This is a genomic window from Rhodanobacter sp. ANJX3 (assembly GCF_014200755.1).
GTDB lineage: Bacteria > Pseudomonadota > Gammaproteobacteria > Xanthomonadales > Rhodanobacteraceae > Rhodanobacter.
The window spans coordinates 173014-228122 of sequence record NZ_JACHCM010000001.1 but is presented as its reverse complement, the minus strand read 5'-3'; the positions used below and the strand labels follow the sequence as shown (position 1 = coordinate 228122).

Genomic DNA, 55109 nt, shown 5'->3' with positions numbered 1-55109 from the left:
CGCCCCTTGCGACGTGCCGCCATAGACGAGGCTGCCACCCAAGACACTCGACGTCTCGTTGTTGACGAGGCCGGTGTAGGTCACCCCGTTGCCGCCTGAATAGGCCAGCCCGTCGTAGGTCTTGCTGGCGTTCTGTGCGGTGACGGTCAGTGCCGCCTTGCCGACATCGAGCGCACCGTCGACGTAGCTGATGGTGTAGTTGCCGCTGCTCAGGCCGCTCGCGGTGATGCCGTAGTTGCCGGCGTTGATCGCCCCTTGCGACGTGCCGCCATAGACAAGGCTGCCGCCCAAGACACTCGATGTCTCGTTGTTGACGAGGCCGCTGTAGGTCACGCCGTTGCCGCCGGAATAGGCCAGCCCGTCGTAGGTCTTGCTGGCATCTTGCGCGGTGACGGTCAGCGCCGCCTTGCCGACGTCGAGCGTACCGTCGACGTAGCTGATGGTGTAGTTGTTGCTGCTCAGGCCGCTCGCGGTGATGCCGTAGTTGCCGGCGTTGATCGCCCCCTGCGACGTGCCGCCGTAGGCAAGGCTGCCGCCCAAGACACTCGATGTCTCGTTGTTCACGAGGCCGGTGTAGGTCACGCCGTTGCCGCCGGAATAGGCCAGCCCGTCGTAGGTCTTGCTGGCGTTCTGTGCGGTGACGGTCAGCGCCGCCTTGCCCACGTCGAGCGCACCGTCGACGTAGCTGATGGTGTAGTTGCCGCTGCTCAGGCCGCTCGCGGTGATGCTGTAGTTACCGGCGTTGATCGCACCCTGCGACGTGCCGCCGTAGGCAAGGCTGCCGCCCAAGACACTCGATGTCTCGTTGTTGACGAGGCCGGTGTAGGTCACGCCGTTGCCGCCGGAATAGGCCAGCCCGTCGTAGGTCTTGCTGGCATCTTGCGCGGTGACCGTCAGCGCCGCCTTGCCGACGTCGAGCGTACCGTCGACGTAGCTGATGGCGTAGTTGTTGCTGCTCAGGCCGTTCGCGGTGATGCTGTAGTTGCCGGCGTTGATCGCACCCTGCGACGTGCCGCCGTAGACAAGATTGCCACCCAAGACACTCGACGTCTCGTTGTTGACGAGGCCGGTGTAGGTCACGCCGTTGCCGCCGGAATAGGCCAGCCCGTCGTAGGTCTTGCTGGCGTTCTGTGCGGTGACGATCAGCGCCGCCTTGTCGATGATGAACTGGTTGCCCGTGGTAGCCAATGTGTAGTTGCCGGCGGCGCTGCCACCGAGGGTCAATCCATCGACGAAACCGCCGCCGTTGTCGTTGTAGGTGCCGACATTGGGGCTGCTCACCGTGGAGCCATTGCTTGCTACGGTCAGCTTGCCAAGATCACCGGTGTACACGTTGCTGGTTGAAACCCCCCAGCATGTGTTGCCAGCGGTGCAGCTGGCAGGGGTGCCGTCGATGAGAACGACGCTGCCATTCCCGTTCACGGTTTGCGTGCCGTCGTACTGGCGCACGCCGGTCAGCGTGATGACGGCCTGGCTGATGTCGTAGGTATCGTTGCCGCCCACCAAGGTGTAGTTGTTGCTGATGCCGCTGACGGGAACCAGCGTCAACCCGCCCACGCCGACCTGCGTGCCGGAAGGGGTGCCACTGGTGCCGCTTGCCGTGCCGCCGTAGTGACCGGCGTTTGCGCTGCCCAGCGAACCGGTGCCGCTCAAGGTGAACATGTCGGTGCCGACCCCGCTGAACGTGGTGCTGCCCAGCGTGGCGCTGCCCGCTGTCGCATCGACGAGATTGCCCGCGTTGACCTTGTTGGTGCCGTCGTACACGCGCGTGCCGCTGAAGCTGAGCACGTAAGGCGTAATGGTGACGCCACCGGCCAGTGTGTAGTTGCTGGCTTTGGCCCCGCTGTTGCCATTCAGCGTGAGACCGGCGATACCGCCGCCACTGGTGACGAACGACACCTTCGTGGGGCTGCTGCTCGTACCGGCCACATTCGCGGAAGACAGAGCACCGGTGCCGGTGCCGGCGAGGTTCAGCTTTTCGCCGTTTGCGCCGGTGAGCGTTACACAATCGGCGCCGCAGTCGCTGATACCCGAACTGGAACCATTGAGCGAGGTAACCAGATCGGCGTCGGCATTGGTGCTGCCGTCGTACACGCGCGTGCCGGAGAGGGTAAGAACCATCGGCGTAATCTGGAACGAGTTGCCTGTGGAGGCGATCGCGTAGTTGGTGTTGCTCAAGGTCAGGCCGGTAGCGTCGAACGTACCCGCGCCGGAGCCATCGCTGTTGTATGTGCCCACATCCGCGAGCGCCACCGAACCGATGCCGCCGTTGACCTTGACCGTGTCACCGCTCACCACGCCAGAGGATGCATTGCCCGAAACGGCGCCGGGATTCTGCCAGGTCGCGCCGCTGCCGCCGACCGCGGTGTCGGTACCGTCGTACTGGCGCGAACCGCCGATGGTGACGGGACGCTGAGTGATATCACCCGTCAGGTTCGCGGGTTGCACCAATTGATAGTTGCCGGCATCGCTGCCGCCGACGTCTGACGGGGTGATGTTGACGGTTTTGCCATTGCCGGCGTTTTTGTCGCTGAAAGTGCCGGCGATGTTGCTGCTGCCGATCGTAACGACGTCGGAGCCCAGCACGTCGCCCTTCACGTTGCCCTGAGTCAGGGTCGCACCGTTCACCGACGCGGTCGTGGTGCCGTCGTAAACCTTGGTGGCCACCGTGGCGCCAGTGACGTCCAACGGCGCCTTGGTGATGGTGTACGTGTCGACGCCGCCCACCAGAGTGTAGTTGTTGGCGTTGCCGCTGCTGGCCTGCAAGGCCAGCGTACCGAGGGTGAAGTTGCCGCCCGTGTAGGTGCCCACGTTCTTGCTCGACGCGGTGCCCTGCCCTGTCACGGTGAACTGGTCGCCGTTGATGCCGTTCAATGTGCCGAACACGTTGGCGTTGTCGGCGTTGGTGACGTTGCCGGACAGGCTGGAGTAGATATCGGTGGTGGCGTCATAGACGCGCGTGGCGCTGAGGTTCAGCACCAGGGGCGCGATGGTGCCGATCATGTTGCCGACCACCTGCGAGGGCAGCGCATAGTTCGACAGCGACGTGCCGGCGTTCGGCTTCCAGTCGGACGACACCAGGTTAGCGGTGACGTCGTAGGTGCCGGCGTTGGACTGCGGGCTGCCGGGGTCGCCGTAATACCCGGACTGCGTCTGAGTGATCGTACCGCCCTGGCCAGCCACCCAACCGCTGGTGCTGTAGTCGGCCGCAGGAATCGTGATGGTCGACGTGCCGTCGTACATCTTCGTGATGCTGCCGGTGAGGTTGGCGGTGATTTGTGCCTGCGCGATATCGGCGCTGAGGCCCGTGGGCTGGCTCAGAACGTAATTGCTGGCCGCGCTGCCGTTCAACGTGAAGCCGTTGGCGGTCACGGTGATGGGCTGGCCATTGGTCGAAAGGAAGGCGCCACTCGGATTCGTGTTGGCGTTGGGCGTGGCGAACGTGCCCGTGCCGCTGCCCTGGTTCAGCGAAACGTTGCTCGCATCCTGCGACAGCAGGCCATTGACGGATGAGCCGGTGCCGCCGGCCTGGCTGAAGCTGGGCGTGGTGAAGGTGAAGGTGGCAGCCGTGGTGCCGTCGTAAGACTTGTTGTTGGCCGAGATGCCGGTCACCGACAGCGGGCGCGGCGCGATGTTGGCCGTGAGGGTGAGCGGTTCCAGGGTGTAGTTGCCGGCCGAGCTGCCGCCGAGGGTGAAGGTGGTAGTTACCACTTGGCCGTTGCCCGCATTCGCGCTCGCGAATGCGCCACTTACTGGCGAACCGGTCGCGGTGAAGCTGCCGTTGCTGTTGGGGACGAGGGTGCCGCCCGTGCTGCCGCTGACCCCGTCGGCCGTGCTGCTGGTGGAATTGCCGATGCTCAGCGTGATGTCGCCAGCATTTTTGTCCACGTCGGCAAGTCCGGCTAATTGGCCGTTGCTGATGTTGACCAGCGCCCCCGTGCCGCCGTCGTAGATCTTGTTCTGCGCATATACGCCGTTGACGTACAGGCTGGCCGGGTTGATCGTGCCGTTACCCGTGGGAGCGTAGTCCAGGGTGTAGTTGGAGAGCAGCGTGCCGCTGTTGGCGATGTAGTTGTTCTGCGTGAGCGAGCCGGTAATGACATCGGTGCCCCCGACGACGTTGCCATTGCTGTCGCGGGCGACGTTCGCCGTGGCGTAGGTAAACGACGCCGTCGGATTGATGGTGGCGCCCTCGCCGTTGACGAAGCCGGCGACCTGGAAGTTGCACGTGGCTGTCGGGCACGCGGCCGTACCCAATTGGGTGCCCCCCGTGAGCGGCAGCACCGTGGTGTTGCCGTCGTACGTCTTGGTGGGATTGCCGATGATGCTGACGGTCAGCGTTGCCGGATTGATGGTGCCGGTGCCGTAGGCCATCACCGGGAAGGTGTAGTTGCCCTCGTCGCTGCCGGTAAAATTGAAATCCGATTCCTGCAACGTGGCGGTAATCGGCTGCGAGCCGACATTCTTGGTGGCGAAGGTGCCGGCGATGTTCTGGTTCACGGTGGCGCTGTCGCCGTTCACGAAACCCGAGAGATTGAAATTCCCGGGGGTCAGCGTGAGCGAGGTGTTGCCATCGTAGGTTTTGCTGGCGCCGGTAATGCCCGCGACAATGCTTACGCCCAACGCCTTGGGCAGGATGGTGCCGTAGCCGAGCGCTGTGGTCGGCAACTGGTAGTTGCTCAGCGAGGTACTGCTGCCTGCCGAGAAGTTGGCGCCGGTCAGCGCCGCGACTACGCCCCACGTGCCCGCGTTGCCCTCGTAGCTGGCTGCCCCCGGCGCGGCGGCGTTGGACGTGTCGTAGTAATTGCCCGCGAAGGCGCCGTCCAGGTTGATGGTTTGACCTGGAATCACGCCAGACAGCACGAAGTTGCCGGCAGTCAGTGAGGCCGAGGTGTCCTCGGTGCCATCAAACGTGCGGGTGGGATTGTTATTGATGGCTATCGTCAACGGCGCCGGCGTGATGCTGCCGCTGCCGACGACGCTGGTATTGAAGGTGTAGTTGCCGGCCTTGGCGCCACTGGCGAAGGTGAGATCGGACGACTGCAACGTCGCGGTCACCGTATCCGTGCCGACATTGGGCGCATCGGCACCGGTGTAGACCGCCGGAGCCTGGTTCACCGCGACGGTCTGACCCGCCACGGCGCCGCTGACCGTGAAGTTGGGCGTGGACAGCGTGGCGTAATTGGTGCCGTCGTAGATCTTGTTGGCGCTGCCGCTGAAGGCGATGGTCAGCGACGCCGGCGTGATATTCGCAGTGAGGCCCGTCGGTTGGGTCACCGAATAATTGCTGTTGTTGACGGTAAGGCCGTTGACCGTCACCGCGAGGGCGTTGCCGACGTCAGCCTGACTGAAGGCACCGGTGGCTGAACTCGTGGTCAGCGTTGTCGATGCCTGGTCGGCAGCGTTCACGAAGCCGCTGAGCACGGCGTTGCCAGTACCCAGGGTATCGGTCGTCGTACCGTCGTACACCTTGTCCGTTGCGGTGACGCCGGCAACGGTGAGCGCCTTCTGGTAGATATCGGCAGTGAGGTTGGTCGGTGCGATCAGCGCGTAGTCGGCGACCTTGGTGGCATTGCTGCCCGTCAGGGTGAAGCCGCTGAGGGTAACGGCGAGGTTGTTACCCGCATTGGGGCTGGCGAAGTTGCCGCTGGCGCCGCTCGTGTCGAGCGTGACATTGTCGCCGTTGACCACGCCGTAGATGCTGGCGTTGCTGATGTTCAGCGGGTCGTTGGTGGTGGCATCGTAGGTCTTGTTGGTGCTCTGCACGCCGCTCAGATAGACCGGCGCCGGCGTGATGGTGCCGTAGCCGGCGGTCGAGTCGGCCGCGAGCGCGGCGGCGGTCGTCGAGGTGGCTGTGGGCAGGATGTAATTGGAAAGCTTGGTACCCGAACCGGCGACGAAGTTGGTGCTGGCGAACGAGGCATTGACCGCTACCAGACCGCCATTGGGAGTCGTACCGCCATTGGTGTTGACGTCGGCGCTGGCATAGCCCACCGAACTGGGCTGATTCACGGTGACGCTCTGCCCTGCGGCAAGACCCGTGATGTAGTAGTTGGACGAGGTCAGCATGGCAGTCGTCGTGCCGTCGTAGACCTTGGTGGGATCGCCGATGACGGTGGCGTACAACTGCGCCGCGTTGATCGTGCCGATGTTCGCCGTCTTGCCCGTGCCGGACAGGGTATAGCCATAAACCGGGATGCTGCCGTTGACGACGTTGAAACTGGTGATGGACGACGGCGAGGTTACCGTGAGGCCAGTGCCCACGTCGGACTGGCTGTATGTGCCGGCGACCGAGCTGATGGTGTCGCCGTTGATCAAGCCGGAGTCGGTGATGTTGTTGCCGGCCAGCGTCGCGGTGGTGGCGCCGTCGTAGCTCTTCGTTACGGTGCCGGTGAGGCCCGTGACCGTGAGCGTGGGCTTGGTGCTGTAGAACACGCCGTTGCCCGTGGCTCCCGTTGCCGCCGCCGTGCCGATGGGGGCGTTGTACTGAATGAAGTTGGGCGTGAGGCTGCCCAGGTTCTCGCCCGTGGCCGCAGGGCTGGCGCTGTAGATTGCCCAATGGCCGCCCAGACCCGAAGCGCCCACGTTGTTGACGAAGGCATTGCCCGCATTCAACACCGTCTTGCCGCCGGCACCGGTATTGGTGATGGCGGCGTTGAGGTTGACGTTATTGCTCGCGGTCAGCGTGAGCGTGGTGTTGGCACCCCACGTCACCGCCTGATTGACGTTGACGTTGCCGGAGGTGCCACTGGCGCCACTGGCGCTGGTGAAGGCGACGTTGCCGCTGGCAAGCTGGCTTTCAAGCGTAGTGGCGGTGATATCGCCGCCGCTGGACGCGATAGTGAAATCGGTAGGGTCGACCAGCCACGTGCCGTCCTTGCCGCCGGGTGCCGCCTTGGTGGTGATGACGGCGCCATTGGCGATGTGCGCCTGCGCACCGGACGTTTCGATAAAGCCGCCGTTGCCGCCGTTCGGCGCGCTGGCGTCCAGCGTGCCTGCCACGTTGACCGTACCCGCCTGCATGCCGCCGAGCAGGGTGATGGTGCCATTGTGATCCTGCACGGTTTGCGCCTGCACCGTGCCCGTGTTGTTGACCGCGCTGTCGATCAGCGAGTTGCGCGCGCCGGCCGTCATCAGCACCTGACCACCGTCGGCGACGATGAGCTGGCGGTTTTCGACGAGGCTCTGCACGGTGTTGGCGTTCACCACCAGGTGCACGAGTCGGTTGTCGGCAAAGGTCAGCGTCATCGCGGTGCCGCCGGCCAGCGCCACCGTGCCGAGTTGCGCGCGGATCGTGCCCTGGTTCGAAACCGTGTTGCCCAGCAGCGCCGCGTAACCGCCGGGAGTGACGGTGATCGTGCCGAGGTTGACCACACTGCCCTTGCCGTTGCCGGAGAAGCGCACGGTGTCCGTGCCCAGCGTGCTCTGGTCGAGGTCGAGCGTGGAGGCGACGATGCCGCCCACGTTCACTTGTGCATTCTTGCCGAACAGCACCCCGTTGGGGTTGATCAGCCACACTTGGCCGTTGGCGTTGAGGTGGCCCTCGATGTCGCTGGCGGTGTTGCCCAGGATACGGTTGACCGCGATGGAGCTGCTGCCCGGCTGCAGGAAATTAACCGTCTGGTTGGCGGCGATGTCGAAGCTCTGCCAGCTCAACGAAAGATTTTGGCTGCTTTGCCGGATCGTGGTCGTATTGCCGCTTTGACTGATCTGGCCCACACCTGCGGTGACCTGTCCGCCCGTCGTGCCGGCACAGGCCAGGCCCGTCATGCCGAGCGCTAACGACAGGACGGAAAGCATCGCCGTACGATGGCCGATGACGCGACGCCGCGCCGAGCCGGGCGACGAGCTCTTCGCAAACTCACATGCCGGCACCCATTGTGCGCTGGAGCGATTCCAGCACAGGCGATAAATGCGGTTCATGATGGAACTCCCCTTGGATGAGTGCTTAAGGGGCTCCTCACTTCATCCGCGGCTCAGGCATTTCCAGCATGGTTGCCTGTACAGCCTCCGGATTAAGGCCCCACACCTACTATAAATCAAGCGTCTAAAAATGTGTTGATCTTCACGTTTTCACCATCAATTTCGACGTCCTTACTTTTGCCGGACATCATTTACAAGCCCGGAACACGCTCTAACGGCAGCGTCATGGAGCGCCGGTCTTCGGGCACCGGCCTTCACATACCGGGAGGAGATGCGCGACCAGCGGTCGCCGTCGAAAACGCTCTCGACCGCGGCACTGCCGGCCCATAGCCATCCGCGCTGGTCGACTTTGAGGAAATCCAGCCGCGTGCCCGGCTGCATGACATCGTTGGCCGGCTGCATGAGCAGCTCGTCAGACAAGCTCATCTGCGACACCAGCAATGGTGTATGAGACGCATACATATCCGTGGACGGGCATGGATCAGACCAGCGCAGAAGCTCTAGATGTAGAACCTATGTATGAGTCGAGGAATCGTCCCTGATCGTTTCGGCCATCGGCTTGTTGCATTGCCTGCTTCCCAACATTCAGGCATCTGCTTTTTTCGTTTCGATCCATGCATCGACTCGTTTCTCCAGAACATCCAGCGGCAAAGCGCCAGCGCTGAGAATTTCGTCATGGAAATCGCGGATGTTGAAGCGCTCTCCCAGCGCCTTTCGAGCCCGCTCGCGCAGCTCAAGTATTTTTAGTTGGCCTACCTTGTAAGCAAGCGCCTGGCCCGGCCAGACGATGTAGCGATCGACCTCCGATTGGATGTCTGAGTCGGTTACGTCGGAATGGGCGTGGAAAAAATCCACCATCTGCTGACGCGTCCAATGCTTGTAGTGAACGCCGGTGTCGAGCACGAGCCGATCGGCGCGCCACAACTCGCCGGTCAGACGACCATAGTCGGACAATGGATCCTTGTAGAAGCCGATATCCTTGCCCAGTCGCTCCGCATACAGCGCCCAACCCTCAATGTAAGCCGTGTAGTCGGCCTGTTGGCGGAAGGCAGGCAACCCAGGCAGCGTTTGCGCGATGGAGAGCTGCAAATGGTGACCGGGAATGCCTTCGTGATACGCGATCGACTCCATGTCCATCGTGGTGCGGTGAGCAAAGTCCCCGGTGTTGACGTAGAGCTGCCCGGGTCGTGAGCCGTCCGGTGTACCTTGTTGGTACGAAGCGATCTGAAATCCCTTTTCACGGTATGCCTCGACCGGCACGACTTCGAGCTTGGTCTTGGGCAATAACCCAAAAAGCTTAGGCAACTCCGGCTGCATCTGTGCGATGAAGCCCCGATAGCGATTGAGAATGTCTTCCCGCGATACGGGGTGTACTTTCGGATCGACTTTCAATGCCGCGCGGAAGCTGGCCAGATCTGGGTACCCTTGAGACTTGGCGATGGCGGTCATGTCAGTCTCGATCCGCTTGACCTCTGCAAGGCCGAGTGCATGAATGCTTTCCGGGTTCTGCTGGGTGGTGGTCATCTGCGCGACGTCGAAACGATAAATCTCATCGCCCTTGGGCAATTTCCATACCCCTGGCTCGATGCGCCCTTGCGGTGCGTATTCCTTCGCCACGAATTCCCCCAGCCTGCGATAGGCTGGTCGTACGTCATCGTCAATGGCTGCGATGATCGCCGCGCGCAGACGTTGCTGGTCGGCCATCGATACGCTGTCGGGGAAATGCTTCAACGGTTTGGCGAACGGGCTGTCGGTACTGGCCGTTTCGGCGATCCTGTTGAGCTGAACCACCACTTTTTCCAATAAAAAGCGTGGCGGCATCATGCCATCACGCGCGCCTTGTCGTGCCACGTCGGTCGCCTGTGCCAACGCGTTTGGAATTGCTCGTAGACGCGCAAGGTACTGCTCGTACTCTTTGGTATTGTCGAAGGGAATCGAACTTATCAAGGCGGGCAGCCTCAGATGCACCCCTTGATATTGGTCGATCGGCATTTCGTAAAGTTTCAAATCAAACGCGCGCAGGCTGGCTTTCAGCTGCCGCACCATCAACTGCTGATTGAGCTTTTCCTCTTCGGAAAATCCGGCGGTGTCTATCGCCACAAAACGCTTCAGGAAATTCGCCGTAACCTCGCGCTCGCTTCGCGCATGCGCTAACGAGCCATCTATCCAGCGGTCGTTATAACGCAGGTCGCCGAGCACCGTGGCGGATTCAGGATCCTCCTGCAGCGTATGCTGCCATTGCTCGTCAAGCAGCGCATGCAGCGCTTTGACGCGTTGCGCTGCGTCCTGTGCCTGATCCGGTGCCGAATACGTCAGGCCACCCAGCAAAACAATCAACGTCATCCATAATCCTGTCTTCATTCAGTCTTTCCTCTCGATATTTTCCGGGTCGGTGTCCGCCGCGCATTGCACAACCATTGCTTCATTCGTGGTTTTGAAGAGCCCCGAGGCCGTAACCGTCCGATTCGGACGCCCGGTCAACGAAACGCATACGAAGGCGATCAAGCTGCACGTAAATCACTGGTGTTAAATACAAGGTGAGTAGCTGCGACAGCAGTAAACCGCCGACCACGGTTAAACCGAGCGGCCGGCGCACCTGCGAATCGGCACCCAAGCCAAGGGCAATCGGTAGCGCGCCCATCAATGCAGCCATGGTGGTCATCATGATCGGCCGGAATCGCACGTGGCAGGCTTCGAAGATAGCGGCGGCGGCAGTAAGGCCTTCTTCGCGCTGCCGGACCAGGGCAAAGTCGATCATCATGATCGCGTTCTTCTTGACGATACCGATCAGCATCACGATGCCGACAAATCCAAATAGATCCAGAGGCAAGCGGCACAGCTGCAGAGTGAACAGCGCGCCGACCGCGGCTGCCGGCAGACCGGACAAGATGGTCAGCGGATGAATGAAACTTTCGTACAAGATGCCGAGCACCAAGTAGATTGCAAAAACCGCCAGCAGCAACAACATGCCGATTCCCTGCATTGAGGCTTGAAAAGCCTGCGCTGTGCCTTGCAGGTTGCCGGTAATACTTGCTGGCAAGCCGATCCTTGCCAGCGAGTCGTGGATGCCTATCAATGCATCGCTCAGGCTGACGCCGGGAGCAAGGCCGAAAGATATCGTCACCGACGGCAATTGGCCTTGGTGGTTCACTGTCAGCACCTGCGACTTGCGTACGAACCGAGCTATCGTGTCCAGTGGAACTAGCTTGCCGGTGGCGGAGGTGACGTAGAGTTTCGAAAGCACCGACGGATCGTTTTGCAGATTGCGCTGAATCTCCATCACCACCCAATACTGGGCGGCCGGACCGTAGATAGTGGATAGCTGGTTCTGGCTAAAAGAAGCCCCGAGTGCCGATTGGACCCGAGACATGGTCAAACCGAGTGGCGCCAGCTTGCTGCGGTCGACTTCGACGACAATGGATGGACTATCGAGACTGAGGTCGTTGGTCACGTCCTGAAAGCCGGGTATCGCCGTGAACGCCTGCGTCGCCACGGTGGACCATTTATACAGTGCTTCCAAGTCGAGCGATTGCAAGGTGAACTGGTATTGCGCCTTCGAACGCAAGCCGCCGATCTGGATTAAGGGTGGGTTGCGTACATAGGCACGCATTCCGATTACTTTCGCAAATTTCTTTCGCAACTCCTGCACAATTTCGTCCACTCCGAGGCGGCGCTGGTTCGCTGGCTTCAGCTTCAGCAACATCTCGCCATCGTTGATGGTCGAACCCCCTGCCTCGATCGAGGACATCCATGCTTCGATGTTCGGATCGTTCGCGACAATCTCTGCGAGCTGCTGCTGACGCGCCACCATGCCTCCATAAGAAACATCTTGCGGACCTTCGGTAATGACCTGCAGGCGGCCGCTGTCGCCAGCGGGAATGAAATCTTTTGGCACGGTGTAAAACAGCAGTGCTGTGGCCAACAAGCTGAGCGCAAACACGCCAAAAACAAGCCACTCTCGCGCCATACACCATCTCAGGCTGCGCACATAGACGCGCTGGGTCATATCGAAGCCGCGGTTGAAAACGATGATCAACCCGTTTTTCTTTTTATGCTCGTTCGCCTTAACGAAGCGGCTGCACAGCATCGGTGTAAGCGTGATGGAAATAAAACCGGAGATCAGGATGGCCACACTGAGAGTTACTACGAATTCGTGGAAGAGCCGGCCGACAATGCCGCTCATGAACATGACCGGGGTAAACACGGCGATCAACGACAACGTCATAGAGAGAATGGTGAAGCCGATCTCGGTCGCGCCCTTGAGCGAGGCTTCGTGGGGATCGAGCCCTGCCTCCACGTGGCGCACGATGTTCTCCAACATCACGATTGCATCGTCGACCACAAAACCGACGGCAAGCGTCAATGACAGCAGCGACAGGTTGTCCAGGCTGTAGTCAAGCAAAAACATGGCGCCGAATGTGCCAGTCACCGATAGCAGCAGCGCCGCCGTCGGAATCAGTGTGGCGGAGAGATTGCCGAGAAACAGATAGATCACCAGGACGACTAGCATCCCAGCCAATAACAAGGTGAATTGGACATCTGCCACCGAGGCTCGTATCGATTGTGCGCGGTCATACAACACGTTGAGCTTTACCGACGGCGGCAGCCCTGCGGTGAAGCCGGGCAAGATTGCATGGATACGGTCAATCAACGCGACGGTATTGGTGCCCGGCTGACGCTGAATCGCCAGCAGCACCGAACGGTCATGCTTGTACCAGCTAGCGAGTTGATCGTTCTGCACACTATCGTAGGCCCGTCCAATATCACCTAACCGAACGGGCGCGCCATTGCGCCATGCCAGCACGATGTCGTTATAGGGTGCTGCGCGCAGCAGCTGGCCTTCGTTGCGTACCTGGAATTGCTGGCTGGGACCATACAGCGCACCGGTCGATTGATTGACGTTGGCGTTTTCGATGGCTTTCTGCACCTGATCGATACCAATGCCGGCTACTGCCAACCGATCTGGATTGACGCTGATTCGAACGGCGTATTTGGCTGCTCCGTAAGCATAGACTTGCGCAACGCCGTCGATCGTTGACAAGCGCTGCGCCAGTTGCGTCTCGGCATACTCATCCAACTGCGACACCGGCAACGTAGACGAAGTCATCGCTAGTAACAGCACCGGAGCGTCGGCCGGATTTACCTTGCGCAAGGTCGGTGGCGTAGGCATGTCCGGCGGCAATTGGCGCTGTGCGGCGGTGATCGCCGACTGCACATCCTGCGCAGCAGCGTCGATATTTCGACTCAATGCAAAGCTCAGGACGATGCTGGTTCCACCCGGCGAACTCGATGAGTTCATCGTATCGATGCCCGGAATGGTGGATAACTGCGCCTCTAGCGGCGCAGCCACTGCGGAGGCCATCACTTCGGGCGAAGCGCCCGGCAAGCTGGCGAAAACGCGTATCGTCGGGTAATCGACGTTAGGTAACTCGTTTACCGCCAGTCGCGGATAGGCGACCACGCCGGATATGAGAACTGCCAGCATCAACAGCGTCGTCATTACGGGGCGGCGGATGCAAAGCGCGGGTAAATTCATAGCCCTGCGCTCATACATTCGGTGTCGTATGTACAGAGCTGCCATCGCTCAACAGCAGTTGGCCATTCGTCACGACGCGCTCGTTGGCTTCCAGCCCTTGATTGATGACGATGCGCCCCTCCGTCGTCGCCCCCATATCGACGAAGCGTTGATGAGCCTTGCCGTCCGCGCCGATCACAAAGACAAAATTGCCCTTGTCCGAACTTTGCAACGCTTCCGCCGGTACGCTCACCACCTTCGTCAAATGTACCGTCGGTAAACTCACCTGCACGAATTGGCCCGGAGTAAGTCGGCCGTCGGCATTCTCGAAACGCCCCTTGAGCACGATGGTGCTGGTGTTGACGTCCACCGTGTTGTCGATGAAGTCCAGAACGCCATGCAAGTACAAGCCGTTTTCACCCGGCAGCCGTGCTTGCACAGCCACAGCGCCGCGCGCTTGTGCTGCACGAACCGCGGCCAGACTGGCCTCCGGAATGTTGAAGCTGATCCGAATGGGTTCGATCTGATTCAGCACCACGATATCGGTGCTGTCGGCCGTCACCTGCGCCCCGGGCCAGACCGAGGGCAGCCCGACGATGCCGTCGAACGGCGCGGTCATTCGCGTATAGCCAAGCTGGAGTTTTGCCAGTTCCTGCGCAGCCTGGCTGGTCTGGAGATTGGCGCGAGCCACCTCTTCGTTGGTCCGATAGGCATCGAAACTGGTGCGTGAGATATAGCCTTGCGCCGCCACCTGACTGTAGCGTTGAAGATCCGCCTGTGACTGGGCGAGTTGCGCTCGGGCGCTGGCGGCGCTGCCTTGCGCCTGCACGAGCTGTGCCTTGAAAGGCAAGGGATCGAGCTGCGCCAGCAGATCCCCCTTCTTCACCTTTGCGCCTGGCGTGAAATCCAAGGCTTGCAGCTGGCCCGAGGCGCGCGCGCGCACGGTGACGGTGGACCACGCTTCCGTGCGCGCCACCACGTTCAATGACAGGTCCACATCGCCACGAGTGGCCAGTGCGCTCTCGACGGGTACGGCGTTAGCGTCTCCGACGTGGTTAACTGGCTTCGGCGCCTGGGAATCATGGGAGAAATACATTGCCCCGGCCAACGTTGCCAGAACGGCGACGGCAACGATAATTGACTTCTTCCGTGGTGCGATCATGTGGGCACTCTTCAGCGTCTGTTGTTTTCACACACTCACGCGTTGTTAGTCCCAACCCGTATGCCTCGGCCATAAGCAGCCATCCGGACAGGCCAAAGGAGCAAGGCACTGACGTGCGTCCGAGGCAGCCGCGGAAAGAGTCGACGAGCGAACTAGCCCAAGTGACGGAAATCCCCCGCCGTTTTGGATTGGGTGCCACAGCGCCGTTCTTTCAAACGGCGTGCTCTCCAACGCAGAACGGGCTATGCCTCTACTGCCGTTTACTGGGGCTTGCGGAATTTAAGGATGAACTTGTCAGTGTGCCCTTTGATCTCAGGTGCGAAAATGATCTTGTCGTGGGCGTCCTGAGGATTGCTCAATAGGTCGCTGCGTGCTTCCAGTACGAACCCTGCCGCTTGCACTTGCGTGATCACCGTGGCTGGATCAATACGATGCAATGTGCCGGCATCGCGCCCGCCCGAACCGGGCTCTGCCGCATGATCGACCACCATGAAAACGCCGCCAGGCTTCAAGGCTTTGAAGGCTGCCGCATCGAGCTTGGCTGTTTCATCGGGGCCACTATTGCCTTGGACGGCAAACACGGTGACCTGTCCATAGACGTCATGATAATTCTGCGACGTCCAGACCACATCGAGGGATGAGGGGGCGCCCAGTTGGTCGTATGGCAGCACAACGAGACTGGTGTTGTGGTAGTTCATATCGGTGGCTATCGCCTTGATCGGTTCCAGCGCCTTCGGCCTCGCCGCCGCAATGCTCTGCGGTACGACGGCATAGACATGACCACGCGGCCCGACCACTTTGCTGAAGATACGCGTGAAATAACCGCCGCCCGGCATGACATCCGCCACCTTGTCGCCCGGTTTGATACCAGCCAATGCGACCAATTCGGCCGGCTTGCGGCTGGCATCGAGCTGCGTGTCGGCAAGGGGCCGCGCGCTATCGGCAACGGCGGCCGTGACATAGGTCGGTAGGGACATACCGGCATATGCCATCGCTGTCGCCGCGCACAGGCTAAGGCCGAACAAAGCTTTTTTCATAAGTCCTGACACTCCGCAGTTACGTTGGGTAATCCATGTCGCGCCTTCAGGGCAGGCGCTGCCATTGCACTTCGCCATGAGCACCTTCCCCCGCACCGCTAGACGGTTTGGCGACGGTGTAGGTCAACCGGTCACCGTCCAATGTGTAAGGGCTCGCACCGCTCTTGCCATCCCAATTGGGAAACGACGCTTGCTCGATATGCGTATGCAAGGTCGTGCCGTCAGCCCATACCTCCCCATAGTGCGCATTGCTATCCAGCGCAGCCGCGCGATATTCATCGGCGGTGCCTTTGGACTTGTCGTTGGCAGCAAAGCCGGTGCGCTGCGCGCGCACCATCTGCATGCTGTAGCGGCCGTGTGCATCGATGATCCACAGGCCCTGAGGATGCGGGCCGTATAGTTCTATGCGGTGACCGTCTGGATAGACGTTGTCGACTCTAACCAGCGTCCACGCGCCGACCAGGGAAGCTGGGACGGCACTCGACCCGGTCTCTGCAGCTTTATCGGCACGCCGCACGGCCTGTTCAAATGGCGAGCTTGTGGCCGCAGCTGAAAGCGGACCGAGTAACGGAACTAATCCACTAAGCGCTAAAACCCAAAGAAATCGGCGCATGGAGAAACCCTCTCGCTCTCGTACGAATGCACGCAGCGTAGTCGGCTACTATGTATGGATAAACACCATTTTCAGATATTTCAGTCATTTCAAATCGAGATGGATAAGCGATGAAAGCCCTTGACCTCGATGCTGTGAAAGCTTTTGTTCTGACGGCCGATCTGCAGAGCTTTACCCGTGCTGCGGAAGCTCTGGACAGCACTCAATCCGCGATCAGCCTCAAGCTTCGTCGATTGGAAACACAGCTCGGACGGCGCTTGCTCGAACGCACACCAAGGCAAGTGCGCTTGTCTGCTGAAGGTGCGGTCTTTCTGGTTTCGGCGCGCGACTTGGTGGGTGCGCATGATCGCGCCGTTGCTTCCTTCAGCATCGAACAACGCCGAATGGTTATTGGCATTAGCCACCAGATCGTAGGCAGCGAGTTGCCTTCCCTGCTGCGTCATATGAACGAACAGGACCCGCACCTGTTGATCGAATTGCGTGTCGCAGGCTCTCGCGAAGTGATGCAGGCCTACGATGAGGGTCGGCTGGATGCTGCCCTGGTACTCCAACCGGAAGACCGACACCGTCAAGGCGAAAAACTGTTTAATGAAAGCTTCGCCTGGATCGCCGCGGCGGGCTGGGAGCCACGTGCTGGACAACCGCTACCGCTGTCCACTCAGGGCGAGACATGCAGCATACGCGCGAACGCGGTGCGTGCGCTCGACCAAGCAGGCATCGCCTGGACAGAGGTCTTCATCGGTAAGGGCGCGGCCGTGGTCGGCGCTGCAGCCGCCGCTGGCATTGCCATCGCCGTGCTGGCCCGCCGGAGCGCTCCGGCGGGTACCGTCGATATCGGCAATACGTTGGCACTGCCCACCCTGCCGACCCAGGAGGTTGTGCTTTATTCCGCACTCAACGACCGTCGTTCGCGTCACGCGCTACGCATCTTGGGCGCTGCGTTCAAAGGTCTTGTCGAAGTCTGAGTTTTTTCTGGTCGCCCGATTTTTTGTCTGCATTGCCTAGCTAGAAAAACTGACGCAAAAACACTCGACCGAACAAAAGCGCCCTACTCGACGATGGCGGCTGGTCGCGCTGCGCTAAATCAGAGATCGGTCGATTCTGTTGAAAACATTCTTGCCGCGGTGTGATGAAAGTGATTGACGGATCACTCGTCGACCGAGCGAATTTTCGCGATGATGGGACGTCAGCAGGCGGCCGATGCTGACCGGGTAGAGCCCGCGCAAGCTGGCAGGCTCCACCACCTCGGCCGCCATCGGCACCCGTCAGCGCTTCACGAACCGATAGGCAAAGCGATCGGTCTTGCCCTTGATCGAGGGATCGAACGCCTTGCTCGAGTGCAGATCATCCTTGTTCGCGAGCAAGGAGCTTTGCTCGTCCAGCATGAAACCGGCCGCCTCCACCTCTTTGCGGACAGAGCCTGGCTCAATCCTATGCAGCGACTGGGTGTCGCTTTCGGCCGCCCCCGCCGCCGCCGCGTGGTCGACGATGATGTAGTACCCGCCGGGCTTGAGCCGCTCGTAAACGGCTCGGTTGAAGTCCGCCGCCGTCGCGCCTTTGGCCTGCATCAGCGCGGTGTGGAGATCGTGGTAGAACAGGTGCAGCCACAGGACATCCGCGAGCTGCGTGACCTGTTGCATCGCCACCAGGTCTGCCGAGACGGCTTCGACGTTCTCCCGGCCAGGCTCGTTCGCAAGCGTCCGCATGCGGCCGAACGGATCGTTCTTGAAGTGGGCGACTTCGGCCGGCACGAAGCTGTAGACCCGTCCTTCGGGTCCCACGACGTCGGAGAAGAGACGGGTCCAGTCGCCGTCGCCTGGGTAAACGTCGATGACGGTGGAACCCGCATCGACTCGTGCGAACCGGATCAACTCGGATAATTTGGATGGGTCGTACATCGCGATCTCCTTTACGGTGGGGTATTCGATGAGGGCGGCCGACGAGACGGCGATCCACGGCTGTTTTACCGTCTATCCCGACCCGATGACCGCGGATAGCCAGCACTATGCGCGCCCGGACGCGTCCATCTTCGCGGCCCGCGCCAGTGCTTGCGTGTCGACGTATTCGCGGATGTTCGTCAATTTGCCATCTCGAACGGTCATGGCGAAGACCCAATCGTCCTCGAATGGCTTATTCGTGGCTTTGACGTTTCCCTTGGCGAAGCCGACGACCAGAACCCGATCTCCCTGCGCCACGAACTCGGGGGCCTTGGGGAATGAAGTTTCCATCGTCTCGGAAGTTTTCTGGAGCAAGGCCGCCAATGCCGGGCGCCCGCGATGGGTGCCGGCCAGCGGCCAGTCTTCGCCCGGGATGATCCACTCGATGTCGTCGGCAACCAGCGCCAGCACACCCTCCTTGTCGCCACTGCCGATCGCGGCGAAGAAATCCTTCACGATCTGGACATTCTGCTCGGTACTCATTGGTAATGCTCCATGTCATGTCCCTGCCCATGGGAACGAGGTCGCAGTGACTCAGCCAATATCGACCCTGATGGCGATGTTCCAAGTTCCAGCGCCGTTTTTGGCCAGGCCGATCATCATCAGACCGAGCCACTCGAGCGACTGGGCCATCGGCAGGCCGCCGACATCCAACGGACGCAGTCCGATACTCTCGAGAAACGTCGAGACGCGGGCTTTGGCGTCCGCATCGTCCGCCGCGATGAACGCGTCGAGGCGTTCACCCTTGGCAAGTACGTGGCCGAAGAGAGTATTGAACGCCTTGACGATAGGCGCGCTGGCTGGGGCGGCCTTGGCGATCTCCTGCGCACCGGAACTGCCAAAGGGGGTAACCAGGCCCGAGAGATCGGGAGCGACCGGGTTGGTGATATCGATGATCACCTTACCGTCGAGCGCTTTCCCAAAATCGGCCAGTACCGCCGCCGCATTGGGATACGGCACGGCGAGAATAACGATGTCACCCGTCGGCGTGGCGCCGTAGGTCCCTGAGGTCGCTCCGGATGCGAGCTTGTCGGCAAGCGCCTGCGCCTTGGCGGGATCGCGGCTGATCACCTCGACGGTGTGTCCGGCCTTGGCGATACGGCCGGCGATCGCCGTGGCCATGCCTCCCGAACCGATGATGCTGATGGTGCTCATGTGCAGTCTCCGTTCTGAAATCAGGATATTCAATGTTTCTAGACGAATTACGCCGTCGCGGTTCGGCCACCCGCCGGGCGCAGTGCGCTTGGCGGTGTGCTGTCACCTCATCGGTCGATCGGGAAGTAATGACCGCTATCGAGATCGGCGAAGAGTCCGGGCTGGGTCGGTTCCCAGCCAAGAACCCGGCGTGTGATGGCGTTCGATGTCGGGGTGTCCAGCGTGACCAGATTCGCAAGGAACCCGAAGTAGCCGGGCAGCATCAGCACGTCCGCGGGAATAGGCACGGCCGGCAGATTCAACCGGCTGGCAATAGCTTCGGCGATCTGGCGGTACGGGATAGCCACTTCGGCGATGGCATGCCAGCTTCTGCCCGCAGGGCCTTTCTCCAGCGCCAGGCGAAACACGGTGGCGACGTCGCGAGCGTGCACGGCTCCCCAACGGTTGGCGCCGTCTCCGGGGTAGCCGACCGCCCCCTTTTCCTTGGCCAGCCCGATCAACAGCGGAAGGAAGCCGGCGTTATCGGTGGCGCTGTGCATGATCTCGGGGAGCCGCACGATCGAAGACCGTATGCCCTTTTCGGCGAGACCGATCACCGTGGTTTCCACGATGTTCCGAACCCGCAGGGTGTTCTTGTACAGATCGCCGCCGGGAAGCGGCGGATCCTCCTCGGTGGCCGGCCGGCCCAGGCCCTCCCACCCCGGCGAGCCGACGCTTCCCGACGCGACTAACGGCTTTCCGCTCCCCGCCAGTGCTTCGCCATAGGCGAGCATGATCTCAAGCTCCGCGGCCGCAACGGCGTTGATACCGCCGGTGGGCATCAGGTCCTGCCGGTGCGCGACGTGGATGACGCCGTCTGATGCTGCGGCCGCCTCCTTGAGCCCGTCGAGATCTTCGAGACTGCCGCGACGTACCGTGGCGCCCAGCGCCGCTGCCGCCGCTGCGGAGCTCTCGGACCGAGCCAGCGCAGTGACCTCATGGCCGGCGGCGATAAGATTGGAGATGATGTACGGACCGGAATGGCCGGTGCCGCCGGTAACAAAAACGTGCATGTTATTAACCCTTTTAGAGTGTGGTACGAGACGTGCGGGTGCGCGTGCGCTCAGCCGACGAGGCTGACGCCGATCGCGAAATTGGTGTGTTTGACCGAATAGGTCATGAGGCCCAATGACAGCAGGCAGACGTGCTCCAACGTCCGTGCCATGGACAGCTGTCCAGCATCCATGGGGCGCAGTCCGAGGCTCGCGACGAACGCCGAAACACGTGCCTTCGCCTCTGCGTCGTCCCCGGCGATGAACACGTCCAACGAGGGGTGGCCTTCCACGGGCCCGGCGGCCAGGACGTGAGAGAACTGAGTGTTGAACGCCTTGATGACTTTCGCGTCGGCAGGGGCGGCCCTGGCGATCTCCAGCGCGCCGAAACCGTCCGCTGGGGTCACAAAGCTCGTGAGGTCGGAGTCGACGGGGTTGGTAATGTCGACAAGAAGCTTGCCTGCCAGCGCTCCGCCGTACTGCTTCACCACATCGAGAACGGCAGCATAGGGAACTGCCAGAATGACTAGCTCTCCTGTCGGGGCCGCACCGAACGTTCCCGTTATTGCGCCAACTCCAAACTGCTCAGCCAGCGCCCGCGCCTTGGCGGCGTCGCGACTTATCACCTCAACGGCGTGTCCGGCCCCGGTAGCGAGGCCGCCGATCGCGGCGGCCATCCCACCTGAGCCAATGATGCTGACAATGCTCATGCGCAGTCTCCTCGTGAGGTGGGGTGCCCGCGCCGTGTAAAACGTGGGGTTGATCGTTCATGGATTGCCGGCCGAACTAGCGACGGCGCTCGACGTGCAGGCCATGTTGGACCTATCACTTGCAAATTACAAGTTACTTGCTAAATACAAGTAATGCTAATATGCAGCCATGAAGACGACATCGAAAGAAGACGTTCGGTCCCACTGCGCCGTGAACTACGGCGTGGAGATCTTCGGCGACCGATGGTCGCTCTTGATCATTCGCGACATCGTTTTTGCGGGCAAAAAGACGTATGGCGAGTTTCTGAAATCGGAAGAAGGCATCGCGACCAATGTGCTTGCCTCGCGCCTCGCCTTTCTTGAGGCGCAGGGAATTCTCTCGAAGGCGCCTAGCCCCGACGACAGGCGCAAGGACTTCTACACGCTGACCGAGAAGGGCCTGGACCTCATCCCTATCGTGCTTACCATCGTTCTTTGGAGCGCGAAATACGATTCGAAGTCGTACGTGCGGCACAGCAAGGGGCTGGTGGATCGACTAAGTCGAAGCCCCAGCGAGGTCAACGAAGAGTTGAAGGCGCTGGTGCGCCATGGCGGATGTATCTTTCCCGAGATGAAGGAATGAAGCAGACGGCAAAAACGAGGTCATCAACCTCTCGACCAGAATGGTCTTGACCGGGGCGCGCCGGCGGCGTGCAATTGCGTCTCATCGAACCGGGCAAGCCGAATCAGAACGCTCATTCAACGGTCGCCTGCGCGACGAATGCCTGAATACGCACGGTTTCTTTCGCTGGAAGACGCCTGAAAAAGATCGAATCGTGGAGAGTCGACTACGATCATTTTCGTCCGCACTCGTCGCTAGCTGACCGCACGCCAGCGTTGTTCGCAGAGACGGTCCGGATGAACTCTGCAGTGCCGAATTCACTCTTTTAGGTCGCTACAGCTACGGGGATAAGGTCACCTGCACCCGGCGACGCGCTAGCGTATCAGGCAAACCCAATCGCCATCACGGTCTGGCAGCCTACCCTCCACTGCAAATGGTTGTACGACGATGACCGTTCGCGATCGAGTCGATGACCGGCCGTTTTCTCGGCTTGCGCATTGTGTCGGTCGGATCATAGAACTTCTTGGGACAGGTCGTAGGCCGGAACGGCCTATGCGATACTTGATTCTCAACGATCGCGAAAAACGACTGTCTGCCGCAGCTCCGAGTTACGCCATCAGACAGCCGCATACACGTCACCGACGCATCTGAGCTAGGTCGACCAGCGCTTCCCCCGACGTATGTCGGACCTTGCTGCGTACTATCGCGCGTCGACGCGCGGGTCTGCAGTCATCGGAGCGCGTCATGAGCACTTACCCGGATCACTTCCCTGCATCGAAACATCCACGCATTGCCATCGTAGGCGCCGGCCTTGGCGGCCTGACGCTCGCACGCGTTCTGCACATCGACGGGATTCCTTCGACGATTTATGAAGCCGAAGCCTCGCCCGATGAGCGGGCGCAGGGCGGCTTGCTCGATATCCACGAATACAACGGCCAGCTTGGACTGAAAGCCGCGGGACTCCACGACGCGTTTCTCGCGCTCACGCTTCCGAGCGAGGATGCCAAGCGTGTCGTGGACAGACACGGTCATGTCCTGCTCGACAAACCCAGCTCGGGCGGCACGGCCAAACCTGAGGTGGACCGAGGCGCGCTACGTCGTCTGCTGATCGACGCCCTTCCTCCCGAGACTATTGTGTGGGGACGCAAGCTCGTCAAGGCAAATCGCCATGACAACGGACAGCATCATCTGGTCTTTGCCAATGGCTCGACGGCCACGGCGGATCTGCTGGTCGGGGCCGACGGCGCCTGGTCGAGAGTTCGCCCGCTTCTTTCTGCCGCCACGCCGGCGTACGTCGGCACCACCTTCGTCGAGACCCATCTCTTTGACGGCGACAACCGATACAAAGCCAGCGCGGATGCCATCGGCAGCGGTACGTTGATGGCCGTTGAACCGGGCAAAGGCATTCTGGCGCACCACTACGCCAACGGTAACCTGCATACCTACGTCGCTTTAACCAAGTCGCCATCGTGGTTCGGCGCCATCGACTTCAGTCAGCCGACGACGGCCCTGCGTCACCTCGCAAACGAATTCGAAGGGTGGGCACCCAAGCTACGGGCATTGATTACGGATAGCGATACGGTGCCCGTCGTCAGGCCTATCCATGCCCTGCCGATCGATCACCGTTGGAATCGCGTCAGCGGCGTCACGCTTGTGGGCGATGCCGCCCATCTGATGTCGCCATTTGCTGGCGAAGGGGCCAACCTTGCCATCTATGACGGCGCCGAATTGGGCCGCGCGCTGCGCAACCACCCTGGCGATATCGAGGCTGCATTGGCAACGTATGAAGCGGCGCTTTTTCCTCGCAGCGCCTCCTTTGCCGACCAAACGGCGCAGAATCACCGGCGCTTCTTCGGCGACCACGCTCCTCAGAGCGTGGTCGAGCTGTTCTCTGCGCACTAGTCGCCTACCACGGCACACCGGCGAGCGCCCAGCAGCGGTGGTCCGCTCGACGTTGAGCATGAACGTCCGGACGGCCAAGCCATGCTCGGTGGAAGACTGCAATGGGCCGACCTCGGCCCGTTGCGGCGTGTCGGCTCGTCACCTGCAACGCAAGGCGACGGTCGGCCGGTAATGGACGTTCAAAAGCGTCGAGAACCTTACTGGCTACTGTGCGTAGCGAACGATGTGGAAGCCTTCGTCGCTAGAGGGCGGCACGAAATGTCGGGTGATCTCGTTAAACTCGGTATCCGTGGGCGCAAAAGGATGAGAGCCCGTGGCATTGCGAGTTCGTAGGCGCATTTTGCACACCTCGTCGGAAACATCGAGGTAGTGCAATTCGTGGGCGACGCCAGCGCTTTCGATGATGTCTTTCATCCAACGACGGTTACCGAGCGTATTGGCGGGAAAATCGAGCACCACCGACACGCCGGTCCGCAGCAGTGACTCAATATGCGGCGCGAGTGCTTGGCGCAACTGACCCGAGCGATGAACGTAGTCGGCGAGCGTATGGATGTCGTTCGCATAGAGCTGCGACAGCCAAACATCTTCGCTGAGCAGCACCGTGTTTGGACGCGCGGCCAGTTGCTGGGTCAGCGTCGACTTTCCTGCGGCAATCTTGCCGCATACCAGGTGAAGAACCGGAGGCTGGAAACTATCGGGACTCATAAAAACTCCTTTTGGCTTTGAAAGCCCAGGAGCCGGATACAAACAACCCGCCTCCAGGGCGGGTTGTTTTAGCTGCGCAGCACGCGCGCTAACCCACCTTATTTTGTGGGCTGCGAATAATCAGCGAGGTATGGGTATGCGCGCACTTCATGGCCAGGACCATAAGCGACGAAATCATCCACGTCAATTCCGAAAGCGACATCGGCTGCATTTATGTCCGCAGCTGAAAGCGGATTCCGAACTACACCGATGACAGACGCCCATACGCGCAGAGCCCTTCCTGACGTGACACGTGTGCTGTCACCTTCCTTGGCAACGTTTGCATCTGACCCGTGCTTGCGCTCGTTATCCCGTGAGCCCGAGAAGGTTTTTGCACCACCTCGTAAACGCCTTGCTCTTCGCTCACGCCGGTGTGCGAATGGCGCGGCGGGTTGAGACACTGCGATTCCACCAGGCGGATGATGTCACGCACGGCGCGCGCGTCGTTGAAGATGGCGTGCCCCAGTAGCGACAGCGTGTGGTCGGCTAGCTCAGCGCTTTGGCTAGCGGTGACGACATCGCCGTGGGCCACAATCATGTCGATCAGCTGGTTGAGTGTGTCGACCTGGTCGAGGGTGATGCCGAAGCGGTAGCGCTCGCCCGTATCGTAGGGCATCGCCTCGGCGGCTTCGGGTTTCGCATAGGCGCCCTGCTCGGCCTCGCGTTCGGGTCGGTAGGCTGGAAACGAGAGGTTGTTCAGTACCAGGCCCAACTGCTCGGCCAGAAATTCCAGGCAGATCGCGACCTGCTCCGCGTTGATCTCGGGGATCCCTTCGTGCTCTGCATCCGGCGTGCGCGGTTGCGCTATGTGCGAGAGAAACTCGGCGTAGTCGCACAGTTTATGCAGCCGGCGCTGGCTGTTCTCCGGTAGAAAATAACCCCTCGTTTCCCGATCATCCGCATTGAACGTCGACATGGCCGCCTCCTCGTTCCGTAGAAGTGCCCGCTCTCGGCATGACGCCGGACGGGAAGTCGGGAGGTTAGAAACCGTAGACAGACGGCGGGCGTATTCCCCTTGCGGGTGTTGTATTAGCCGCCCTCCCGACGCAGGCATCGCGTCGGTTGCACCTACAAAAAACGTAGGTACAAAAAAACCACCGGTTTGTCGGAGGTGGGTACCGCTGTCTAAGGAGTTTCTACGCTCCGTGAGATCGAGTCTGCTATCGCCGCTCGACGGTGTCAAGAGAGCTCGGGAATACGCAGCGCTCGCACGACACTTTGCATTTTTAAGGCAGGTTCGACGCTCTATGCCGTGGACAACCATGTTGAATCCGGAGACATGGCTTGAACGAAAAGCGGGGCGTAAAGATCTTCATCGTGCTACTAGCTGGCGTGGAGACCAAGCACTTTGGAAGGCCATAAATGCGGCAGCATGTCCGCGTGCTGAAAAATCGGAATCCCCCTTTTCGCTTGCTTGTATCTAAAACCAGCGCGATACCTTGCGCCCGATAACAGCGGCGAATAGCCCTGGCCTAAGGTCCGAAATCGGCCAACAACAGCCTGCCGGCCTCTGTAAATAGAGGCCGCAAAGCGGCCAGCCAAAAGGATGACTGAGTACCCTGCAGCGCTGAATCGCGATGAGAGTTGCCTGGATGAAGCGTTCGATATAGGCGTTCTGGTTGGGCTTTCCCGGCTGGATGTGTAGCAACTCGACGCCGTGATGCAACGCCCATTGCCGCAGCGCGGCGCGGATGAATTCTAGACCTTTGACCAGATGCCAGCGAAAGGTCGTGCCGCGCAGCCCCACCAGTTCGTCTAGCGCCCGAATGGCTCAACTACGTTAACCAGCGTGAGGTATCGTGTCGAAGAGACAGTCAAAGGAATACACGCTCGATCCTTTAGCGCTTTATAGAAGTTTGGAATGAAGAAAAATTAGGAGGGGCGCCGTGTTCAACTTTGTCGACAAAAGCAAGGGCTATCTGTTTTCGACCCACGATCTCAACCAGATCATCGAACATCAGCTCGCCACGATGCGCCAAGAGGTGGAGGCGCTGGAGGCAGACCGTTTGCTCAACACCGCGCCAGACGACCTAGCCCAATATCTTGTCGAAAAGTATTCGATCGAGCCAATCACGTTGCTTCGGGAGGAGTGGACCTCCGAAGAGCAGGAAACCAACATTGATGTGCGTCACGACCCCTTCCGCCACATCAATGACCGAAGCCGTCCCGTTCTCATTCCTGGTCAACGCATTGAAGTCGCGGTCCCTTTTGAGGGAGACGCTGAGCTGTTTTACGCCCGAGGCAGTCAGTTCACATCGAAGCCGCCCAGAGCGACCGTGAGAAATTCGGAGCTGGTGCTCATATTTGAGTTTCCCAGCAACAGTGAACCGAACATCCGCTCTGATGCCGAACGACAACTGGGTGAAATCGAACAACATCTGGGATGGCTACGACCCCAAATTGATGCCCACAATCAGGAGCTTCCCTGGCAGGCTGCGGGCGCAATTCAGACGCGACGAACTCGATTGCTGGCTAATCAGGGACGCCTTGCTTCACTTGGCATACCAGTGAAACCACGGGCAAACGCACTCCAGACTTATGTTGTTCCTGAGGTCCGAAGGAAGGCTACACCGAAACTCCCACCCGCGGCATCAACACCCTTCGAACCCGAGCCTACGTGGGCTATGGAACACTATGAGCATGCGCTCTCTGTCATGCAAAACATGGCGACGCTCATGGAGCGCTCGCCTAGTGCCTTTGCCAAACAGAACGAGGAACACCTGCGAGACCAGTTTCTTTTCCAGCTCAATGGACACTTTGAGGGAAGAGCAACCGGCGAGACCTTCAACCTTTACGGGAAAACGGACATCCTGCTAAGAGAGGGAAATCGAAATGTCTTCATCGCTGAATGCAAGTTCTGGAAAGGCCCTAAGAAGTTCAGCGAGACTATCGACCAACTTCTCGGCTACACCGCGTGGCGCGACACCAAGACCGCCATTCTCATGTTTAACCGAGGCACAGACACCACGACGGTATTGAAGGGCATTGTTGAGACTGCCATTGCTCATCCCAACTACAAGCGGACCTTACCTTGGTCCCACGACAGCGGGTTTCGTTACGTCTTCCACCATACCGGCGACAAGAACCGGGAATTCATCCTGTCCATCCTTGTATTCCACGTTCCTGAGTGAGGCCGTTTGAGCATGAGCGAAGAACTCGAAAATAAGAGCCAAGGTCATGAAGATCCGATCTTAGCTGGCCGTATCGCCAACAGCGGGGAACCTATCCGATTTGCGAATGCGCAACGTCTTGACGGCTTCTCAGCACACTCTGCCTTGCCAGGACAGAACGTGCAGGTGTGGTGTCGTCTGGCCACCACCTCAGCTGACCCGATGTTCCATAGGATGGTCGAAAGTTTCAGTGTTGCGATTGGACATGACGCTGCTCAGAACCAGATAGGAATTCCTCCCTTGGATGGAGCCAAAGTAGTCCTGTATGTCATGAAAGCAGACGGGACCGCCGAACTTTGGATCGACAACATGGCTATCAGCATGACCTGCGTGTTCAAGCGCGATGTAGCCGCTATGACGTTCGTCTTTGAACACGATCTGGCGGATGTTCTCGACATGCGGTTTCCTTGTATTGAAATCCGAGAGGCTGATCGCGTGCTGTGCCTGTTCCGGGAAGGATGGCGTTACGCGCTTGCCTTTGACTTCAACCCGGAAGGTAAGCTCGATCTGCCTGCCTTCTATCGAACCTTAGGTTCGCTTCATCGAGAGCTCCGCTATCGGCACATTTATGATGCGATGGAGGATGAGGTGTTGTTCAACCGTCTGGCCGCAGCCGGATGGTTCCCATTTGCTGAAATCCTGACCTCAAATTTCAAAGAACTGCTCGAACACTGCCGAGCGGAATTCCCGCTGGTGGATCCGGAACAAAAGACGTTGGCCGCATTCAACAAAGAGCGACTTGAAAACCTCTTCAGGCGCTGGATGGCCAGACCTCACTTTGCTGCGAAAGAGGCCCTGTTTAGGTCGGCCATCGACGCCTTTAACCGCGGAGATGCCGTCGCGACTATCAAGATTGTCTTGACCGAGATTGAAGGCGTCATGGCCGAGGCATATCGGACGGTCCATGGTCAGTCAGCCAAAACTAAGGAGCTGTTGCGGTTTGTGATTGCTGCAGCCGAACAAAGAGCAGGACAGCCGAACAGCCTTATGCTGCCAGCGGCGTTTGCGCGCTACCTCGATACCTACACCTTTGCGAATTTCGACCCCGTTGCGCAAAGCGGAACAGCTGGATCTAGGCATGCGGTCGGACACGGCGCTGCGGCAGCCAATACATACACGATGACGAGGGCGCTTCAGGCGATCCTCACGCTGGATCAAATCGCATTCTTTACCTAAGCTGTTGGACTTGCACAGGATCGACGATGAACGCGCTGACATTTTCGTTATTGGCCAACCACCTGCATGATCAATAAATTGGGGCTGGCCCTTGGGTGTCAACACTCAAGGCAAGGTCAGTCGAGAAAGAACAGCACTGGTCAACTTTGAACGAGCTGCAACACTCACGGCTACTATTTTGCTGCTACCCCCAGAAAATTTGACGCCCCAGAGCGGCCGTTCGCGAGCGACTTAAATGAGTCGGAAGCTGCCGCCCACCCTACCCCCTATATCCCTCTCTAATCACCCACGTTGCGCCGGCTCGGCACTTGCTAAGCAGTGGTGCCATTCAGAGGTAGGGACCATTTATACGAGCTAATTTGCCCGCGCCAGCGCCGCGGTCGATTCGCCGCAATTGAGATACGTCGACGCGCCGAGCCAGCGCTGGTCGGGGTAGTACGAGAACACCAACTGGCCGTCTTTCAGCGCATCGATCAGCTGGTGCGCCACGGCGGTGCGAACGGCGGGGCAGCCCCAGCTGCGGCCGATGCGACCGTGCTGTTTCGCCATGTCGGCGCTGACGTATGCCGCGCCGTGGATCACGATGGCGCGTTCCATGGCGTGGTCGTTGAAACCGGGCTCCAGACCCTGCATGCGCAGCGAGTAGCCGTTGTGGCCGCTGTACGGACTCATGGTGCGATACAGGCCGATGCTCGAGGAAAGGCTTTCGTCGGCGTTGGAGAACCGCGTGGCCAAGTTGTCGCCGCTATTGCGACCGTGGGCGACCAGCTCCCTGAAAAGCAGCGTGCGGCTATCCAGATCGAACACCCACAGCCGCTGCTCGGTGGAAGGGCGCGAGTAGTCGATCACGGCGAGCCGGCTGGCGGGCGACATACCGCGCCGGTGCAACGCGACGCCGGCAGCGATGCGTCGACCGGGTGGCCTTGGGCCATAGATAAGTTCATGGCCGATGAGCACTTCGGAAAAATCGCTATTGGCGAGCTCGCAGGACAGCGGCAAAAAGGCCTTCGACAAAGCGCAAAGCGAGCCACGCGTGTTGAAGTGATTCGAAGTGCAGTGCGCCCCATCGCCGATACCCTGCCGTGAAGACTGCGTCCGCGTATGGCACTTCCCTATCCTTGCGGGGAAGCTATTCCGCTGAATCCAATCGGTAAGGTGGCTGCATCTAAGGGATTGATACCGCCATATCGGCCGGTGACCCAGAGAGCCGCCTCCATGATCGACCGTATTGCCATCGTCAGGTCCAAAGCTCGCGCGTTTCGGCTCGCCCCCTTGTGGGCGTCTCTTTCGCTGTTTTGCGCCGCGACGCCTTGTATGGCCACCACCACCGCAAACGCGCAGCTGCCCGATACGCCGGCGGGTCACCTCGCCGGTGAGCTGATCCGCCATGCCAATAACGATGACCCTGTACGGATCACGCAATGGGTGCCAAGCATTCTGTCGGCATCCATCGCCTCCGACGACAAGGCGGCGTTTATCGCGGACCTGGCTTCGGCGGCACGCGACAGCGGCGGACTGGACGTATTCGACGTGCGTACCGACCCGCATCAGCCGGGGTTGCTCGAAGTCGCCGTCAAGGGGCGACGCAACGCACAGTCCGCTCTGTTCTGGCTGGTCGCCGATCCGGCGCATCCAGACCAGCTCACGAATGCGCACTTGGTCCCGATGGACAATCCGTTTTATGCCGGCTGGCCCAAGGGCCCGGTGCCGCATGCGGAGCTGGGACAACTGATACGCGCCGTACTGGACAAACTGGTACGTGTGTCCGATTTCTCCGGCTGCGTGGCGGTTTCCGATGGCGGCGAAACCGTGTTCGACGAATGCCGAGGCCTCGCCGAACGTAGCTTCAACGTACCGGTGGACCATCAAACGAAGTTCCACATCGGCTCGATCGGCAAGATGTTCACCGCGGTCGCCATCGCGCAACTGGTCGAGGCCGGCAAACTCTCGTGGAACGACACGCTGGCGAAATGGGTTCAGGAATATCCCGACCAGGCGACGGCGAAGAAGATCACGGTATGGGAGCTCCTGCATCACACCGCAGGCCTGGGCGATTTCATGGTGCCGGATTATTTCGAGCACGCCGCGCGCTTCGTGAATCCGGTGGACTATCTGGGGCTGATCGCCCGCCAGCCCAAGTTGAGCGAGCCAGGCAAGGGGCTGAACTACAGCAACGCCGGCTACATTTTGCTCGGGCGCATCGTCGAGAACGTATCGGGCGAAAACTACTTCGACTATATCCAGCATCATGTCTTCGAACCGGCGCAGATGGCGTCCAGCGGCTTCGACAGCAAGGACGAGATCGTGCCCGGGCTTGCGGTCGGCTACTACCACGACGATGGGTTGTTCTCCCGCACGTGGAAGGCAAACTGGGCGCAGAGCGGCTACAAGGGCAGTCCCGCCGGCGGCGGTTATTCCACCAATGCCGATCTGCTGCGTTTCGCCAATGCTCTGCACGGAGGCAAGCTGTTGAAGTCCACAACGCTGGCGAAGATGTTCGACGACACGGTGCCGGCCGGTCCCGGTGCTGTGGGAGCCGGCATCGACGAACGGCTATCGCACGGTCGCCACATTCGCGGCCACCAGGGCGGCATCGAGGGCACCACGGCCGACCTGGAGATGGTTTGGGAAACAGGCGCCGCCGTGGCGCTGACCAGTAACGAAGGGCCGTCGCAATATTGGCTGCTGGCCGAGCAGATTGCCGACTTGCTTGCCGCCGAAGGCGCGAAAAACTGAGTTCCGCTACCGCCTAGTTCATCATCTGTCACCTGAGCCTTTCGGCTCGATAACCCTCTGGAGCAAGACCATGGATTACTTTTTGATTCCCCTCGTCGTGATGTCGGCCCCTGTGCTCATCATCCTGATCGTGCTGCGCTACGGCTACAAGCGGACACAGGCGCGTTACAACACTCTGCTTCAGCTGGCCGACAAAGGTGTAAACCTGACGCCGGAACTGTTGCTGGAACCGCGGGCGGTGTATAGCGAACGGCGTAGGGCGTTGGTGCTGATCGGTGGCGGCCTGGGATTGATAGCCATGTTTTTAGCGTTGCCCGGCCAGCTCGATAACGGCCTGGGCATCGATCGTCTCTGGGGTATCGGCCTGTTGCCGTTGATGACGGGTTTGGGTTACCTCGCCAGCTGGTGGTTGAACCGGCGGGGAGATGTGCGTGGCTGACAGCGCCGCCGAGGCGCGCATCGATCAGGCCCTGGCAGTACGCGTACGACTCGACGGCGACACCCGGGCGTTCGAGCAATTGGTGCGCCGGCACCAGGGCATGGTGCGCGCGCAATTGCGTCGGCTGCTCCACGGCGACGATGCCGCAGCCGACGACCTGGCCCAGGAAACTTTTGTGCTGGCGTGGCGCAAGCTGGATCAGTTCCGCGGCGAAGCGCGATTCTCCACCTGGCTGTATCGCATTGCCTACACTTGTTTTCTGCAGGCGCGCCGCACCCCTTCGCGAATCGATGCCCTCGACGACCAGGCCGCGGATCAACTTCGGGCGCCGGGGCATCGGATCGACCTGCAGCTCGACCTCGAACGCGCCATGCGTCAGCTGTCCGCCGCCGAGCAGGTGGTGCTGCTGCATTGTGCGCAATTGGGACTCAGCCACGACGAGGCCTCCTACGTACTGATGATGCCGCTCGGGACGGTGAAGACCCATGCGACACGCGGCAAGGCAAAATTGAGAACATGGCTCGCGGACTGGCGTCATGCCGGCAAAGAGGAAACATCATGAACGAATCGCACGACGACACTCTCGAAGCACTGCTGCGCCGGCAATTCGACGGGCCGGTGGCCGACAACGGTTTTAGCGAACGGGTGATGCAGCATTTGCCGTCGCGCCGCCCTCGTCGTACTGCATGGCCGCTATGGCTGGGCGTGATGCTAGGAGCCGTGACGTGCGGCCTTTGCCTGGCGAATGTGCCGCTGCTGCATATCGGCTGGCGGGACTGGTTGGCTGGAGATCTATCGACGTCTGCCATCGGCATGCTGCTGGCGATGGTTGCCATATCGTCGCTGGCTTTGGGATGGAGCTTGGCGGAGAGCGAAGATCGCTGAAAGAGCCCCTGCTCAGAACGTGGTGAAGCACGGTTAGTCGGGTTTATCGCCAGGGGGCGCTCGCGACCGGCAGAAAGGCATCGGCAGCAGGCTACCCACCTACCCTGCACCATCGACTTGCCAAAGGACTGAGGGGAACCTGGGGCATACATCCTTCGATGTACTGGTCTCCATCTCTATGCGCGGTTTTATCCGCCTTGCTCGGTGTGCTTCAGAAACCAGATGACGTGAAAGACCTGATCGAAACGATCGGCGCGTCAATGAGCAAACGATGCCGGATATGAAGCGGCAGCGATTCGTCGGGAGCGAGCCTTAATGCGCTTACCAGTCATCATCGATGATCTTAAAGCCAAACTTGTTGAGTATGTGGCCGATCTGATCGGAGACCCACTGGCGCTCTTCGGGAGGCGCACTCCGATGAATCTTTTCCGCACGACCTAAAAAATCTTTCAGAAATCGCTCGGTGGTGACATATGTTCCGGCGACGACGCGCATCTGCAACTCAAACGATTCAAGCTGTCGCCGGAGATTTTGCCGAGAAATTGCCATAACCAGCACCCATAGTCTCTGGTTATCACCATAAGCCCGCGTCCTAAACATTGAATGAACAAATTCAGGTAGGCGGCGAGGACGACGAACCTTTCAATTCACCGGCTTGAGTTCCGGTGTGAACCGCCACCGCTGGCGCTACGTTCGACGCAGAGATAAATCCTTTCGTTCTGGATGGCGACCCTATTTTTTAGCAACTTTGCGAGCGAAGGCCAACGCATGGTTTCTCGATGAAAATTGCTTTTCACCATCCTGGGAATAGGCACCTTCCAGCTGTCATCGCGATCTGGATTGAAGGGAGTATAGAAAATCTCCATCGCTTACATTCCCCTGCCGACTGTTCAGCAAGCCGAGGGGATGAATGGTTCGTGCGATCAAAATAGTGCGATAGTGTGTGAAAACAGAGACACTTGCGATAGGGCTAGTGTCGTCGTCCGGTCTACCATAAGGCGCTGGAGCGCTTGCTGACATGGCGAATTTAGCGATTCTCATTGTCGAAGACCAGCCAGACGTGCGCGACTCGATTGAGCGGATGGTGGAGCAATGGCCGCACGTCGACGTTCACTCGGCTGAAGGTTTCCTATCTGCTGCGATATCGATAAACGCTATGCAGCGCTTGGATTTGCTCCTTAGCGACCTCTACTTCCCCGATGAAATGAATGGGATAGACATAGCCGATTTAGCCGTAAGAACTCATGCGGAAGTTGCCATCGTTTTGTTCTCTGCTGATCGCCAGGCCGATATCGAGGGTATGCGCGAAGATTACGAGTTCATGCAAAAGCCTTTCAACCAGGAACAACTGACAGTTCACGTTGACAATGCATTTTCGAAACTGCGTACTTCCGCAGAGTGGCTGCTTGGGCTATCGGCTCGGGACGACTTCTCTCTGCATTGATCAGCACAAAGCTCTTGTCGGCTCCCGGTAATCTTGATCCAGGCACAACTGCTTGATCCAGGCACAACTGGAGGAAACCAGCTCCAAGGACGACGCTCCCGGTTTTGTGTAGCACCTAAGTTGGGATTCCAATTCATCAACTGACGGAGGTCGGACGTAGCGATTTACCGACGAACAAATCATCGGCATCCTGCCCAATGCGCTGGAATTCGAGCAGAAGTTGAAGCCAGGAGGTTACCGTGGCGCCGGCCGACTGCATCCGCTGAAGGCTCATCGAAGTCAAACCGCCGCAGGCATCGCCCACCACATGGACGCGGTAGCCGTCCGCGAGCGCCGACAGAACGGGAAACGACACACATGCCTCGGTCAGCAGTCCGCAGACTATCAATGCGCGTTTGCCGGTGGCCTCGATGGCGGCACGAGACGCGTCGTCCTCCCAGACATTCATGTTTCGTCGTTCGATGGCCGTCGTCCCCGGCAAGACCTCCTGCAGGTGCGGCATAAGCGGTCCGCTATAGACCTTCGATGCCGATGTCGAGACTACGACAGGAACATCGAACGCCTTGCCGTTCGGGCGACGGCAACAGCATTGCTTCGAAAGATCTGCCGATCGTGGGAACCGGTCGCGAACGCCAGTCCCGCCTGCAAATCGACCAGCAGAAGAACGCAGTCGTCGGGCATCAGTAATGACATGTCTATCGCCGAGTTGCTCTTTGGGGGTCGACTAGACGCGCGGAAAAGGGGTGAGATCGAAGACCAGGACCTCGGCATCGATGCCCTCGGCAACCTCCACCCGCTGCTTATCGGTCAGCTTGACGGCATCACCGGCCGCAAGCTGAGTGCCGTTGATGCCGATGCTGCCGCGCACGACATGCACATACGCAAGTCGCCCTGCATCCAGGTCGAGCGTGGCCCGCTCCTGCCCGTCGAAAAGACCGGCATAGAGGCGAACATCCTGATGCACGGTGACCGAGCCCCGTTCACCCGTGGGGCTGGCGACCAGACGCAGCACACCGCGCTTTTCGCTGTCGGGATACATTTTCTGTTCGTACGATGGCGTCAGGCCACTGCGGGAAGGAATGATCCATATCTGCAAAAAATGCGTCGTTGCGGCGGCGTGGTTGTATTCCGAATGGGCGGCCCCCGTCCCCGCCGTCATACGCTGGACCTCACCCGGCACGATGACGGCTTCGTTGTTCATGGAATCTTTGTGCGCCAACGCGCCTTCCAGCACATAGCTGACGATTTCCATATCGCGATGGGTATGAGTGCCAAAGCCGGAGCCGGCCTGGATCCGGTCTTCGTTGATCACGCGCAGCGGTCCGAAATGGACGTGGGCATCATCGCGATAGTCCGCGAATGAGAAGCTGTGATACGAATCGAGCCAGCCATGGTTGGCATGGCCGCGGTCATTGGCTTTACGCACTGAAAGCATGAAGTCCTCGCGGTATAAAGAGCTGTCGATGTAAACGCTCTGGCTTCCAGGTTAGTACGCCGCCGAAGTCCGCAACTCCCCTGGGCGTGCGCAAACGCATCCCCCATATTGGGTAGAAGCTTTCAGGGCGATTGCGTTCAGAAAAGATCGGCCTCGCGCCTCCAAGCTGTTGGACTTCAACCATGCCATCTGTATTTGCGAGACACTGGCCTTGCGGATCAAGTTCGGCTCTGCCCTAGGTCTTCGAGGTGTGCCATGACTGACGAGCTCCCGGATATCATCGCCGAAGGACTCGACGTGCTGTTCTGCGGAATCAACCCAGGGATGATGGCGGCCGCGACTGGTCGGCATTTCGCCGGAAGAAACAATCGCTTCTGGCGAGTCATCCATCTCGCGGGCTTTACCCCGCAGGAGATTTTGCCTGAGCAGGGCCACGAGCTACTGGAATACGGTTGCGGTGTGACGTCTGTGGTTAAGCGAGCGACGGCGCGTGCGGATCAGCTCTCGCCAAAGGAATTTACCGCTGCCGCTGCCCAATTCGAACGGAAGGTCGCACACTATGCTCCACGATTTATCGCCTTTCTGGGCAAGGCTGCCTACGGCGGACTTTCCGGTCGACGAGACATCGCCTGGGGACGGCAACCGAACCGCATGGAGGGTGCGGCGATTTGGCTGCTGCCCAATCCTAGCGGTAGGAATCTTGCGTTCGGTCTCGACCGTCTGGTTGAAGCGTATCGTGAACTTTATCGAGCGTCGGTCGACCATCCCACCTAGCGACTTCGCAAAACCACTCGCCGTATAGTGCTGAGCGAGTGTGCCGTTCTGCCCCGGCACACCGGCGCTTTCCAGCGAGATGCGATAGGCATGTTCAAAACCGATGGAGGTTCGAGTGGTTCAAAAAGAATCGGCTTCGGCCGTCTGGCCAGGCGCGCCCCTGTCGCGCGCTTTCTTTGATCCAGACGCTTCCACGGTCGCACCGCAACTGCTCAATAAAATCCTGGCGTCGGCGGATGGCCGGTCGGGCCGCATTGTAGAGGTGGAGGCCTACGTCGGCGCTATCGACCCAGCCGCACATACCTACCGGGGAAAGACGCCAAGAAACGCGGTCATGTTTGGGCGGTCGGGGCATATGTATGTCTACTTTACCTACGGCATGCACTGGTGCTGCAATTGCGTGTGTGGTCCCGAAGGCGACGGTAGCGGCGTGCTCATCCGCGCGCTGGAACCTCTGCACGGTCTCGCGCAAATGCGCGCAGCACGCCCGCGAATAGCGCGCGATCGTGATTTGTGCCGTGGCCCGGCTCGGCTGACTCAGGCCATGGGCATCAGCGGAGCACAAAACGGGATCGATCTGGTGGGCGCCCGTGATGGCTTTACCATTGTCGGCGACGGCATGGCTCCGCCTGAGGATCTGGTCGGCGGACCTCGCATCGGCATCAGCCTAGGCAAGGATTTTCCATGGCGGTGGAGTGTGCTAGGCAGCCGTTATGTATCGGGTACAGCTGCTCGACGAAACTGACCGCCGTCATCCAGAATCATTATTTGGAGCGGTGCGTGGCGCGCAGTGAAAGCGAAAAAAGTATGGCGGCAATGCCGAGGAATACCCAGTAGTCGCTGGGCGCTGGCCCCCACCAGTGAACATGCCAGGGAATGAACTGCGGCCGGAAGTGGGCGAGCCCGTAAGCGGGATTCAGGATGAACCAGAGAAAGTCCTCGCTGAGCCAGAACAACATGATGCAGGCGAGCACCCGGGCTTCGTGACGCCAGCTCCAGGTTCCAGAGAAAACGAGGGGGAAATGGAAAAACAGAGCCATGCAGGGAAACAGCCAGGCATGGTATCCCGTCATCGCCCGGCCGCCCCAGAAAACGTCTAGCCACCAGCGATGTTCGATCCGCCACGTCGGCAGGCTGGCGGCCCAACCCGCCGCGCCCTCCACCTGGATTTCGACATGGGCGAAAAAGAACGCCAATAGTTCGGTCCATCCCAGGGTGAGAAGCAGCAGCAGCGGACGATTGAAATCGAACCGGTCTTCTCTGCATCGTGGTCCCGCTTCGCGCCCATCCAACCCGATCATCGACACTCGACACCGTTGCAGGATTCGATCGGAGCCAGCTGTGCCAGAACGATGTGCAGCACATCCCGTGCGGCGCCGGGACGGCCGATGTCTCTCGCACGATCGCGCATGCGCTCCAGACGTGCGGTATCGGCAAGCAGTTCGTGCAACCGATATTCCAGCGACACCATATCGATGGCCTTGAACGCGGCACCTTGCTCTAGGAGGTAGTCGGCGTTGCGCTCCTCCTGACCGGCAATGGGCGCATAAACAATCATGGGAACGCCGACCGCAAGCGATTCGGATATCGTCAGTCCACCAGGCTTGGTGATCAACAGATCGGCGCAGGCCATCAGAGGCGCCACATCATGGGTGAATCCGAAAGGAAATAAACGCCCCGGATATTTCATCGCGAGAGTCTGGAGACGAGCCAGTGCCTGCTCGTTGCGACCGGCCAGCACGATCAGTTGAAAATCGTGCTTCAGCTGCATGAGCATGCCCGCCACTTCATCGAGCTTGCCCACGCCTGCCCCACCGCCCATCAGCATGATCGTCTTTCGCGCAGGGTCGAGTGCAAACCGCCGGCAGCATTCCTCGCGATCATGCGAGTCGCCGAACGCGGGCATTACCGGAATACCGGTGACATGAATCCGCTGCGACTCGATCTGATTGGCCCGCATCCGAAAAGCGATTTCCTCGCTCGCTGCGAAAAAGCCCGTCATGCCTGGAATCACCCACATGGCGTGCAGGTCGAAATCGGTCACTTGAACCCATACGGGAATATTCAGCCGACCGTGCCGAAGCTCGTGCGTCAACACTTCGGCCGGCAGGAAATGGGTACAGACGATGGCATCGGGCGCAAACTCGTTGACTGCCTTGCGCAGATCGCCGGTTCCAAGCCGTTCGACCGCACGTCGGAACTTATGCACCGGGCCGTCGGGATCCGCCTCCGCGCTACGTTGGTAGAGCATGCCCCATAAGGTCGGATAACTGTTGACGAGAAGGATGTAAAAGTCCGTATACAGTTTGCGCATGGCCGACGGGACGTACTTCATGACGTCCAGATGTTGCGTGACGACACCGGGCAGGCCCTTCTCCGCCGTCAGTCGCAGGGCCTCTGCTGCGCGCATGTGACCGGCACCGGCTGACACACTGAGGAACAGGATTTTTGGCGGCGCCATTGTTCAACCATCATATGAACCAGCGAATACCCGGTCGCGGGGTGTTATGCGTATCTGACCCGTACGATTTCGTAGTGCTCGACGCCATGAGAGCCGGTGAATTCACCATTGAGGCCCCGGACGCTGCCGATCAAGACGCATGTCGTTCGATGATACGGCAATCAGATGACACTTCGTGTCCGTCTCGCGCCACCTGCCGATATCCCCGAACCCGAGCCAATCTCGCCAGAGGCCGCTCCCGATCATGTCGTTTTGAATTCGAAGCGTTCGGCGTTGTCTTAAACTACGGTTCCCGCTGCCTCGCGCGCCCGCGCAGGCCTCTTTCCCAAGGCAATCGTATGACCCCCAATATCCCGCATGACGATAGTCTCCTCAGCCTGCTGCGAGGCGTCGAAAACTTCAGTCAGAAAGTCTTCCCCGAGAGCCGCCAGCTGTTCAGCGAACTGGCCGGGGGGCAGACCCCACATACCTTGTTCATCACTTGCGCGGATTCTCGCGTCGTTCCCGAGATGATCACCCAGACCCAGCCGGGCGAACTCTTCGTCTGTCGCAATATCGGCAACATCGTGCCCGGTTACGGTGAAATGCTGGGTGGCGTATCCGCCGTCGTCGAATATGCCGTGATGGTGCTTGGCGTGCGCCATGTCGTGGTCTGCGGACACACCGACTGCGGCGCGATGAAAGGCCTGCTCAATCCCGACTCCACGAAAGACATGCCTACCGTCGAGGCCTGGCTGCGTAACGCGCAGGCCGCCAAAAGCGCCATGTTCACACGCAAGCTCGAAGGCAACGAGGCCGTGCTGGCACTGATCGAAGAAAACGTCCGCCTGCAGCTCACCCATCTGCGCACGCACCCGGCCGTGGCCGCAGCGCTCGCCAATGGCGCGCTGAAGCTACAAGGCTGGGTCTACGATATCGGCGACGGCCAGATCGCGGTACTCGACGAACAGCACAACCGCTTCGTTCCGCTGACCGAAGCGATCCAGCGCGAGCAAGACAAATGATCCTGCCCGGTCGCGCGCACCTCGGACATATCCTGCGTTACGTGGGGCGACCGCTGGGTATCCTGTTCGCGTGGGACGTGGTGGTCACCGTGGTCTGGTATTTCATCCCCGCGAACTGGCTAGGTTTCCCCGCGCTGCCCCTGGCCTTGCTCGGTTCGGCGGTAGCGCTATACCTCAGCTTCCGCAATACCACCGCGTACGCGCGGTGGTGGGAAGCGCGCACCCTGTGGGGGGCGATGGTCAACGCCTCGCGCACGCTGGCCCGCGAAGCACTCACGTTGATAACGGATCGCGAGACGGCGGCCACCATCGTCCGCCGGCAGGTGGCTTACGTGCACGCGCTGCGCCTGCACCTGCGTAGGCAACCGCCGTGGGACGACTTGTCCGCGCGTCTCTCGACCGAAGAAATCGAATCGCTCCGCAGCGTCGCCAACGTGCCCAACGCCATCCATGTGCGTACGGCGCAACGGATCGCCGAAAGCCGCCTCGACCCGATATTGCTCGCCGCGATCGCACGGACGCTGTCCGACATATCCAACGCGCAGGGCGGCATGGAGCGGATCAAGAACACGCCCCTACCGCAGCAGTACGCGACCTACCCGACCATCTTCACGCACGGCTTTTGCCTGTTGCTACCGATCGGTCTGGTCGAGTCGCTGGGCATCTACACACCGCTCGGTTCTACGGTGGCCGGCTTCCTGTTCTTGGTACTGCTGCAGATCGGCAACGATATTCAAAATCCGTTCGAAAATGCCGAAGACGACGTCCCGCTTACGACGCTGACTCGCAGCATCGAAATCGACCTGCGCGACAGTCTTGGCGAAACGCACGCACTGGAGCCGGTGAAGCCGATCGACGGAATTCTTTGGTAAGAAGACCTCATAGCGCGTGGCGGGCAAGCGCCGTCACGTCAAACGCTCTTTGATGGCAACGGGCGACTCGCCTCCCCTGCCCTCAAGACGATGACGCACAATGCGGATATTCCGGCGATCGCTCTCAATCTGGAATAGAGCTTTTTCGCGATGCCCGCCGATCGTGCTCCGATGCGGGACATATCGAATCCGTTGTCCCGCGTCTTTGCTAGCGATAACGCACTGACGAATCCCCGAGCGCCTCTTTCAGGGGATCCAACCAGGGCTCATAGTTCGTCCACCGGTCAACGCCATCGCGAAAGATCGGCTGGCGCACTTGTTCCGAACTGGCCGTGCGTACGCTACGCTCGGTCTTGTAGAACTCGAGGCAGGCGGGCTCGAATCCCAGCCCGCAGAAATCGAGGATTCGGCGCACGTTGCTTTCCAGATCGTCGACGACGCTTTCATGATGGACCCGAAGCACCCGACCGGGAAGCACGTCGTCCCAGTGGTGCATCAGCTCCAGGTAAGTCCGATAATAGCGCGCGATGTCTTCGACGCTGTAGGTGAATTCCTGGCCATTGGCAAATAGCTGCTTCAAATTGCTGAAACAGCAGGCCATGGGTTCACGCCGCGCATCGATGATTTTCGCGTTGGGCAGAATCAGATGGATCAGGCCGATATGCCGGAAGTTGTTCGGCATCTTGTCGATGAAGTACGGTTTGTCTCCGCGATAGATGCGCGTCTCGCTCAGGTACTTTTCGCCAAGCCGCAGAAACTCCTGGGGCGGCAGATCGGCCAGGACGCCCGGATAACGCGGGTTGTCGAGGTCGAGTTCCCGTCCCTGCAGGTCGAGCACCATGCGCGGAATCTCGCCCAGTTCATGGGTACCTTCGACGCGCGAATGAGATGCCAGTATCTGCTCGATCAGGGTGGAACCGGCGCGCGGCAGCCCGACGATGAAGATCGGGTCCCGGCGCTGATCGCCGGCACCCTTGCGGCTGGCAAAGAACGCCTGGGTGCAGACGTCGATCTGGCGGCGCGTATTGGTTTCGATAATCTCGGCACGGTATTGGCTCTCGGATCGTTTGAGCGCGTTGCCTTGGCAGTAATAACGCCACGATTCGGCATGATCACCGCGATCCTCGAACGCTTTGCCGAGTGCGAAGCACAGATGATACCGATCCACGACTTGCGTTGCCGGCGCGGCTTCCGCTGCGCGCATGTGGGCGATCTCCTCATCGCTGAAGCGATACGTTTTGAGGTTGGCCAAACTCCAGTAAGCGTCGCCGAAATCGGGACGAGCCGTCGCGGCAGCGCGATAGGCTTCGATCGACTCCGCCCGCCGTCCCTGCGTTTTCAGCGAATGCGCGAGCGACAGATGAAAATCGGCCGTGCCGGGCAGCTCCTGCACGAGCTTCTGATAAAGCATGATGGCGCGCTCGTGTTCACCCAGCCCGACGCTGGCGCTGGCGTATAGCGCGCGGTAATCGACATTATCCGGTTCGATCGCAAGCAGCTTCTCGGCCTCTTCGCCGGCACGTTGATACAGGTGCCGCTCGAGCAGCACGGAAGCATAGTCGTAACGCGCCGCTCGGTAATTCGGCGCGATCTTCAGCACGGCCTCCAGCAGTATTTCGGCATCGTCCAGTACCTCGCGCGCAAGACCGATACGCGCGAGCAAGCGCATGGCCTCGACATCGTTGCCGGCCTTGAGTAAATAGGCGCGAATGATTTGTTCGGCAGGTTCAAGTTCGCCGTCCGAAAAATGACTGGTCGCGCGCACGACATCGGGCGCCAGGCGCTTGAGCGTGGCGACATGCGCGGCGGCGCTCGCCGCGTTGGCTGTATCGCCCGTCATGCGGTAAAGGCCTTCGAGCAGGTTCCAGCTCGAAGGCAGCGCCGGGTTGATGTTGACCGCGCGCAGCAGCGCATCGACCGCGCGCGGCGCATCGCGTAACACCACGTAGCAGTGGCCGCGCTCCTCGTACATACGACTGTAATGAGGATGTTGCTGTTCCATGCGAGCCAGCGTTTGCAACGCGGCGTCGATCTGTCCCAGATACCGTTGGTTGCGGGCGACGAGATAGAGCACCTCGTATCGGTCCGGCGCCTCGATCAGCAACGCCTGTGCCGCCTGCAGAGCGGGCGCGTACTGTCCGTCCAGGTGCAGCTGATGGATGCGCTGGATTTGAAGCTCCAACGGCGAGAGAGCTGGATCGGTTGCCGTAGCGTTCATGGTGACTAAGAAAAACCATTAAGAAAATGGGGGCAGCCTTGAAGACCGCCCCCCATTCTATGTGCATCGACTTCGCGCGACGCGACTCGTTTAGAACTTGTAACCCACCTTCAGACCGATGACGCGCGGATGGATGGGTACCTGCGACTCGATGAACTGGGCCGAGGATGTAAACACGCTCGCATGGCTGTTGCTGAGGTTGGTGCCGTAAAGCGAAGCGCTCCAGCTGTCCTTGGCCACACCCACCGATGCGTCGACGGTATTGTAACCAGCCTGCAGATAGCGCAGCTCCACCGTGGTGATGTCCGTCACGCCTGCGCCGCTGGGATAGGTCGCCGGCTGGTTGTACATCGAACCTGTGCGGTTTGCCCCGATCTGCCAGAACGCCTTATAGCCGCCGTTGAACTCCCAGTCGTAACGCAAGCGCATGTTGAGCTGCGAACGGGGCGAGAACGCCGGCGTGCTGCCCACCTCACCGAAGGGGTTAGCGAACGGCGTCTCGGCGCCAATGGCTCCGGTTTCCACGATGCACGAGTTATAACCGGCCGACCCCGGAATATTGTTGACCAAGCACGGTGAGTTGGTCTGTTTGGCATGGTTGAGCGAACCGGAGCCGATGAGGGACAGGCCATCGGCAATGCGCGCCTGAAATTGCAGCTCTAAGCCTTGTATCTTGTAATTTGGCCCGTTGACCGCGAACGTGGTGTTGCCCAGCACCAACGGGTTGAAGAACTGCTGCTGCACATTGTCCCAGCGCATGTCATACAGTGAGCCGTTGAGAAGCAGGCGGTTATCGAGAAACTCGGTTTTGAAACCGATTTCGTTGTTGGTCAGCGTATCGGGCGCGTAGCTGATCGGCTTCCTGTACTGCGGATTGCCGTCGAGTTTGGCAACGTCCGAGGTCGTGCGGTTGAAACCACCCGGGCGGAAGCCCTGCGAGAAGGTGTAATACACCATCGCATCCGGCGTGATGTGCCACGTCAGATTCGCATTGCTCTTGAACCCGTTATACGTGGTATGGGAATTGATCACCGTGTCGTCGCCGACGTAGGTACCATTGGGGACGTTCACCTGGGCGCTGGTGGTATAGAACTCCGTGCCGGTCTCGTATTCGGAGTAGTGGTAATAGCGCGTGCCGGCGGTGGCCGTCAGGACATCGGGGATAATGTCATATGACAACGAACCGAACGCTGCCTCCTGCTTGTAACCGCGCTTCGCATTTTCACCGAAAGCCGTGCCGGCGGGGAGCGTGACACCCGGAGAGGACTCCGCCACGGCGACGCAGGGGTTTCCACCGCCCAGGGCAGTGGCGAGGTTTTGCGGCGTACACGACGGAATCGTGATGTAGTTGAACCGCATGTGGTCGTCGATATTGAAGTCTTCGTAGTACAGACCGCCGATGGCGCGCAAGCGATAGTCTTCCGGTGTGCTGAACCGCAGCTCGTGGCTCTGATGCGTGCTGGTGACATGGTCGTTCCAATAGCCTTCCGGCGAATAGCAAGTCGGCTTGCCAGCGCTGGAAATACCCGCGGAAGTACCGGTGCATTGGTAGTAGATGCCACCTGCGCTGCGCGAGTAGTTGGTGTAGTCCTGCTGCTCGCTGATGCGGCGATTGGTGTAGCCACCGGTGTATACGACCGCGAGATCGCCGACCTGCCCGTTCAACGTCCAGGCGGTGTTGGTGTCATGGTCATTGTTCCAGGCCGGCACGAAGGCGGTGATCTGGTCGGTACCCAGCTTCTGGCCGTCTGCGCCGATCGGATAGGTCGAGGCCTGCCCCTTGGCGTCCAGGTTTTGGTAGCTTTCGGCGATCAGCAGGTTCCAGTTCTCGTTGATCTGCCATAGACCGGACAGTCGCGCCCCTTGGGTATCGACCGGATTCCAGTTGTTCTGTGCCACGGAATAATTGTTGAAAACCGAGGTGCCGCCAGCGGCGATGTAGGGAGCCATCACACCGCCGCCGTCGGTAGGCTGACGGGTGAACGTGCTGGGCACGTTGTCGATGTAACCACCTTGATGATCGTTGTAGATCACGCCACGCAAAGCGAACGTGCCTGGAATGATTGGCAGATTCAGCACCACGTTCGCCGAATTGTTCGGAGCGCCACCAGCGGTCACACTGGTGCTGGCTTCGGCGCTGCCGCTGACCTTGTCGAGATTCGGCTTGTTGGTGATGTAGCGCACGGCGCCCGCTTCAGCGCCGCCGCCGAACAAGGTGCCCTGCGGACCCTCGAGCACTTCGACGCGTTCCATATCCACCATGTAGATATCGAGGTTACGCGCCGGGAACTGCATGGACTGATCGTCCAGGTAGACGGCCACGTTCGGGAACGGTGCGATAGTCGCGCTGGACTGGTTGCCGAGGAAGCCGGTGCTCAGACCGCGCATATAGATATTGCCCTGGCCCGGGCCGTTCGCGGCGAAGGTCACGTTGGGCAGGTATTTGATCAAGTCACTGAACGACGTGGTGTTCAACTGCTGCAGCGTTGTGCCGGAGAAGGCCTGAATCGTAATCGGTACGGACTGGATGTCCTGGGTGGTGTGTTGCGCAGTGACGTTGATCGTCTGCAGCGTGTTCGCGTTCGCTGGTGCCGCTGCGCTTGAGCTTGCCGCAGGGGACGTTGCGTTGAGCGCGGCGACGGTCGGTGCGCTGTTGGGTGATGGGGTGTTGTCTTCAGCGGCATGAGACGCGCGACCTGCGACGAGCGCAGTCAACACCGCGAAGGCTATTTTATTGACTTTCAAGGTTCTCTCCAGATGGTCTAAGGCGGCGTGTCACAACGCAGCGAACTCAGCCAGCGATGGCGCAGATATCGACGCAGACCGCATTCGTGCTTGTGGACTCTTGGTTTGATCGGAAACTGGCAGCGGCAAGTCGCGCGAAGCATCCTGGAGCGCGCACTAACGTCGTAAAGCTCCCCAAGCAGAGACGAGATATTCAAGTGTTCCCCTGGGCGCGCCTTACGGATGACGGCGACATGCATTGGAGCGGAATCTGATTGCGTAAATGTTGTGCGGATATTTCAATGCGGCTGCGTCTATGCGACAGGTATGGCCACCTATCTAGTGCCTCTAAATTCGTTCGATTTTTCGCGTGATTTGCGCCGCGTTATTACGATACGCGTGCATGAACTTACGCGGCGCAGCGCGAGCTGTCGCCGATACCGCCGCTGGATTCAGTGAGGCGGTTCGGTGGTGCTGCCCAAACCGTTTTCCATATGCCCTGCCAGACGCCGCAGCCAGTTGCCTAGGCCGGAGACTGTCGCTTTAAGGTCATACCAGTTGGCGTTGCTGCCGATATTCCAGGTGTCGCTGACGCTGCCGCCGGCTTTGATCGTGTACATGCGAACATCTTCGTTGTTGTAACCGTTGGTCACGGTCATCGTGCAGCTGGTGGTTCCCGCATTCGTCATGGTCAATTGAATGCTGTTGCCCGTAGGGTTGTAGGTGATCTTTGTTTCAGGCATGACCGATGCCGTCTGGGCACTGCCCTGCCAGCTTCGCAGGAAGCCATTGGGGCCATGGGCTTGAAGCGCATACACGCCGCTGCCGAATACGCTGCCGTTCCAGTAATCGGACAGCGACTTGTTGGCTTCCACCGTATAGGTCCAAGGCCCCGAATAACTGCTGCGATTGAGAGCGTAGACCTGAAACACCGCGCCCACCGTGCCCGTGTTGATGAAGCTGACGTCGAACTGATTGGCCGAGGTATTGATGTTGCCCTGTGCATCCAGAACATACGGAAGCGCGCATGCCGGATACGTACCCGACTCGCTCGCAGGCATGGTTTGCTTGGTCGGTACGGTGGGCGCCGGCAGCGTCGAGCATTCATTGCTCGACTGAAACGTAGTTGCTGGTCGAGGGAAGACTCGGCCAGGTGGTGTTGTCGCCACTGAAATTGAATGCTGAGGTGAGGTCACCACAGACCGCGCGTCGCCACGCACTGATGTTGGTTTCCTTGACCGCAAAGCGCTGCTCGAGAAACTGCAGTACCGAGGTGTGATCGAACACTTGCGAACACACTCGCCCACCGTAAGTCCACGGCGAAACGATGATCATCGGTACGCGAAAGCCCAGACCGATCGGCGACGAGCCGATCGTGCTGCCCGATTCGTTCACCGTGGTGAGTTCGCCAGCCGTACTGACGGTGGACGAGCCGCCCTGGATACTGGACGGCGGGCACGGCGGTGGCATGTGATCGTAAAAACCGCCGTTCTCGTCGTAATTGAGAATGAAGACGGTTTTTGCATACACGCTGGCGTTGGAGACTAGTGCGCTGATCAAACGAGCGGACAGATCTTCACCATCGGCGGGTTGATAGCTCGGATGTTCCGACAAAGTGCTTGGCGCAATGATCCACGAGACCTGCGGCAAGGTGTTGTTGATCACGTCGTTCTGAAAAGCGGCGACGATATCGGTCACCTTCGCCATGCCCTGCTTGTACAGGGCGGAACTGGTCGCCGCGTTCTTGAAATTGGCAAACCACGCCAGCGCGTTGTCGTCGAAGTTATCGGCTTCTTGATACACCTTCCAGCTGACGCCAGCCGCCTGCAGGCGTTCGGCATAGGTTGTCCAGGTCCAGCCAGAACTCGACTCGGTGTCGTCCAACACAGGGGACTGGCTTACCGAGAGGCCATTGGTGCCAGTAAACAGGAAGAGACGATTGGGGTTGGTGTTGGTCAGGGTCGAGCAATAATACTGATCGCACATCGTGAAGTGATCGGCCAGCGCGTAGTAAAACGGAAGGGCGGCGCGATCGAAGAAACCCATGCCAAGACCCGCGGTTCGTGCCGTATTCCAGGCGTTGAACTTGCCGCCATTGACGATTTCCGTATCGACGGTAAAACCCATGGCCGACGCGCTCACGCAGGTGGCGTTGGTCGTTGTGGTATCCATGTGGAACGGCACCGTGTAACCGGCTGAATTGGCGGTGCTGGGCTGCTGCCAAACGTTGTTGGCGGTGAGCGTGGTGCTCGGGAGCGGTGCAGGGATAGGATCGTTGAACCCGCGTACGCCCGGTCGACTACCGTAATAGTGATCGAACGAACGGTTTTCCTGCATAAAGATCACCACGTGCTGCACGTCGTTGATGGTGCCAGTGACCGTGGCGGCCGGCGTGGCCAACGCGTCGCGAATAGCCGGCGGCAGCATGGACATGAAGGTCAGTCCACCCGCTGCGCCAACCGTCATTTTCAAGAACTTCCGGCGCTTGATGTCGTTGATCTCGCTCACGTCGCTCTCCCGATCAGGTGGAATATGCCGTTGCTACCCTGGTACGGTGCTAGCAGAGCGCAAAGACGTTTCAACCGATTGCCAAGAAATGGATCCGTAGGCAGGGTTGTCTAGTGCGAGCGCTTTTGTGCTGGCCGTTGAGAAAAACGATCTTCCGCCAGGCCGACAGACCGGCCTAGACAACGCCACATCGCTGTCATCTAGCGGCCACACCATGCGGGGCATCCCTCCGTGGTTTGTCTTTATGCCTCTTGCTTCCTGGTCCTCTGGCCCCTATCGCCATCGGATGGCGATCAACCTGCTTGCAGGCGGTGCCGCCTTTTTGGCGTACGCCTCGATGTATGCGTTTCGCAAACCGTTTACCGCGGCGGAATTCACCGGACTGCATTTCGCCGGCGTTGACTACAAGGTCTGGTTGGTCATCGCCCAGGTCTTCGGCTACATGCTGAGCAAAGTGCGTGGCATCACCTGGATCGCCGCGATGCAACGAAACCATCGTGCTCGTGCGCTGGCCGGATTGATCGGTTTTTCGTGGCTCGCGCTGCTGGGTTTTGCGTTGATTCCCGCACCGTGGAATATCGCCTGCCTGTTTCTTAACGGATTGCCGCTCGGCATGGTGTGGGGTGTCATATTCGGATACATCGAAGGCCGCCGCGGCACCGAACTGATGAGCGCTTTCATGTGCGCCAGCTTTATCGTGGCGTCCGGAGTCGTGAAAACCGTGGGCAAGTATCTGATGGTGCGATACGGAGTCAGCGAATTCTGGATGCCGTTCGCCACCGGCATGGTCTTTGTGCCGCCGCTCTGTCTGGCGACGTGGGTACTCGAACGCCTGCCTGCGCCGAGCGCCGAGGATATGGCCGCGCGCAACGCCCGCACGCCGATGGACGCACAAAGCCGCCGCGCCTTTCTGGCTAAGTTTCTGCCCGCCGTGATCATGATCGTGATGGCATACATCGCACTGACCGTCATGCGCGATTTTCGCGACAATTTCGCGGCCGAGATCTGGGCCGACCTTGGCCGCGGCAACAGCGCGGCCGTATTCACTCAGACTGAAGTGCCGATCGCCATCGCCGTGCTGCTGATTACCGCATGCACCATGGCCGTACGCGACAATTTCAAGGCGCTGATGCTCAACCACGTGATGATTTTCGGTGGTTTCGCGATCGCCTTGATAACCACCTGGCTACACGGCATGGGCATGCTCGATCCCGTGTGGTGGGTCGGCGGTAGCGGCTTCGGCCTGTATCTCGCCTACGTGCCATACAACTGCACGTTCTTCGAGCGCATGCTGGCCACCTTTCAGGTGGCTGGCAACGTCGGTTTCATCATGTATATCTCCGATGCCAGTGGATACATGGGCAGCGTCGCGATCATTCTGTTCAAGGAATTCAGCGGCGTGCATTTATCGTGGGCGGCGTTCTATGCCAGCGCCGTGGTCGCGCTATCGAGTATCGGCATGCTGATCACACTGGCGTCGGCGCTGTACTTCAAAGCGAAGACGCGGCGTGTTGACATGCCGGGCGTGTTACCGACACTCGCCTAGCTGGTTTCACCAACGGTATCTCGCACACCCTCGGCTCAGCCAGGTCACTTGATAGCATTCAATAAGGCTGTTCCGGCGTCGACGAGGCTGCCGTCGTTGGGAATCACCAGCGCATCGGCCGGTACATGATAGGCATCGCGGCGTGCCAGACGCTCGGCGATCGACGCTTCACTTTCGCGCCCGCGCGCGACCAGACGTGCGGCGATCGTCTCGCGGCTGGCGGTAATGACCACCGGCTGCAAAGCAGGAAAGCGCTTGTATGCCTGCGGGTACGCGTCACGCGATCCATTGACCAGCACGTGGGCACCGCGCTCCAGCCAGTGCTGCACTTCGCGGCCGATGCCGTAATGAAGGCCGTGTGCCTGCCAGGTCAGCGCGAAGAGGCCGCGCTCGGCGCGTAGACGAAACTCCGCTTCGCTCAAGGCCACATGGTTTTCGCCGCCGGCATCGGCCGGTCGCGTGATGTAGCGATGCGCACAAAGCACATCGTGCGAGACACCGTGCGAACGGACCCAGGCCAGTACGCTGTCTTTGCCAGCGCCCGATGGCCCCATGACGTAATAGAGTCGCCCTTCTTTCACGGCGCACGCTCCGAACGCAGCGCGACGCGCTCCAGCAATTCGAACGGGCTACCGGGATCAGCTTCCCGGCAGATCGCCAGCGCGTCGATACGCGCCGGCGGCAAAGCCGCTACGCGCGGCTGCAGCCATTTACGCATGGCGAGTTCTTCCAGTTCGCCGGCAGGTGCCGCCAGGGTCAGGTGAAAGCGATAGCGATCGAGCACATAGGGATAGCCATGCTTTTGCAAAAGGGCCAGCTCATCCTTGTCCAAGCCGGCACTGCGCTGCCGCAGTCCTTCATCGGACAGCGATGCGCGAATGGGCTGCAGCGTATGGAGGCAGGCCGCAGCGAGCGCACGTTCGGGGATACCGTCAACGAGGGGGCGCAGCGATAAAAAGCCGGCGAGCCGATCCAGTCGTAGCGTCAATTCGAACGGGGCGACGTTTTCCGCGAGCGCCGTGACCGCTGATCGCACGTCGCCATAGCTGGCTCCGCTTATCGGTGCGAACGGTGCGTGGATGGTCGCGTGCCAGCCGTAACGACGGGCATCAGCCAGCAGCGCCTGGCGTCGTTCCGAGCAGATGCCGGGCAGACTGAGTGCCTCCGACAGCCACTCGCGCCCCAAACGTTCCAGCGCCGTGTTGATGCCGGGACAATAATAAATCGCGTAGCGCATCAGTCGTTCGCCATCAGCACGAGTTGCACCCAGTCGCCGGAGAACCGCGTAATGCCGTACTGCACCGGCACGCCACGCGTATCGGCGTTGATGGATTGAACGTACAGCACCGGGCGACCGGCCTGCTGTTTCATCAGGCGGGCGGTTTGCGCCTCGGGCAGCCGCGCCGAGACGCGGGTGTGTTTGCGCATGTAGTCGTTGACGCCCAATTCGCTGAGGGTCGCCGTCACCGATCGCGTGCGGCGGTAGATCTCGGGCAGGCCGGGAAAGCGTGCCGCGGGGAAATACGCCGTGCAGTGGTCGATAATGTGGCCGTCGGCATGGCTCAGGGTGTCGATACGGAAGGTATATTCGTTGCGACCCAGACCCAGTGCCTCGGATACTTGTGCCGGAGGAATCTCACGCACGGTTTCCAGGATCTCGATGTCGTTATCGACGTTTAGATTGCGCATGTTCTGCGTAAAGCGGGTGCGCAAACTGATGGCATAGTCCAGCGTGTGTTCCTGGACGAAGCTGCCGCGGCCTTGCTCGGTACGCACCAGATGACGCTGCTCCAGATCCGCCATCGCCCGACGAACCGTATGCCGATTGACGGAAAACCGGGTCGCCAACTCTTGCGCGGATGGCAGCATGTCACCCTGCCGCAGGCGGCCCTTAAAGATGTCGTCCGCGAGGATGTCGCCAATCTGGCTCCATAGCGCTACGCCACGCCCACGCTCCACTTCGCTCATACGACTGCACCTACCTGTCTATTCACCGTCATGGCAGCGGCACGCTGAGCTGCTGGAATGCACTGCGACGGGATCGTGTGTCCCGCTCTGTATAGATAACTAGACAATTGTGACAAGCCGAGGAACAAGCTATGGACACCTGTGACCACTTGGCGCGTGCGCAATGGATGTCATTGCTGGCACAGGCCGAAGCGGACGAACTGATGCGAGCGATGGAAGCATTTGCGCCTGCGCTCGACGGCATGACCTGGCTGCGCCCTGCGCAGACCGGCCTGTATATGCTGCGCGGTCGCGTCGGCGGTACCGGCGAGCAGTTCAATCTCGGTGAGGTCAGTGTGACCCGCTGCAGCGTGCAGATCGGCGAGCGCATCGGGCATGCGTGGGTCCGCGGCGGCAACCGTCGCCATGCCGAACTGGCCGCCTGCGCCGATGCGTTGATGCAGGATATCAACCAGCGCGCGCACCTGCAGGCGCATGTGGTCGAGCCGCTGCGAAAATCGCTGACCCTGCGCCGCGAGGCCGCCAGCCGCAAAGCCGCGGCCAGCAAAGTGGAATTTTTTACCGTCGTGCGGGGCGAATGATGCTTGCTGCCTTTGCTCACCCCGTCTTCGACAGCCAGCGCAACTTTCGCGAATTGCTCCAGGCGATGGCGCGCCCGGCAGCGCCACGCGCCATGCCGGTCGTGGCGCCAGCGCCGGCGCCGATCCTGCCCGCTACCATGGCCGCCCTGCTCACCTTGTGCGATGCCGATACCACGCTTTGGCTGCAGCAACCCAACGATGAGGTGGCGACACATCTGCGCTTCCACACCGGTGTCCGCCTTACGCAAAGCGCCATGGAAGCCGATTTCGCCTTGATCACCGAACCGGCGACGATGCCTTCGCTCACGCTGTTTGCCCATGGCGAGCTGCGCTATCCCGATCGCTCCGCCACCCTGATTGTGCAGGTCGATGGTTTTACCGATAACGCCGGCACGCGCTTCAGCGGACCCGGTATCCGCGATGTCGAGCAGCTGATGATCGAAGGCCTGCCCGCTACGTTCTGGCAACAGCGCACGGCCATGCATGCACAGCTGCCATTGGGCGTCGACCTGATCTTTATTGCTGGCGACCGGATGGTTGCGTTACCACGCACAACTCGCGTCCTGGAGGATTGAATGTACGTTGCTGTGAAAGGCGGCGAGCAGGCCATAAGCCGCTCGCTGGAGCTGCTCGCCGAGGCTCGCCGCGGTGACCCCTCCATACCCGAGCTATCGCTGGACCAAATACGCGAGCAGCTGCGGCTGGGCGTCGCACGCGTCATGCAGGAAGGCTCGCTGTACGACGAGGAGCTCGCTGCGCTGGCGATGCGTCAGGCGGCCGGCGACATGCTGGAGGCGATTTTTTTGCTGCGCGCGTATCGGACCACCCTGCCCCGCTTTGGCTATACCCGGCCGCTGGATACCAACGCGATGCGCGTGCGTCGGCGCGTTTCCGGCACGTTCAAAGATATCCCCGGCGGCCAGGTGCTCGGGCCGACCTACGATTACACCCAGCGCCTGCTGGAGTTCGGCAACGTCGCCTCGGAACCGTCCACGCAGAGCGACGCGCCGCTGCCCGATGCCATGCCGCGCGTACTGGATCTGCTCGACGCCGAAGCCCTGATCGAACGCGCCGATGCCGGCAGCGATCCCGAACCGATCGACCTGACGCGCGATCCGATGATGTTTCCCGCCGATCGCGCCACCCGCCTGCAGAACCTTGCGCGCGGCGACGAAGGCTTTCTCCTGGGCATGGCGTACTCGACCCAGCGTGGTTATGCCGAAAGCCATCCCTTTGCCGGCGAAATCCGCATGGGCGAAGTGGACGTCGTGATCTGCCCCGAAGAGTTGGGCTTCGCCATCGAGATCGGCTCGATCACGTTGACCGAGTGTCAAATGATCAACCAGTTCCACGGTGGCAATGGACTCGCGCCTCAGTTCACCCGCGGCTATGGCTTGAGCATGGGCGAAGGCGAGCGCAAAGCGATGTCGATGGCGCTGGTGGATCGCACGCTGCGCTGTGACGAATTGGGTGAGCCGTCGGTCGCGCCGGCACAGAACCAGGAGTTCGTGCTGTCGCATTCGGACAGCGTGGAGGCCTCGGGCTTCGTTCAGCACCTGAAGCTGCCGCACTACGTGGACTTTCAGGCCGAGCTGTCGCTGCTGCGTACGCTGAGCAAGCAGCACGCCCGGCAGCACGCCGCGGAGGACATGCGCGCTCCGGAGACCAAGCCATGACGTCGGACTACAACTTCGCTTTTCTCGACGAAAACACCAAGCGCATGCTGCGTCGCGCGCTGCTCAAGGCTGTCGCCATTCCCGGCTATCAGGTGCCGTTCGGCAGCCGCGAAATGCCATTGCCCTACGGCTGGGGCACCGGCGGCATCCAGCTCACGGCGGCGCTGCTGGGACCGGATGACGTGCTCAAGGTCATCGATCAGGGGGCCGACGACACCACCAACGCCGTCAACATACGGCGGTTTTTTGCGCGGGTCACCGGTGTGGCGACAACCGAACGCACGAGCGAGGCGAGCGTTATCCAGACGCGTCATCGCATCCCTGAAACACCGCTGCGGGAAGATCAGATTCTGGTGTTCCAGGTGCCGGAACCCGAACCGCTGCGCACGCTGGAGCCCCGTGAAGCGGAAACCCGCACCCTGCATGCCCTGGCCGACTATGGATTGATGCACGTGAAGCTGTACGAAGACATCGCGCAATACGGGCACATTGCCACCAGCTACGATTATCCCGTGCTGGTCGATGGTCGCTTTCTGACGTCGCCCTCGCCCATCCCCAAGTTCGACAATCCCAAGCTCGACCGCTCGCCTGCGCTCATGCTGTTCGGTGCGGGTCGTGAAAAGCGGCTTTATGCGATTCCGCCGTATACGCACGTCGAAAGCCTGGCGTTCGACGATCATCCCTTCGAGATCCAGCGCTGGGAGCAGCAGTGCCAGCTCTGCGGATCGGGAGATAGTTATCTCGATGAGGTCGTCACGGACGATCGCGGCTCGCGCCTGTTCGTCTGCTCCGACACCGATTACTGCGGCCAGCGTCGCGCGGAGCCGGCGGCATGAGCGCACTGCTGCAAGTCCGAGGGCTCAGTCACCACTACGGGCAGCGTGTCGGATGTCAGGACGTCAGTTTCGATCTGCACCCAGGGGAGCTGCTGTGCATCGTCGGCGAATCCGGCTCGGGCAAATCGACGTTGCTCAAAACAGTGGCGGCACAGCTGACTGCCAGTTCGGGCTCCGTCCGTTACCACCAGCGGGACGACAGCTGGCTGGATTTGAATGAGCTCGACGAAGCCGGTCGCCGTCGCCTGGCGCGCGAGGAGTGGGGCTTTGTCACGCAGAACCCGCGCGATGGGCTGCGCCTCAACGTCAGCGCGGGCGCCAACGTG

The 55109-nt window shown here is 60.2% G+C and carries 47 protein-coding genes and 2 pseudogenes (1 of these 49 running past the window's edge); 21 read left to right on the top strand and 28 right to left on the bottom strand.

Going from position 1 to position 55109, the window contains the following annotated elements; genetic code table 11:
- The 7 genes from HDE76_RS00910 to HDE76_RS00880 all read right to left on the bottom strand — a co-directional run.
- Window positions 1-7923: YDG domain-containing protein (locus HDE76_RS00910; RefSeq protein WP_184504850.1), on the bottom strand; the 7923-nt coding region annotated here is incomplete at its 3' end.
- Between the two features lie 171 nt (window positions 7924-8094).
- Entirely contained in the window at window positions 8095-8349 is a 255-nt protein-coding gene (locus HDE76_RS00905; RefSeq protein ID WP_184504848.1) for a hypothetical protein, read from the bottom strand.
- Window positions 8350-8508: 159 nt separating this feature from the next.
- Window positions 8509-10284, bottom strand: coding sequence for a DUF885 domain-containing protein (locus HDE76_RS00900; RefSeq protein ID WP_184504846.1), 1776 nt, complete (start codon window positions 10282-10284; stop codon window positions 8509-8511).
- Between the two features lie 61 nt (window positions 10285-10345).
- Complete coding sequence (locus HDE76_RS00895; protein ID WP_184504844.1) at window positions 10346-13459, bottom strand: efflux RND transporter permease subunit; 3114 nt, start codon at window positions 13457-13459, stop codon at window positions 10346-10348.
- Between the two features lie 10 nt (window positions 13460-13469).
- Window positions 13470-14600: an efflux RND transporter periplasmic adaptor subunit gene (locus HDE76_RS00890; RefSeq protein WP_184504842.1), complete on the bottom strand. Its 1131-nt coding sequence runs from the start codon at window positions 14598-14600 to the stop codon at window positions 13470-13472.
- A gap of 260 nt (window positions 14601-14860) precedes the next feature.
- Entirely contained in the window at window positions 14861-15637 is a 777-nt protein-coding gene (locus tag HDE76_RS00885) for a class I SAM-dependent methyltransferase (protein ID WP_184504840.1), read from the bottom strand.
- Between the two features lie 46 nt (window positions 15638-15683).
- Window positions 15684-16154 carry a lipocalin-like domain-containing protein gene (locus HDE76_RS00880; protein ID WP_184504838.1) on the bottom strand — a complete coding sequence of 157 codons (471 nt, stop codon included), beginning with the start codon at window positions 16152-16154 and terminating at the stop codon, window positions 15684-15686.
- A gap of 206 nt (window positions 16155-16360) precedes the next feature.
- On the opposite strand from HDE76_RS00880, the gene HDE76_RS00875 reads away from it, so the two are divergent.
- Entirely contained in the window at window positions 16361-17215 is an 855-nt protein-coding gene (locus HDE76_RS00875) for a LysR substrate-binding domain-containing protein (RefSeq protein WP_184504836.1), read from the top strand.
- Between the two features lie 300 nt (window positions 17216-17515).
- Here the strand turns inward: HDE76_RS00875 and HDE76_RS00870 are convergent, their stop codons facing one another.
- From HDE76_RS00870 to HDE76_RS00850, 5 genes are all read right to left on the bottom strand, one after another.
- Entirely contained in the window at window positions 17516-18148 is a 633-nt protein-coding gene (locus HDE76_RS00870) for a class I SAM-dependent methyltransferase (protein WP_184504834.1), read from the bottom strand.
- 105 nt (window positions 18149-18253) lie between these two features.
- Entirely contained in the window at window positions 18254-18670 is a 417-nt protein-coding gene (locus HDE76_RS00865) for a nuclear transport factor 2 family protein (protein ID WP_184504832.1), read from the bottom strand.
- A gap of 51 nt (window positions 18671-18721) precedes the next feature.
- Window positions 18722-19375, bottom strand: coding sequence for an NAD(P)-binding domain-containing protein (locus HDE76_RS00860; RefSeq protein ID WP_255481366.1), 654 nt, complete (start codon window positions 19373-19375; stop codon window positions 18722-18724).
- Window positions 19376-19449: 74 nt separating this feature from the next.
- Window positions 19450-20394 (bottom strand): SDR family oxidoreductase, encoded by a 945-nt coding sequence (locus tag HDE76_RS00855; protein WP_184504830.1) that lies wholly within the window; start codon window positions 20392-20394, stop codon window positions 19450-19452.
- Between the two features lie 50 nt (window positions 20395-20444).
- Window positions 20445-21083, bottom strand: coding sequence for an NAD(P)-binding domain-containing protein (locus HDE76_RS00850; RefSeq protein ID WP_184504828.1), 639 nt, complete (start codon window positions 21081-21083; stop codon window positions 20445-20447).
- A 223-nt stretch (window positions 21084-21306) separates the two neighbouring features.
- On the opposite strand from HDE76_RS00850, the gene HDE76_RS00845 reads away from it, so the two are divergent.
- From HDE76_RS00845 to HDE76_RS00835, 3 genes and pseudogenes are all read left to right on the top strand, one after another.
- Window positions 21307-21705, top strand: coding sequence for a helix-turn-helix domain-containing protein (locus HDE76_RS00845; RefSeq protein WP_221262224.1), 399 nt, complete (start codon window positions 21307-21309; stop codon window positions 21703-21705).
- Between the two features lie 112 nt (window positions 21706-21817).
- Window positions 21818-22013 (top strand): annotated as a pseudogene (locus HDE76_RS00840) (integrase core domain-containing protein); the annotation flags it as partial.
- Window positions 22014-22428: 415 nt separating this feature from the next.
- Window positions 22429-23586, top strand: a complete 1158-nt coding sequence (locus HDE76_RS00835) for an NAD(P)/FAD-dependent oxidoreductase (protein ID WP_184504824.1) — start codon at window positions 22429-22431, stop codon at window positions 23584-23586.
- Window positions 23587-23790: 204 nt separating this feature from the next.
- Here HDE76_RS00835 and HDE76_RS00830 read toward each other — a convergent pair whose 3' ends face one another.
- From HDE76_RS00830 to HDE76_RS00820, 3 genes and pseudogenes are all read right to left on the bottom strand, one after another.
- Window positions 23791-24291 (bottom strand): ATP-binding protein, encoded by a 501-nt coding sequence (locus tag HDE76_RS00830; RefSeq protein WP_184504822.1) that lies wholly within the window; start codon window positions 24289-24291, stop codon window positions 23791-23793.
- 241 nt (window positions 24292-24532) lie between these two features.
- Window positions 24533-25246 carry a hypothetical protein gene (locus tag HDE76_RS00825; protein ID WP_184504820.1) on the bottom strand — a complete coding sequence of 238 codons (714 nt, stop codon included), beginning with the start codon at window positions 25244-25246 and terminating at the stop codon, window positions 24533-24535.
- Window positions 25247-25924: 678 nt separating this feature from the next.
- A pseudogene (locus HDE76_RS00820) lies at window positions 25925-25990 on the bottom strand (integrase core domain-containing protein); the annotation flags it as partial.
- Window positions 25991-26216: 226 nt separating this feature from the next.
- Between HDE76_RS00820 and HDE76_RS00815 the strand changes: the two are divergent.
- Together HDE76_RS00815 and HDE76_RS20635 are read left to right on the top strand one after the other, a co-directional pair.
- Entirely contained in the window at window positions 26217-27461 is a 1245-nt protein-coding gene (locus HDE76_RS00815) for a hypothetical protein (protein WP_184504818.1), read from the top strand.
- Between the two features lie 12 nt (window positions 27462-27473).
- Window positions 27474-28676 (top strand): hypothetical protein, encoded by a 1203-nt coding sequence (locus HDE76_RS20635; RefSeq protein ID WP_255481365.1) that lies wholly within the window; start codon window positions 27474-27476, stop codon window positions 28674-28676.
- Between the two features lie 354 nt (window positions 28677-29030).
- Here the strand turns inward: HDE76_RS20635 and HDE76_RS00805 are convergent, their stop codons facing one another.
- Complete coding sequence (locus HDE76_RS00805; RefSeq protein WP_343205647.1) at window positions 29031-29612, bottom strand: murein L,D-transpeptidase catalytic domain family protein; 582 nt, start codon at window positions 29610-29612, stop codon at window positions 29031-29033.
- Between the two features lie 378 nt (window positions 29613-29990).
- On the opposite strand from HDE76_RS00805, the gene HDE76_RS00800 reads away from it, so the two are divergent.
- The 4 genes from HDE76_RS00800 to HDE76_RS00785 all read left to right on the top strand — a co-directional run bounded on the left by HDE76_RS00800 (window position 29991) and on the right by HDE76_RS00785 (window position 32736).
- Window positions 29991-31412, top strand: coding sequence for a serine hydrolase domain-containing protein (locus HDE76_RS00800; protein ID WP_184504816.1), 1422 nt, complete (start codon window positions 29991-29993; stop codon window positions 31410-31412).
- A 70-nt stretch (window positions 31413-31482) separates the two neighbouring features.
- Entirely contained in the window at window positions 31483-31851 is a 369-nt protein-coding gene (locus tag HDE76_RS00795; RefSeq protein ID WP_179482943.1) for a DUF6249 domain-containing protein, read from the top strand.
- On the top strand, window positions 31844-32413 hold the full coding sequence (locus tag HDE76_RS00790) for an RNA polymerase sigma factor (protein ID WP_179482941.1): 570 nt from the start codon (window positions 31844-31846) through the stop codon (window positions 32411-32413). The genes HDE76_RS00795 and HDE76_RS00790 overlap by 8 nt, the downstream gene beginning before the upstream one ends.
- On the top strand, window positions 32410-32736 hold the full coding sequence (locus HDE76_RS00785; protein ID WP_184504814.1) for a DUF5056 domain-containing protein: 327 nt from the start codon (window positions 32410-32412) through the stop codon (window positions 32734-32736). Before HDE76_RS00790 ends, HDE76_RS00785 begins: the two co-directional genes overlap by 4 nt.
- A gap of 321 nt (window positions 32737-33057) precedes the next feature.
- Here the strand turns inward: HDE76_RS00785 and HDE76_RS00780 are convergent, their stop codons facing one another.
- Entirely contained in the window at window positions 33058-33231 is a 174-nt protein-coding gene (locus HDE76_RS00780) for a hypothetical protein (RefSeq protein WP_184504812.1), read from the bottom strand.
- A 523-nt stretch (window positions 33232-33754) separates the two neighbouring features.
- On the opposite strand from HDE76_RS00780, the gene HDE76_RS00775 reads away from it, so the two are divergent.
- Window positions 33755-34180 carry a response regulator gene (locus tag HDE76_RS00775; RefSeq protein WP_184504810.1) on the top strand — a complete coding sequence of 142 codons (426 nt, stop codon included), beginning with the start codon at window positions 33755-33757 and terminating at the stop codon, window positions 34178-34180.
- Between the two features lie 136 nt (window positions 34181-34316).
- On the opposite strand, the gene HDE76_RS00770 is transcribed toward HDE76_RS00775, so the two are convergent.
- Entirely contained in the window at window positions 34317-34682 is a 366-nt protein-coding gene (locus HDE76_RS00770; protein WP_218862615.1) for an isochorismatase family protein, read from the bottom strand.
- 222 nt (window positions 34683-34904) lie between these two features.
- Complete coding sequence (locus tag HDE76_RS00765; RefSeq protein WP_184504808.1) at window positions 34905-35615, bottom strand: pirin family protein; 711 nt, start codon at window positions 35613-35615, stop codon at window positions 34905-34907.
- 255 nt (window positions 35616-35870) lie between these two features.
- Here HDE76_RS00765 and mug point away from each other — a divergent pair, with 255 nt between their 5' ends.
- Together mug and HDE76_RS00755 are read left to right on the top strand one after the other, a co-directional pair.
- On the top strand, window positions 35871-36389 hold the full coding sequence (mug, locus tag HDE76_RS00760) for a G/U mismatch-specific DNA glycosylase (protein ID WP_179482934.1): 519 nt from the start codon (window positions 35871-35873) through the stop codon (window positions 36387-36389).
- 115 nt (window positions 36390-36504) lie between these two features.
- Window positions 36505-37134: a DNA-3-methyladenine glycosylase gene (locus tag HDE76_RS00755; protein WP_343205626.1), complete on the top strand. Its 630-nt coding sequence runs from the start codon at window positions 36505-36507 to the stop codon at window positions 37132-37134.
- Between the two features lie 19 nt (window positions 37135-37153).
- On the opposite strand, the gene HDE76_RS00750 is transcribed toward HDE76_RS00755, so the two are convergent.
- A complete protein-coding gene (locus tag HDE76_RS00750; protein WP_218862613.1) occupies window positions 37154-37690 on the bottom strand; it encodes a hypothetical protein in 537 nt (178 codons plus the stop codon).
- Window positions 37687-38850 (bottom strand): glycosyltransferase, encoded by a 1164-nt coding sequence (locus HDE76_RS00745; protein WP_184504805.1) that lies wholly within the window; start codon window positions 38848-38850, stop codon window positions 37687-37689. The genes HDE76_RS00750 and HDE76_RS00745 overlap by 4 nt, the downstream gene beginning before the upstream one ends.
- 338 nt (window positions 38851-39188) lie before the next feature.
- Here HDE76_RS00745 and HDE76_RS00740 point away from each other — a divergent pair, with 338 nt between their 5' ends.
- Together HDE76_RS00740 and HDE76_RS00735 are read left to right on the top strand one after the other, a co-directional pair.
- Entirely contained in the window at window positions 39189-39854 is a 666-nt protein-coding gene (locus HDE76_RS00740; protein ID WP_179482929.1) for a carbonic anhydrase, read from the top strand.
- A complete protein-coding gene (locus tag HDE76_RS00735; protein ID WP_184504803.1) occupies window positions 39851-40726 on the top strand; it encodes a bestrophin family ion channel in 876 nt (291 codons plus the stop codon). The genes HDE76_RS00740 and HDE76_RS00735 overlap by 4 nt, the downstream gene beginning before the upstream one ends.
- Before the next feature lie 208 nt (window positions 40727-40934).
- Here HDE76_RS00735 and HDE76_RS00730 read toward each other — a convergent pair whose 3' ends face one another.
- From HDE76_RS00730 to HDE76_RS00715, 4 genes are all read right to left on the bottom strand, one after another.
- Window positions 40935-42944, bottom strand: a complete 2010-nt coding sequence (locus HDE76_RS00730; RefSeq protein WP_184504801.1) for a tetratricopeptide repeat-containing sulfotransferase family protein — start codon at window positions 42942-42944, stop codon at window positions 40935-40937.
- Window positions 42945-43034: 90 nt separating this feature from the next.
- A complete protein-coding gene (locus tag HDE76_RS00725; protein ID WP_184504799.1) occupies window positions 43035-45689 on the bottom strand; it encodes a TonB-dependent receptor in 2655 nt (884 codons plus the stop codon).
- 431 nt (window positions 45690-46120) lie between these two features.
- Entirely contained in the window at window positions 46121-46729 is a 609-nt protein-coding gene (locus tag HDE76_RS00720; RefSeq protein WP_184504797.1) for a phospholipase domain-containing protein, read from the bottom strand.
- Between the two features lie 43 nt (window positions 46730-46772).
- Window positions 46773-48176 (bottom strand): phospholipase C, phosphocholine-specific, encoded by a 1404-nt coding sequence (locus tag HDE76_RS00715; RefSeq protein ID WP_184504795.1) that lies wholly within the window; start codon window positions 48174-48176, stop codon window positions 46773-46775.
- Window positions 48177-48420: 244 nt separating this feature from the next.
- On the opposite strand from HDE76_RS00715, the gene HDE76_RS00710 reads away from it, so the two are divergent.
- A complete protein-coding gene (locus HDE76_RS00710) occupies window positions 48421-49722 on the top strand; it encodes a DUF5690 family protein (RefSeq protein WP_221262222.1) in 1302 nt (433 codons plus the stop codon).
- Window positions 49723-49766: 44 nt separating this feature from the next.
- On the opposite strand, the gene phnN is transcribed toward HDE76_RS00710, so the two are convergent.
- The 3 genes from phnN to phnF are packed head-to-tail and all read right to left on the bottom strand — an operon-like array spanning window position 49767 to window position 51690.
- The gene (phnN, locus tag HDE76_RS00705; protein ID WP_179482919.1) at window positions 49767-50303 is read right to left on the bottom strand and encodes a phosphonate metabolism protein/1,5-bisphosphokinase (PRPP-forming) PhnN; all 537 of its coding nucleotides are present in this window, start codon (window positions 50301-50303) and stop codon (window positions 49767-49769) included.
- On the bottom strand, window positions 50300-50959 hold the full coding sequence (locus HDE76_RS00700) for a DUF1045 domain-containing protein (protein ID WP_184504793.1): 660 nt from the start codon (window positions 50957-50959) through the stop codon (window positions 50300-50302). The genes phnN and HDE76_RS00700 overlap by 4 nt, the downstream gene beginning before the upstream one ends.
- The gene (phnF, locus tag HDE76_RS00695) at window positions 50959-51690 is read right to left on the bottom strand and encodes a phosphonate metabolism transcriptional regulator PhnF (protein WP_184504791.1); all 732 of its coding nucleotides are present in this window, start codon (window positions 51688-51690) and stop codon (window positions 50959-50961) included. Before phnF ends, HDE76_RS00700 begins: the two co-directional genes overlap by 1 nt.
- A gap of 131 nt (window positions 51691-51821) precedes the next feature.
- Here phnF and phnG point away from each other — a divergent pair, with 131 nt between their 5' ends.
- The 5 genes in view from phnG to phnK are tightly spaced (each overlapping or abutting the next) and all read left to right on the top strand, a layout consistent with a single transcriptional unit that may run on beyond the window.
- Entirely contained in the window at window positions 51822-52271 is a 450-nt protein-coding gene (gene phnG, locus HDE76_RS00690; RefSeq protein ID WP_184504789.1) for a phosphonate C-P lyase system protein PhnG, read from the top strand.
- Entirely contained in the window at window positions 52271-52846 is a 576-nt protein-coding gene (phnH, locus tag HDE76_RS00685; protein ID WP_184504788.1) for a phosphonate C-P lyase system protein PhnH, read from the top strand. Before phnG ends, phnH begins: the two co-directional genes overlap by 1 nt.
- On the top strand, window positions 52847-53947 hold the full coding sequence (locus HDE76_RS00680; RefSeq protein WP_184504786.1) for a carbon-phosphorus lyase complex subunit PhnI: 1101 nt from the start codon (window positions 52847-52849) through the stop codon (window positions 53945-53947).
- Window positions 53944-54783, top strand: coding sequence for an alpha-D-ribose 1-methylphosphonate 5-phosphate C-P-lyase PhnJ (locus HDE76_RS00675; RefSeq protein WP_179482910.1), 840 nt, complete (start codon window positions 53944-53946; stop codon window positions 54781-54783). The genes HDE76_RS00680 and HDE76_RS00675 overlap by 4 nt, the downstream gene beginning before the upstream one ends.
- On the top strand, window positions 54780-55109 hold the 5' portion of the coding sequence (gene phnK / locus HDE76_RS00670; RefSeq protein ID WP_179482908.1) for a phosphonate C-P lyase system protein PhnK. It continues 441 nt past the right edge of the window; only the first 330 of its 771 coding nucleotides appear in the window; its start codon is at window positions 54780-54782; the stop codon falls past the right edge of the window. The genes HDE76_RS00675 and phnK overlap by 4 nt, the downstream gene beginning before the upstream one ends.

What these genes read in the sequence shown, in the direction of transcription:
- HDE76_RS00765 (WP_184504808.1), bottom strand. Translation starts at nt 35,615, where the DNA reads ATGCTTTCAGTGCGTAAAGCCAATGACCGCGGCCATGCCAACCATGGC.
- phnF (WP_184504791.1), bottom strand. Translation starts at nt 51,690, where the DNA reads ATGAGCGAAGTGGAGCGTGGGCGTGGCGTAGCGCTATGGAGCCAGATT.
- HDE76_RS00750 (WP_218862613.1), bottom strand. Translation starts at nt 37,690, where the DNA reads ATGATCGGGTTGGATGGGCGCGAAGCGGGACCACGATGCAGAGAAGAC.
- HDE76_RS00700 (WP_184504793.1), bottom strand. Translation starts at nt 50,959, where the DNA reads ATGCGCTACGCGATTTATTATTGTCCCGGCATCAACACGGCGCTGGAA.
- HDE76_RS00720 (WP_184504797.1), bottom strand. Translation starts at nt 46,729, where the DNA reads ATGCCTGCGAGCGAGTCGGGTACGTATCCGGCATGCGCGCTTCCGTAT.
- mug (WP_179482934.1), top strand. Translation starts at nt 35,871, where the DNA reads ATGACTGACGAGCTCCCGGATATCATCGCCGAAGGACTCGACGTGCTG.
- HDE76_RS00890 (WP_184504842.1), bottom strand. Translation starts at nt 14,600, where the DNA reads ATGATCGCACCACGGAAGAAGTCAATTATCGTTGCCGTCGCCGTTCTG.
- HDE76_RS00885 (WP_184504840.1), bottom strand. Translation starts at nt 15,637, where the DNA reads ATGAAAAAAGCTTTGTTCGGCCTTAGCCTGTGCGCGGCGACAGCGATG.
- HDE76_RS00855 (WP_184504830.1), bottom strand. Translation starts at nt 20,394, where the DNA reads ATGCACGTTTTTGTTACCGGCGGCACCGGCCATTCCGGTCCGTACATC.
- HDE76_RS00710 (WP_221262222.1), top strand. Translation starts at nt 48,421, where the DNA reads ATGCCTCTTGCTTCCTGGTCCTCTGGCCCCTATCGCCATCGGATGGCG.
- HDE76_RS20635 (WP_255481365.1), top strand. Translation starts at nt 27,474, where the DNA reads ATGAGCGAAGAACTCGAAAATAAGAGCCAAGGTCATGAAGATCCGATC.
- HDE76_RS00850 (WP_184504828.1), bottom strand. Translation starts at nt 21,083, where the DNA reads ATGAGCATTGTCAGCATCATTGGCTCAGGTGGGATGGCCGCCGCGATC.
- HDE76_RS00875 (WP_184504836.1), top strand. Translation starts at nt 16,361, where the DNA reads ATGAAAGCCCTTGACCTCGATGCTGTGAAAGCTTTTGTTCTGACGGCC.
- HDE76_RS00830 (WP_184504822.1), bottom strand. Translation starts at nt 24,291, where the DNA reads ATGAGTCCCGATAGTTTCCAGCCTCCGGTTCTTCACCTGGTATGCGGC.
- HDE76_RS00675 (WP_179482910.1), top strand. Translation starts at nt 53,944, where the DNA reads ATGACGTCGGACTACAACTTCGCTTTTCTCGACGAAAACACCAAGCGC.
- HDE76_RS00775 (WP_184504810.1), top strand. Translation starts at nt 33,755, where the DNA reads ATGGCGAATTTAGCGATTCTCATTGTCGAAGACCAGCCAGACGTGCGC.
- HDE76_RS00730 (WP_184504801.1), bottom strand. Translation starts at nt 42,944, where the DNA reads ATGAACGCTACGGCAACCGATCCAGCTCTCTCGCCGTTGGAGCTTCAA.
- HDE76_RS00865 (WP_184504832.1), bottom strand. Translation starts at nt 18,670, where the DNA reads ATGAGTACCGAGCAGAATGTCCAGATCGTGAAGGATTTCTTCGCCGCG.
- HDE76_RS00780 (WP_184504812.1), bottom strand. Translation starts at nt 33,231, where the DNA reads ATGCGCGTCGTCGCCGGAACATATGTCACCACCGAGCGATTTCTGAAA.
- HDE76_RS00800 (WP_184504816.1), top strand. Translation starts at nt 29,991, where the DNA reads ATGGCCACCACCACCGCAAACGCGCAGCTGCCCGATACGCCGGCGGGT.
- HDE76_RS00745 (WP_184504805.1), bottom strand. Translation starts at nt 38,850, where the DNA reads ATGGCGCCGCCAAAAATCCTGTTCCTCAGTGTGTCAGCCGGTGCCGGT.
- HDE76_RS00785 (WP_184504814.1), top strand. Translation starts at nt 32,410, where the DNA reads ATGAACGAATCGCACGACGACACTCTCGAAGCACTGCTGCGCCGGCAA.
- HDE76_RS00895 (WP_184504844.1), bottom strand. Translation starts at nt 13,459, where the DNA reads ATGAATTTACCCGCGCTTTGCATCCGCCGCCCCGTAATGACGACGCTG.
- HDE76_RS00835 (WP_184504824.1), top strand. Translation starts at nt 22,429, where the DNA reads ATGAGCACTTACCCGGATCACTTCCCTGCATCGAAACATCCACGCATT.
- HDE76_RS00900 (WP_184504846.1), bottom strand. Translation starts at nt 10,284, where the DNA reads ATGAAGACAGGATTATGGATGACGTTGATTGTTTTGCTGGGTGGCCTG.
- HDE76_RS00740 (WP_179482929.1), top strand. Translation starts at nt 39,189, where the DNA reads ATGACCCCCAATATCCCGCATGACGATAGTCTCCTCAGCCTGCTGCGA.
- phnH (WP_184504788.1), top strand. Translation starts at nt 52,271, where the DNA reads ATGCTTGCTGCCTTTGCTCACCCCGTCTTCGACAGCCAGCGCAACTTT.
- HDE76_RS00735 (WP_184504803.1), top strand. Translation starts at nt 39,851, where the DNA reads ATGATCCTGCCCGGTCGCGCGCACCTCGGACATATCCTGCGTTACGTG.
- phnG (WP_184504789.1), top strand. Translation starts at nt 51,822, where the DNA reads ATGGACACCTGTGACCACTTGGCGCGTGCGCAATGGATGTCATTGCTG.
- HDE76_RS00770 (WP_218862615.1), bottom strand. Translation starts at nt 34,682, where the DNA reads ATGCCGCACCTGCAGGAGGTCTTGCCGGGGACGACGGCCATCGAACGA.
- HDE76_RS00795 (WP_179482943.1), top strand. Translation starts at nt 31,483, where the DNA reads ATGGATTACTTTTTGATTCCCCTCGTCGTGATGTCGGCCCCTGTGCTC.
- HDE76_RS00680 (WP_184504786.1), top strand. Translation starts at nt 52,847, where the DNA reads ATGTACGTTGCTGTGAAAGGCGGCGAGCAGGCCATAAGCCGCTCGCTG.
- HDE76_RS00825 (WP_184504820.1), bottom strand. Translation starts at nt 25,246, where the DNA reads ATGTCGACGTTCAATGCGGATGATCGGGAAACGAGGGGTTATTTTCTA.
- HDE76_RS00905 (WP_184504848.1), bottom strand. Translation starts at nt 8,349, where the DNA reads ATGAGCTTGTCTGACGAGCTGCTCATGCAGCCGGCCAACGATGTCATG.
- HDE76_RS00870 (WP_184504834.1), bottom strand. Translation starts at nt 18,148, where the DNA reads ATGTACGACCCATCCAAATTATCCGAGTTGATCCGGTTCGCACGAGTC.